Genomic DNA, 47,613 nt, shown 5'->3' with positions numbered 1-47,613 from the left:
TGTTCTGTCTCGTGAGGTTGGGAACGCGGCTGGCTGGTGGGAGGCCGCCGAGTGCGGTGTGGCCGCGGTGGTGATTGTAGGTGTGCAGCCACCGCGGGAGTGCTCGGCGGCGTTCGGTCTCTGACCGGTAGGGCCGGTGGTAGGCCCATTCGTCGAGCAGGGTGCGGTTGTAGCGTTCGACCTTGCCGTTGGTCTGAGGCCGGTAGGGACGGGTTCGTTTGTGCGTGACGCCGGCCGTGGTCAGGGTGTCGTGCCACAGGCGTGATCGGTAGCACGATCCGTTGTCGGTCAGGACGCGCCGCACGGTGATCCCGGCTCGGGTGAAGAACGCCTGCGCCCGCTGCCAGAACGCTGCCGCCGTCTCCTTGGTCTCGTCGGACAGGATTTCGGTGTAGGCCAGGCGGGAGTGGTCGTCGACGGCGTTGTGCAGGTAGCCGTAGCCCAGGTTGGGGCGCCCGCCGGTGGTGCGGGGCCGGTGCGGGTCGCGGTGGGCCGAGGAGTTGCGGCCGCCGGCGGCGCGGCCGTGGGTTTTGTGGCCGCCGCCGTCGGGGATGTTGCCGAGTTTCTTGATGTCGACGTGCACCAGGTCGCCGGGCGCGTCGTGCTCGTAGCGGCGGACGGTGCGGCCGGTGGCGCGGTCCAGGTGGGCCAGGCGGGGCATGCCGTGGCGGGTCAGGACCCGGTGCACGGTGGCGGGGTTGAGGCCGAGCAGGTAGGCGATGCGGGCCGGTCCCCAGCGGCGCAGCACCCGGACCTTGATGATGCGCCGCTCGGTGCGGGCAGGGGTCCGGCGCGGGCTGCGGCGGGGCCGGGAGGACCGGTCGGCCATGCCCGCCTCGCCCAGTTCCCGGTACCGGGTCGCCCACCGCTGTGCGGTGCTCACCGAGACCTGGAACCGTTCGGCGGCCCGACGCAGCGGCCACCCGTCGGTGACCACGCATCGGGCCAGGCGCAGACGTCCGGTCTCGGTCAGCGGGGCGTTACGGTGGGGCATGAGGGCCTCCTGGGGGTCGGTGCAGATGTCGCAATCCACACCGAACCCGGAGGCCCTCCCTCACTTCAAGATCATCCGACCGTGCCGCCGCGTTCGCAACCTCCATGGTCAGTACAGCTAGCCGAGGATCTTCGACATGTCGAAGTCGTCGAACTCGGCGGTGACGTCCTCGGCCTGGTTGCCGCCCCGCTCGATGCGCAGGCCGACCCGGCCGTTCGGCAGCGGCTGCTCGGCGTCGGTCTCGTCGATGACCCGGTCGCCGTTCACCCAGAGCCGCAGCCGGACGCTCTCGCCGTCGTCCTTGCCCTCGCAGGCGATCTGGACCTCGTTGGGGCCCTCCTCGTCCCACCCGCCGGACGAGTCGACCGCCGCGAGGTCCTTGGTGCCGCGGTCCCCGTCGACCTTGCGCAGCAGCGCGCCCTGGCCGTCGTTGCGGACCAGGAAGACGTACTGCCGGGCGCCCTCGTCGTTCGACCGGCACGTCATGCCGAACCGCGCGTCGGCGGGGCCCTCGCGGACGGCGACGGTGACGGTCGCCAGGAGCGGGTCGGGGAAGTCCTTCACCTCGCCCTTCGGCACGAACGCGTTCAGCGCCGAGTCGGAGCCGGAGGTGCGCATCCGGTACCGCTCGTTCACGTAGGTCTGGTTCTCGCCGAAGGTGTACCAGCCGGAGTCGTCGCTGGCGAAGGCGTCGCTGAACGCGGTCGCGAGCTTGTCCGGCGGCCCGCCGCCGATGACCTTGAACCCGACGAACGCGGCCACCGCGACGACGGCGGCCACGGCGGCGCCGATGGCCAGCGCCCGGCGCGGCACGCCGCCGCCCAGAGGACCGGACGGCCCGGACGGCGGCCGCGGGCCGGACGCCGCCGGCGGCGTGCGGAGCGCGTCGTCGCGGGTGGAGTCGTCGCCGGTCGGGCCGCCGCGCAGCAGGGCCGTCCTCGCGGGGGTCGCGGGGTCGGGGCCGCCCGGGGCGGGCGGCGACGGGAGGGTCGGCGCGTCCTGCACGCCCGCGCCGGCGGCGCCCGCCCCGGCGACGCCGGCGCCGATCCCGGCGCCCGCCCCGGCCGCCGCGCCGTGGCGGGGCCAGCCGCTCGCGACCGTCTCGGCGAGCGTCGCCGGGTCGGGGGTGGCGCCGGTGCCGACCAGCCGGCCGAGCAGCTCCTGGACGGACGGGCGGCTGCGGGGGTCCTTGTCCAGCGCGGCCGCGACGACGTCCCGCAGGCCGGGGTCGAGCGCGTCCAGCTTCGGCGCGTCGTGCACCACCCGGTAGAAGATCGCGGGGACGGTGTCGCCCGCGAACGGCGCGACGCCCGTCCCGGCGTAGGCGACGACGCAGCCCCACGAGAAGACGTCGGAGGCGGGGGTGATCGGCTCGCCGCGCAGGATCTCCGGCGGCAGGTAGTTCGGGGTGCCGACGAACTGCCCGGTGCGGGTGGGCCCGTCGGCGGCGTCGAGGGCGCGGGCGATGCCGAAGTCGATCACGCGGGGGCCGGTGGACGACAGCAGGACGTTCGCGGGCTTCAGGTCGCGGTGCACGATGCCCGCGCCGTGGATCGCGGACAGCGCGGTCGCGACGCCGACCGCGAGGCCCTCCAGGTCGGAGCCGGGCAGCGGACCGCGGTCCCGCACGGCCTTCTCCAGGCTCGGCCCGTCGATGAACTCGGTGACGACGTACAGCGGGTCCCGGTCGAGCTCGGCGTCCAGGACGGGCGCCGTGCAGAACCGCCGGACCTGCCGGGCCGCGGTCACCTCGCGCCGGAACCGCTCCCGGAACGCGCCCTCCCCGGCCAGCTCCCGGTTGATCACCTTGACCGCGACGCGGCGGCCGCCGTCGTCCTCGCCCAGGTAGACGGTGCCCATGCCGCCGCGTCCGAGCCGTCCGGTCAGCCGGTACGGGCCGAGCCGGTCGGGGTCCCCGGGGCGCAGCGCCTCGCCGTTGTCTCCTGGGTGCGTGGTCATCCTGATCCTGTGGGGGGTGAAATGCGGAATGGGGGGACTGTCCGTCAGAACCCTAGCGGTCCTCCGTGAAATGGGACGTTCGAAGCCTAGTGGTGGTTCAGCGTCCGCGCCGGGCGCGGGGCAGCGTCCGGAACGGCGGCAGCTTCTCGCCGGTGAGCCCGAACGCGTACGCGACGACGCGCGCCGACCACCGCTGGCAGCCGACGACCAGGCCGTAGAGCGGGCGCGGGTAGCGCCCGGTGAACGGGATGACCAGGCAGCTCGCCAGCAGCACCAGCACCAGCGCGATGTGCATGAGCAGCATGACCACCAGGTGCGGGACCACCAGGAGGGTGCGCAGCAGGGTCAGCCAGCGCTGCGCCCCCCGCCACGCCTCCGGGTACGGCAGGTCGACCAGGACGGTCGACTCGGCGCCGCTCGCGGCCGTCCCGCCGGCCGTCCCGTCCGCCGCGTCGCCCGCGGGCTCGGCCTCGGCCTCCGGGACGGGCGCCGGGAGCGGGACGGGCGGCGCGGCGGAGTCCGGGTCGGGCGCGGGCACCGGCGGCGGGAGCGGGTGCCCGCCCGTCGCGGTGGTCGCGCCGCCCGCGCCGTCCCGCCGCCAGGTCGCCGACACCGACTCCGCGAGCCGCTCCGGGTCCGGCCGCTGCTGGCCGACGAGCCGCGCCAGGACGTCCTGCGCGGTCGGGCGCTCGCGCGGGTCCTTGGTGAGCGCCGCCGCGACGATCTCCCGCAGCCGGAGGTCGAGCCCGCTCAGGTCGGGCCGCTCCGCGCCGATGCGGCGGAACGTCTCCGCGACCGTCTCGCCCCGGAACGGCGGCCGCCCCGTCCCGGCGAACGCCACCACGCAGCCCCACGCGAAGACGTCCGAGGCCCGCTCGACGGGCGCGCCCTCCAGCACCTCGGGCGCGATGTAGGACGGCGTCCCGACGAACTGCCCGGTGCGGGTGAGGCCGTCGGCGGCGTCGAGGGCGCGGGCGATGCCGAAGTCGATCACGCGGGGGCCGGTGGACGACAGCAGGACGTTCGCGGGCTTGAGGTCGCGGTGCACGATCCCGGCCCCGTGGATGGCGGTGAGCGCGGTGGCGACGCCGACCGCGAGGCCCTCCAGGTCGGAGCCGGGCAGCGGCCCGCGCTCGCGGATCGCGTCGTGCAGGCTGGGCCCGTCGATGTACTCGGTGACGATGTAGGGCGGGTCCTGGTCGAGCTCGGCGTCCAGGACGGGCGCCGTGCAGAACCGGTGGACGCGCCGCGCCGCCGTCACCTCCCGGCGGAACCGGGCGAGGAACGCCGGCTCCCCGGCCAGCTCCCGGTTGATCACCTTGACCGCGACGCGGCGCCCGTTCGGCTCCGCGCCCAGGTAGACGGTCCCCATGCCGCCGCGGCCCAGCCGTCCGAGCAGGCGGTAGGAGCCGAGGACGCGGGGCTCGTCCGGCGCGAGGGGTTCGGCGGTGGTGGTGGCGGTCATGGGGGCACGGGCTCCTCGGATGATCAGCTTTCCGGGCCCACCCTACGGCCCGTCACGGAGTCAGCAGGAGCTTTCCGGTGGTTCGCCGGGCCTCCAGGTCGGCGTGCGCCGTGCGGGCGTCGGCGAGTCCGTACCGGTGCCCGACGTGCACCCGCACCCGTCCGTCCGCGACCCACCGGTACACCTCGCCGGAGCGTTCGAGCAGCTCCGCGCGGGTCGCGACGTGGTGCGCGAGCGACGGGCGGGTGAGGAACAGCGACCCGGCCGCGTTGAGCCGCTGCGGGTCGAACGGCGGCACCGGGCCGCCCGCCGCCCCGTACAGCGCCAGGACGCCGCGCCGCCGCAGGCTCGCCAGGCTCCCGTCGAACGTGGGCGCGCCGACCCCGTCGTACACGGCGGCGACGCCCTCGCCGCCGGTCAGCTCCCGCACCCGGTCGGCGAACCCGTCGTAGCCGAGCACCGTGTCGGCGCCCGCCCGCCGCGCCAGCTCCGCCTTCTCCGGGGTCGACGCCGTGCCGATCACCCGGGCGCCGAGCATCGCGGCGACCTGCGTCAGCAGCAGCCCCATGCCGCCCGCCGCCGCGTGCACCAGCACCGTGTCGCCCTCCCGGACCGGGTACGTCGAGCGGGCCAGGTAGTGCGCGGTCATGCCCTGCAGCAGGACGGCCGCCGCGTCGTCCGAGGAGACGCCGTCCGGCACCGGCACGAGCTTCTCCGCCGGGACGACGGCCCGCTCCGCGTAGGCGCCCTGCACGTTCGCCCACGCGACGCGGTCGCCGGCGGCGAAGCCGTCCACGCCCGCGCCCACCGCCGCGACCGTCCCGGCGGCTTCCATGCCGGGCGTGTAGGGGAGCGGCTGCGGGTAGGCGCCCGACCGGAAATACACGTCGATGAAGTTGACGCCCGCCGCGGCGACGTCCACCAGCACCTCGCCGGGCCCCGGCTCCGGGTCCGGGCGCTCGGCGGGCACCAGCACCTCCGGGCCGCCGTTCTCCGACACGACGATCGCGCGCATGCGTCCACTCCCTCTCGACGGTGACCGCGTTGATCAGCGGGCTACGGAACGGGGCAACCGCGCCCCCGCACGGGTTGTTCCCTGCCCCGGACGCCCGGGTCCACCACCGCGGCGCCGGGCCGCGGGCGCGTCAGGTCCAGTCGCGGACGGTCGCGTCGACGAGCGCGACGGTCTCGTCGACGCGCGCGGCGATCGTCCCGGGGTCCCAGATCGCGCGGCGGGAGCACTCCTCGAACCCGACGCGGGTCGCGGCGGTGAAGAGCGCGACGACGAGCCGGGGCCGCGGGTCCCGTTCCGGGTCGACGCCCTCGCGGCGGGCGACCTCGGCGACCAGCGCGCCCTCCGACGCCGCGTACCGGGTCAGCTCGGCCGACAGCAGCGCGGGCGTCGCCTCGATCACCTGCCGGATCCGGCGGAACCGGGCGACGTCCTCCTCGTCGCCCGCGGCGATCTTCTGCAGCACGGTGCGCAGCGCCTCGAACAGCGCGGTGAACGGGCGCTCCCCGGCGGGCCGCGCCGCCACGGCCTCCTCCAGGGCCCGGTACCGCTCCGTGACCTGGCTGAGGATCACGTCCTCCTTGGACGCGAAGTACCGGAAGAACGTCCGCTGGGACACCGGGAGCGCGGCGACGATCTCGTCGACCGTCGTCTCCTCGTAGCCGTTCCGCGCGAACAGTTCCAGGGCGGCGTCGATCAGCGCCATCCGGGTCCGGTGCTTCTTGCGCTCGCGGACCCCGCCGGCGGAGGGGCCGCACGGGGGCCCCGGCGGCCCGTCGGCCGCTTCGGCGGTCATCGCTGCTCCTTTGCCCCGGTGCACGGGCGGTGCCCGCCCGCTCTCACAGTGCTTCTATCACGGCCGCACGGTACCCATCCGGGTGACATTTCAACTATTCGGTTGCGATTGGCCCCGCGGCGCCCCGCGTGTCGGACGTCCGGCCGAGGACCAGCGCCCGCCGCGGCGGGAAAGGCAGACCGTTCTCCGCGTTTTCGCTGCGCGGGCCGTCCGCTCGGGTCATGCTGAGACCGGTCACGAATCGTTGCCTAACGGTAGCCCAACGTTACCGTCCGGCGGGATGAGGTGGGTGAGCGGCATGTCCGTCATCGGCGGGCCGGATCTCGCGCGGGTGCGCCGGAGGCACCTCGCGGCGCTCGCGTACGAGGTGGAACTGCGCGGGCTGGCCTGGCGGCTCGCCGGGCCGGGGGAGTCGGTGCTGAGCGTCCGCGGCGCCCGCTCCGGCCGGAGCGTCATGGTGGTCGCCACCCCCTCCGGGGACGGCTGGTCCTACCTGTGGCCGGGCGGCGGCATGGCCGACGTGGCCGCCGCCGCCCAAGTTGCGGACCGGCTCGCCCGCCTGCTCGCCTGAACCCCGGCCCGGGCCGCCCCCGGGCCGCCCGGCGAGGGGCCGCCTTGCTTCCCGCTCCGCGATCTCTCTAGACTCGGCTGCGAACGTATGTTCGATCGTCCGCATGCCCTTCCCCCGTGCGGTGAACGCGAGGGGGAGGCAGATGACGCGCGTGTTCGGCGATCCCGTGGACGTCTCGGTGCGGGACGGGCGTCCGGTCCGGTTCGTCTGGCGCGGCCGGTGCTACACCGTGCGGCGCGTGCTGGAGCACTGGGTCGCCACCCGCGACTGGTGGCGCGAGCAGGACCCGGACGGCGACGTCCTGGGCGAACGCGAATTCTGGCGCGTGGAAGCCGCCCCGGGCGCGGAAACGGGCGTCTACGAGCTGAGATGCGACGTTTCGACGCAGACTTGGCTGCTTTCCCGGGTATGGGACTGACACGATGCATCTGCACGTCGCGTCCGCGTACTCGCTGCGCCACGGCGTCGCGCCGCCCGCCGCGCTGGCCGAGCGCGCCGCCGAACTGGGCATGGAGACGCTCGCCGTCACCGACCGCGACGGCCTCTACGGGGCCGTCCGGCACGTGCTGGCCTGCCGCGACGCGGGCCTCGGCGCGGTCGTCGGCGCCGACCTCGCGCTCGCCGGCGGCGGCCGGATCGTGGTCCTTGCCGAGGGCCGCGCCGGATGGCGGTCGCTGTGCCGGCTGGTCTCGGCGGCGCACGCGCCCGGGCACGCGGCCGTCCGCGCGTCCGGCACCGGGCCCGCGGTCACCCGCGAGCTGGTCGGGGCGCACGCCGAGGGCCTCGTCGTCCTGCTCGGCCCCGCCTCCGACGTCGGACGGGCCGTCGCCGAGCGGCGCCCGGACGAGGCCGCGCGGCGGCTCGCGGCGTGGCGCGCGGCCGCCGAGACCGCCGTCGAGATCGTCAACCACTTCGACCGGGGCGACGGGCACCGCGCCGCCCGGATGCTCGCCCTCGCCCGCGAGGCCGGGGTGCCCGCCGTCCTCGGCAACGCCGTCCGCTACCTGGACCCGGCCGACTACCCGGTGGCGCAGGTCCTGGACGTCACCCGCCGGCTCGTCCCGCTGGACCGCCGCCACCTGGAGGAGCGCACCGGCCACGCGTACCTCAAGCCGATCCCCGAGATGCGGCGGGCCGCCGAGCTGAGCTGCGGCCCGGGGGACGACCCGGACGCGCTGCTCGCCGCGACCCGGCGGCTGTCCGAACGGTGCGTCCTCGACCCGGACCGCGACCTCGGCATGGACCGGGTCCACCTGCCCGCCGTCGCCGGCGACGCCCACGCGCGGCTCGTCGCGCGCTGCGCGGACGGCCTCGTCCGGCGCGGGATGGAGCACTCCGCGCGGGCCGCCGCCCGGCTCGCCGACGAACTCGCCGTGATCGCCCGCAAGGGCCTCGCCGCCTACTTCCTCACCGTCGCCGACGCGGCCGCGCTGATCCGCTCCCGCGGCATCCGCTGCGCGATCCGCGGCTCCGGCGCGGGCAGCCTCGTCAACCACCTGATCGGCATCGGCGACCTCGACCCGCTCCGGCACGACCTGCTGATGGAGCGGTTCCTCGCCGACAGCCGCGAGGGCCTGCCCGACATCGACCTGGACGTCGAGTCGGCGCGGCGGCACGAGGCGTACCGGGCGCTGTTCGACCGGTACGGCGCCGACGGCACCGCCTGCGTGTCGATGATGGAGACCTACCGGGCGCGCAGCGCGCTCCGCGACGTCGGCAACGCCGTCGGGCTGCCGCCGCAGGAGATCGACGCGATCGCCAAGGCGTTCCCGCACATCCGCGCCAAGCAGATCCGCGCCGCCCTGCACGACCTGCCGGAACTGCGGCAGAGCAACCTCGCCCAGGGCCGCCTCGAAGTCCTGTTCCGGATCGCCGAGCGGCTCGACGGGATCCCCCGGCACGTCGCCATGCACCCGTGCGGGGTGCTGCTGTCGAACCCGACCCTGCACGACCGCACGCCCGTCGAGGAGAGCGCCCTCGGGTTCCCGATGAGCCAGTTCGACAAGGACGACGTCGAGGCGATGGGCCTGCTCAAGCTGGACGTCATCGGCGTGCGGATGCAGTCGGCGATGGCGCACGCGGTGGACGAGATCGCCCGCACCACCGGCGAGCGGCTCGACCTCGAGGCCGTCCCGCGCGACGACCCGGCCACGTTCGAGCTGATCCGCACGTCCCGCACCCTCGGCTGCTTCCAGATCGAGTCGCCCGGCCAGCGCGAGCTGATCGGCCGCCTCCAGCCGCGCGACCTCGACGACCTCGTCATCGACATCTCGCTGTTCCGGCCCGGCCCCGTCAACTCCGACATGGTGAGCCCGTTCCTGGACGCCCGCGCCGGGCTCCGCGAGCCCGACTACCCGCACCCCGACCTCGAACCGGCGCTGCGCGAGAGCCTCGGCGTCGTCGTCTTCCACGAGCAGGTCCTGCGGGTGGTGGACGCCATGACGGGCTGCGGGCTGTCGACGGCCGAGGCGGCCCGCCGCGCCCTCGGCGACGCGGAGGGCCAGGCCGCCGTCGGCGCGTGGTTCCGCGACCGGGCCCGCGCGCGCGGCTACGGCGAGGCGGCCGTCGACCGGGTGTGGCGGACGCTCACCGCGTTCGGCGCCTTCGGGTTCTGCAAGGCGCACGCGGCGTCGTTCGCCCTGCCCACCTACCAGTCGGCGTGGCTGAAGCGGCACCACACCGCCGCGTTCTACGCGGGCGTCCTCACCCACGACCCCGGCATGTACCCCAAGCGGGTGATCCTCGACGACGCCCGGCACTTCGGGGTGCCGATCCTGCCGCTGGACGTCAACCGCTCCACCGCCGACTGGCACGTCGAGCCGGTGTCGGAGGGCGGGCCCGCCGGGATCCGGGTGGCGCTGTCGGAGGTGAAGGGGATCGGCGAGGCCGAGGTCGGGTCGATCGTCGAGGCGCGCGCGGGCGGCCGTCCGTACCGGTCCCTCACCGACTTCTGGCGGCGGGCCCGCGTGTCCCGGCCCACCGCGGAACGGCTCGTCCTCGCCGGCGGCTTCGACGCCCTCTACGCCCCGCACGCCCCCGGCGCGGACCCGGCCGCGCCGGACCCGGCCGCGCCGGGCGGCGGGGCGGCGCCGCGGCGGGACCTGCTGTGCCGCGTGGGCGCGCTCGACCGCGTCACCGGGCGGCCCCGGCGGGGCGCCGGGGCGGCGGACGGCCAGCTCCCGATCGGCTTCGCCGACGGCGAGCTCGAACCCGTCCTCGCCGCGCCCGTCGCGGACCCGGCGCTCGGCGACGTCGCGCCCACCGGCCTGCCGCCGATGACGCCCGCCGAGATCGTCGAGGCCGAGCTGGAGATCCTCGGCATGGACGTCTCCCGGCACGTCCTGACCTTCTACCGGCCGCTGCTGGCCGTGCTGCGCGCCGTGCCCGCCGCCGACCTGCCGCGCCGCCCGCCCGGCACGGACGTCCTGGTCGCGGGCGTGAAGGTCGCGACGCAGACGCCGGCCGTCCGGTCCGGGCAGCGGGTCGTCTTCGCGACGCTCGACGACGCGACCGGCCCGGTCGACCTGGCGTTCTTCGAGTCCGTGCAGGACCGCTGCGCCGCCACCGTGTTCGGCTCGTGGCTGCTGGCGGTGCGCGGCCGGATCCGCCGCGCCGGGGGCCGCGCGGTCTCCGTCACCGCGACGGCCTGCTGGGACCTGGCGTTCCTCGAGGAGGAGCGGCGGCGCGGCGGGCCCGCCGCCGTCCGCGCGGCGATGGCGCGGCCCGGCCCGTCCGGACGGCCGGTCGGCCGCCGCGTCGTCCAGCCGACCGGGTTCGCGATGTCGCCGTACTCCGACATCGGCCCGGCGGGCGCGCCCGCCGCGTCCCGTCCGCCGGCGAAGCTGTGGCACGCCAGCACGGGCAGCTCCGGCCCCACCCCCTGACCGGACGCCGCCGAGGGAGTCGCGATCAAACGCGCGGTACCACCTCGTGCCCGGTCTGGAGGCGGGTGATCTGGAAGACGTTCGCCATGCAGAGCGCGGCGGCCAGCGCCAGGCAGCCGGCCGCCGCGACGCCGAGGTGGACGTCGAAGCGGGCCTCGGCGAGGCTGTCGGTGCTGCCGTGCGCGAACGCCCGCGCCAGCAGGACGCCGAGGACGGCGCAGCACCACCAGGCGGCGACGACCGCCCCGGCGGCCTGCCGCTCGGCGGTGCGGTATCGGCCGCTGTTGACCCACACCTCGTACACCAGGCGCGGCGGCAGCCACAGGTTCACGACCGGCGTCAGCCAGCCGAACAGCGCCCACGCGCGGTGGTGGCGGTGCGGGCCGGGCGCCTGCCCGTAGGCGCGCCAGAACCAGAACAGGTAGAGCACTCCGGTCACGATGGCCAGGAGCGCGTACACGGTGAACACCTCGGTGTAGGGGGCGATCGCGTCACCGGTGGCCACGGCGTCGTACGTCTCGCGGGTCTCCCGGCGCAGCGGATGCGCCATCCGCAGCAGGCTGATGCCCGAGCCCAGCGCGACGAACGCGTCGAACCCGAGCAGCATGAACACCGCCACGCCGACGGCGCGGAAGTCGCGCCGCCGGGCCCACGCTCCGCACGCCGGGCAGCGGTTCACCTCGGCGGGGATGATGTCGCCGCAGAGGGCGCACGGCATGGTCGACCTCCGGGGGCTTGGGGGTGCGGCACATTCTGTCTACTACGAAGGTACGACTTGTCCGCGGCCCGAGCGGTTCGGACCGTTCTCAAGAACACCGTCTCTCAAGAACACCGTCTCTCAAGAACACCGTCTCTCAGAACACGGCGTCTCAGAACACCGCCCGCGTCGCCGCGAACGCGAAGGCGGCCGAGAGCGCGAGCCACCCGGCGAGGCGCCGCAGGCCGCCGGACGCCACGAGCCGTTCGGGGCGCAGGCCGGTGGCGACCGCGAGCGCCCACCACTGGGCGGCGAGCCAGATCGTCGCGTACAGGGACCCGTGGCCGACGTGCGCGCACAGCAGGACGACCGCGGCGGGGGTGGCGGTGTGCGCGAGCAGCGACGGTCCGCGGGCGGGGCCGTGCACGCCGCGCCGCAGCCCCGCCAGCACCGCGACCCAGCCGGCGCCGCACAGCGCCCACAGGGCCACCACCGCGGTGGGCAGCCCGCTCAGCGACTCCGGTGCCAGCGCCGTCCCCCTCGTCCCGTCTCCGTGAGCCCGTCCCGCCGCCGCGGACGCCCGTCCGTCAGCGCACCAGGCCCGATTCCCAGGCCCACGCCGCGGTCTCGACGCGGTTCCGGGTGCCGAGCTTGCGGTGGACGCTCCCGACGTGGGTCTTGACCGTGGACAGCGACACGAACAGCTCCCCGGCGATCTCCTCGTTCGTCCGGCCCCGCGCGACGAGCCGGACGACGTCCAGTTCGCGCTCGGTGAGCGGTTCGCGCGGCTGGACGGGCGGGACCCGCGCGGGCCGCGCCAGGTGCTCCAGCAGCCGCACGGTGATCGACGGCGACACCAGCGACCCGCCGTTGGACGCCGCCCGGATCGCCTCGACGAGCAGCGCGGGGCCGCCGTCCTTGAGCAGGAACCCGACGGCGCCGCCGCGCAGCGCCCCGTACACGTACTCGTCCATGTCGAACGTCGTGACGATCACGATGCGGAGCGGGTCGGGGACGCCGGGCCCGGCGAGCAGCCGGGTCGCCTCCAGGCCGTCCATCACGGGCATCCGGATGTCGAACAGGCACACGTCCGGGCGGAGCCGGCGGGCCAGCTCGACGGCCTGCCGGCCGTCGGCGGCGTCCCCGACGACGGTCATGTCGGGCTGCGAGTCGACGATCATCCGGAACCCGGTCCGGACCATCTCCTGGTCGTCGGCGATCAGTACGCGGATGGTCACGTGTCCGATTGTTTCAGCATTCGCCGAGGGGCAGCACCGCCACCACCTCCCAGCCGCCCTCGGGACGCGGTCCCGCGTGCAGCCGCCCGCCGAGCGCGGTCACCCGCTCGGCCAGTCCCGCCAGCCCGAACCCGCTGGAGGGGAGCCGCCGCCCGCGGCCCCGCCCGTCGTTGCGCACCGCCACCTCGACGCCGCCGCCGAGCCGCGCGAGCGACACCCGCACGTAGGTGGCGTCCGCCGCGTGCTTGCGGATGTTGGTCAGCGCCTCCTGCACGATCCGGTGCGCCGACGTCGCCACCTCCGGCGGGAGGGCGCCGAGGCCGGGCGCCATGGACAGGACGGCGGGCGGGTGCGTGAACCCGGCCACCAGCTCGCGCAGCCGGTCGAGGTCGCCGACCGGCCGCGTCGCCGACCCCCGGTCGGGCGGGCCGCCGGACGCGTCCCCGTGCGGGCCGCCTGGGTGCGGGGCGCCGGGGTGCGGGCCGCCGGGGTACGGGCCGTACGGGCCCGCGGCGGGCGGGGCGTCCACGTGCTGGGCGTCCCGCAGCAGGCCGACCATGCGGCGCATCGACGTCAGCGCCTCCGTCCCGGCCTTCTCGATCCCCTCGAACATCGAGTCGAGCTGCTCGGGCGACTGCGCGGCCCCGGAGCTCGCCGCGAACCGCGCCGCCTGCGCCTGCACGACGATCCCGGTGACGTGGTGGGCGACGAAGTCGTGCAGGTCGCGGGCCAGTTCGAGGCGCTCGTCCCGGCGCGCCGCCGTCACCGTCCGGGCCCGCCGCGCGTCCACCGCCCGCAGGTACAGCCCGATCCCGAGCGCGATGGCGAGCAGCACGCCGAGCGGCGCGGTGAACAGCACGCCGGAGACCAGCGAGAAGCGCAGCGGCATGATCAGCAGTGCGGCGCCGAGCAGCACGGCGACCGGGACGACCCGGTCCCGCGCCATCCGCCACACCGTGCGGACGGTCAGGATCAGCAGCCCGCCGATCTCGGCGAAGAGGCTCGGGGCGCCCCCGGAGTCGAGGATGACGGCCGTCCCGAGGAACAGGCTGCTGAACAGCGACAGCGACCCGGCGCCCACCATCCAGGGCAGCAGCCGCCCGCGGCTCACCACGGCGGCGTTGACGCCGGCGGCGACCAGCACCATCCACAGGTCCGCCGCCCTGCCCACGACCAGCAGGCACAGCAGCAGGAACAGGGCGGCGAAGCCCCCGTACGCGATGCGCGCCACCCATCCGCCCGCGGTGTGGATGCGGTCGAGACCGGCCCCTGTGTCACTCACGGATATGCAGGCTACGACCCTCCGCCGACCGCCGGATCGGTCATTCGGCCGATGGCGGCCCGCCCGGGACCGGCCCTGCGCCCGATGCGGCGGGGCGGCGCGCTCCCGCACGCTGGGGGCATGGAAATCATCTATGTCCCGCTCGCCGTCGCCTTCCTCGTCGCGTTCGCCGTCTTCGTCGTCTACGGCGGGGTCGTGATGCCGGCGACCGAGATCGCCGAGTCGTGGCGAGCACGCCGCCCGCGCGGCGGCGGCGCCGGCGCCCCGGAGGGGGACCGGTGACCGATCTCACCGCGCCCGCCCCCGAGCCCGGCTTCGAGGCCGGCCCCGAGCCCGTCCTGGCGGGGCGGGGCCTGGCCAAGCGGTTCGGGCCGACCGTCGCGCTCGACGGCGTCGACCTCGCCGTCGCCCGCGCCGAGACCGTCGCGATCATGGGCCCGAGCGGCTCCGGGAAGTCGACGCTGCTGCACTGCCTCGCCGGGATCGTCCGGCCGGACGCCGGCGAGGTGCGGCTGCTCGGGGAGCGCGTCGACGCCCTCGGCGAGCGCCGCCGCAGCGTCCTGCGCCGCACCCGCTTCGGGTTCGTCTTCCAGTTCGGCCAGCTCCTCCCGGAACTGCCCGCCGAGGAGAACGTCGCGCTGCCGCTGATGCTGAACGGGACGCCGCGCCGGGAGGCGGTGCGGGCCGCCCGCGCCTGGTTCGGGCCGCTCGGCCTCGCGGGGACGGAGGGCCGCCGCCCGGGCGAGCTGTCGGGCGGGCAGGCGCAGCGCGTCGCGATCGCCCGCGCCCTCGTGACCCGCCCCGCCGTCGTGTTCGCCGACGAGCCCACCGGCTCCCTCGACCAGGCCACCGGCCGCGAGACCATGGCGCTGCTGGTCGACGCGACCCGCGGCAACGGCGCGTCCCTCGTCGTCGTCACGCACGACGCGTCCGTCGCGGGCTGGTGCGACCGGACGGTCGAGGTCCGCGACGGCCGCGTGCGGCCCGCCCTCGCCGGAGCGGCGTGATGCGCACGCCCGCCGGCCTGGCGTGGCGGCTGCTGCGCGGCGGGGGAGCCCGCGACCTGCTCGGGTCCCTGCTCACCCTCGCCGCCGTGGCCGTCTCGACGGGCCTGCTGCTGTTCGCGCTCGGCGCCCACCACGCGTTCGCCGAGCGCGCCGCCGCCGACGCGTGGCGGCACCCGGCGGAGGCGTCCGGGACGCCCACCGCCGTGCAGGCGCTCTCCACCGACTACGTCGACGCCGGAGGCGGGCACGGCACGCCGATCACCGTCGTCGACCTCGCCGCGCTGTCGGACGGCGCGCCCGTCCCGCCCGGGATGCCGCGCTTCCCCGCGCCGGGCGAGCTGTGGGCGTCCCCCGCGCTGGCCGGCCTGCTCGCGGAGCTGCCCGCCGAGCGGCTCGCCGACCGGTTCCCCGCACCCGCCGGGACGCTCGGCGACGACGCGCTCGTGCACCCCGGCGAGCTCGTCGCGGTCATCGGGCGGGACGCCGCCGCGCCCGTCCTGACCGCCCCGCGCACCGACACGACCGGCCTGGACACCACCGCCGCCCCCACCCGCATCGACGCGTACGCCACCGGCACGTCCGCCTGGATGGGCGTCTACCGGGGGCTTGCCGGGATCGCGTCCGTCCTGATGGCCGCGCCGCTGCTGGTGTTCGGCGGCGCCGCCGCCCGGCTCACCGTGGCGCGCCGCGACGGGCGGCTCGCCGCGCTCCGGCTGGTCGGCGCGACCCCCGGCCAGGTCGTCGCGATCACCACCGCCGAGGCCGTCCTCACCGCCGCCGCGGGCGCCGCGCTGGGCGCCCTGCTGTACGCGGCGGCCGTCCCGGCGCTCGCGCACATCACCATCCAGGGCGGCGGCTGGTTCGCCGGGCACCTGTGGCCCGGCCTGCCGACCGTCGCGGCCGTCCTCGCCGCGGTGCCGGTGCTCGTCGGCGCCAGCGCCGTCGTCGGGCTGCGCCGCGTCGTCGTCGGCCCGCTCGGCGTGGCCCGCCGGGAGACGCCGCCCGCGCTGCGCGCCGTCCGGCTCCTGGCGCCGCTCGCCGTCCTCGCCGCGTTCGCCGTCGTCGGCGGCGCGCTCATGGGGATGCGGTACGCCGGGCTCGCGGTCCTCCTGGTGCTGATGACGCTGGCCTTCCTCGCGATCAACTACGCCGGGCCGTGGGCGGTGGCGGCGATCGGCGGGCTCATGGTCGTGTTCGCCCGCGGCCCGTCCCGGCTGCTCGCGGGCCGCCGCCTGCGGGACGACCCGCGCGCGGCGTGGCGGACGGTCGCGGGCGTCGCGCTCACCGGGTTCGTCGCGGGGTTCCTGACGCTGCTCAACCCGGGGGCGATCGAGTCCGGGCCGTCCGACCGGCTGCGGATCGCCGTTCCGGACGGCCGCGCGCCCGTGGCCGTCGCGGCCCAGGCGCGGGAGCGCCTCGCCGGGACCGGCGCCGCCGTCGCGACCGGCGACGGCGACCCCCTGCACGATGCCGCCCACGAGGGCCGGACGGTCGTGACGATCACCGTGCCGGGCGGCGGGGCGGCCGTCGACCGCGCCCGCACCGCGCTGCACGGGCTCGTCCCGGGCGGCGTCGCCACCACCCCGGCCGACGACGACACCGGCGGCCGGTACCTGCTCGGCGACCTGCGGACGGGCGCGCTGACCGTGCTCGCCGCCGCGTTCCTCATCGGCGCCACGAGCGCGGGCGTCACCGGGGCGTCCGCCGTCCTGGACCGCCGCCGGGAGTACGCGATGCTCCGCCTCGCCGGGACGCCGCTGAGCGTGCTGGACCGCGCGCGCCGGCAGGAGACGCTCGTCCCGCTCGCGGTGATGGGCGGCGGGTCGCTGCTCGCGGGCCTGTTCTTCGCGTCCCCGTTCGCGGTCGGCGTCGGGGCGCCCGGGCTGGCGACGCTCGCCGGGTTCCTGGTGCTCGGCTTCGGCGGGATCCTCGGCGCGAGCGCGCTCAGCCGCCCGCTGCTGCGGGCCGTGACGACCGACCCCGCGCCCCGTCCGGACTAGCCGGAAATGTCAGTGGCGCTCTGTAGTTTGTGCATGTGATCACAGGTTCCGGTGGGAACAGATGCCGAACCGTGACGCTTGTTACGACGTACCAGGGGTACGTCACAGGCGACGGCCCCGCCGGGCGGCGGTGCCGTCGGCGTACAGGAAGGGGTGTTGGCAGTGGAGGCGACTTTCCATATCTCTCGCCCGCGGCTGGGCGGGCCCGCCGAGCGGACCGTGGTGCAGCCGTGGCTGACCGAGCTCACCCACGCGACGATGAACGCCTACGCCGAGCCGCCTCGCGCGCTCGCCGCGGTCGAGACGCTTCCCGTGCGGGACGCGCGTCGCCGGCCGTCGAGCGCCGCCGTGGCCGCCGCCTGACGGGGGAAACCGTAGCGTAGAAAGGGCCGGGACGACAGCGTCCCGGCTTTTTCTTTCCCCGTGCGTCTCAATATTTGAAACATGTTTCTCAAGATACGAGAAGGCGGCGTAGGGTGCGGTCATCGCGAAGGAGAGGTGACCCATGGCCGACCAGGCGACCTACACCCACGGACACCACGAGACCGTCCTGAGCGCCCACCGCCGGCGGACGGTCGAGAACTCGGCCGCCTACCTCGTCGAGCACCTGCGCCCCGGCGCGTCGGTGCTGGACGTCGGCTGCGGCCCCGGCTCGATCACCGCGGGGCTGGCGGAGCGCGTCGCGCCGGGCCGCGTCGTCGGCGTGGACGCCGCCGGGACCGCCGTCGCGGAGGCGCGCGCCGCCGCGGGCGGCGCCGCGAACCTCGAGTTCGCCGTCGGGGACGTCCACGACCTGCGGTTCGACGACGGCGCGTTCGACGTCGTCCACGCCCACCAGGTGCTGCAGCACATCGCCGACCCGGTCGGCGCGCTGCGCGAGATGCGCCGCGTCGCGAAGCCCGGCGGGTTCGTCGCCGTCCGCGAAGCCGACTTCGGCGGCATGGTCTGGCACCCGGACCCGCCCGGCATGGACGCCTGGCTGCCCGTCTACCGCGCGGTCGCGCGCGGCAACGGCGGCGAACCCGACGCCGGACGGCGCCTCGCCGCGTGGGCCCGCGAGGCCGGGTTCGCCGACGTGCGCGCGTCCGCGTCCGCCTGGTGCTTCGCGACGCCGGACGAACGCGAGTGGTGGAGCGAGTCGTGGGGCGGGCGCCTCGCCCGCTCGGCCGTCGCCGACACCGCCGTCGCCGAGGGCCACGCCACCCGCGCGGAACTGGACGCGATCTACGCGGGCTGGAAGGCGTGGGCGGCGGCGGAGGACGGCTGGTTCGCCGTCCTCCACGCCGAGATCGTCTGCCGCGCCTGACCCGCCCTCAGAACGGGTCGGTCAGCTCGCCGAGCTTGTCGGTGAGGCGCAGGTTGTGCGAGTAGTCGACCGGGACGGTGACCACCGACACCCCGTCGTCGGCGAGTGCCTTGCGCAACGTGGGCAGCAGCTCGGCGGCCGACTCGACCCGGTACCCGTGGGCGCCGAAGCTCTCCGCGTACTTCACGAAGTCGGGATTGCCGAACGCGATGTGGGAGCTGCGGCCGAGGTCGAGTTCCATCTTCCACCCGATCAGCCCGTACGCCGAGTCGTCCCAGATCAGCACCGTGATCGGGACGTTCTCCCGGACGGCGGTCTCGAGCTCCTGCGAGTTCATGAGGAACGCGCCGTCGCCGGTCGCCGCCAGCACCTTCCGGTCCGGATGGGCCAGCTTGGCGGCGATCGCGCCCGGCACCGCGAACCCCATCGACGACAGCCCGTTCGACACCAGCAGCGTGTTCGGCTCGTACGTCGGGTACATCCGCGCCATCCACATCTTCACCGCGCCCGTGTCGGCGAGCACGATGTCCTCCCGGCCCATCGCGGCGCGGACGTCCGCGACGATGCGGCGCGGCGAGAGCGGGAACCCCTCCTCGGCGGCCCCCTCGGCCAGCTCGTCCCGCATCAGCTCGCGGATCCTGCGGCCCGTCCCGTTCACGTCGAACCGCCGGTGGACCGAGTCGGCCAGCGCGTACAGCGACCGCGGGATGTCCCCCTGGATCCCGACCTCGACCGCGTAGTGGTCGTCGACCTCGGCGGGCGACGGATGGATGTGGATGATCTTCTTGTCCCCGGACGGGTTGATCTTGACCGGGTCGAACTCCTGCAGCTCGTACCCGACGGTGATGAGCACGTCCGCCTCGTCGAACCCGAAGTTCACGTAGTCGTGCCGCATGAACCCGACCGCCCCGAGCGCGTTGCGGTGGTCGTCCGGGAACACGCCCTTGCCGTTGAACGTCGTCGCGACCGGCAGCCCCAGCCGCTCCGACAGGTACACCAGCGCCGCGCTCGCGCCCTGCCGCGTCGCGCCGTGCCCCACCAGGACGATCGGGCGCCGCGCGAGCGCCAGGACGTCCGCGGCCCGCGCGACCTGCGACGGCGACGGCTCCTGCGGGCGCACGACGTTCACCGGCAGCGGCGCCAGGCCGGCCGGGACCCGCGCCGACTCGACGTCCTCCGGGATCGCCAGGTACACGGCGCCGGGACGCTCGGTCTGCGCGGTCTTGAACGCCTTGCGCACCATCTCCGGGAGCGCCTCGGCGCGCGGCGCCAGCTCCGACCACTTCGTGATCGGCCGGAACAGCGACACCAGGTCGACGATCTGGTGCGACTCCTTGTAGATGCGGTCCAGCCCGACCTGCGCGGAGATCGCGACGACCGGGGTGCTGTTGGTGGTGGCGTCCGCGACGCCGAGCTGCAGGTTGATCGCGCCGGGGCCGAGCGTCGCCGACGCCACGCCCGCCTTCCCGGTGAGCCGGCCGTAGATCTCGGCCATGAACGCGGCGCCCTGCTCGTGCCGGACGAGGACGTAGCGGATCGACGAGTCGTTCAGCGCGTCGACGAAGTGGATGTTCTCCTCGCCGGGGATGCCGAAGACGTACTCGACGCCCTCCGCCTCCAGGGTTCGGACGAGGAGGCGGGCGGCGTCTTCCTGCGCGGACATCGGGTGTCCCTCTTCCCACGTGTGATCTTCGGGGTTCACCCCGTGCAGCGCACCGCGGGCCGCCCGCATTCCCCGGCGAGAACGCGTTCCACCGGCTCAGCCGTCGACGACCTCCTTGATCGCCCGCAGCGTCGGCTCGTCCTTCACCCCGGCGATCAGCAGCGTGGTGACGGGGCTGTCGCGCCACAGCCCCATGCGCTCCTTGATCCGCCCGATCGGCCCGAGCAGCGAGATCGAGTCGGCGAGCTCGTCCGGCACCGCCTTGATCGCCTCCTGGCGCCGGCCGTCCAGGAACAGCTCCTGCACCCGGGCCGCCTGCTCCGCGTAGCCGAGCCGCCCGATGAGGTCGAGGTGGAAGTTGCGCTCGCGGGCGCCCATCCCGCCGATGTAGAACGCGAGCGGGACCTTGGCGAACTCCAGCGCGGACGCCAGGTCGTCGGTGACGATCGTGGTGACGGTCGCCGCGATCTCGAAGCCGTCCGGGCGTCCGGCGAGGGACGCCCCGAACACCGGCTCGATCTGCTCGGGGTCGACGAACAGCGGCAGCCAGCCCTGCGTCGCCCCGGCGGCGAGCGCCACGTTCTTCGGGCCCTCGGCGCCCAGGTAGACGGGGATCTCCGGGCGCACCGGATGCACGATCGACTTCAGCGGCTTGCCGAGGCCCGCGCCGCCCGGCAGCGGCAGCGGGTAGTGCGGCCCGGCACTGGTCACCGGCTCCTCCCGCCGCCACACCTGCCGGACGATGTCGAGGTACTCGCGCGTCCGGGCCAGCGGCTTCGGGAACGGCTGCCCGTACCACCCCTCGACGACCTGCGGGCCGGACGCGCCGAGCCCGAGGATCACCCGTCCGCCCGACAGCGCGTCGAGGGTGAGGGCGTGCATCGCGGTGGCCGCCGGCGTCCGCGCCGACATCTGCACCACCGCGGTGCCCAGCTTGATCCGGGACGTCCGCGCCGCGTACCAGGTGAGCGGCGTGAACGCGTCCGACCCGTACGCCTCCGCGGTGAACACCGCGTCGTAGCCGAGCCGTTCGGCCGCCAGGACGGTGTCGGTCTGGTCCTCCGGCTCGCGCTGCCAGTAGCCGACGTTCACGCCCAGCTTGAGATCCGCGCTCACGATGCAACCCCTTCTCCGCGTTGACGACGCCGCTCGATGGTAGAACACGTTCTACTTTCGCGGAAGCGGGGCGGGCATGCCGGAGGGCCGCGGCCGGGGGAGGCCGCGGCCCTCCGGTACCGGGCTATGCCTCCCTGGCGATGGTCAGGAGGGCCTCGAACGCGGCGGGCGTCAGCACCAGGGCCGGGCCGCCGGGGTCCTTCGAATCACGGACAGCGCGCAGATCGCGGGAGAGGGGGGCCACCTCGACGCACTGGTCGCCGCTCCCGCTGTGGGAGGACTTGCGCCATGCGGCCCCGGTCAGGTCGCGCTGCAGGTTGGTCACGGGCTGCTCCTTGCTGCCTCGGCTATGAGGTGCGCGGATTCCTCGGTGGACAAAGCGGCCGCCTCGATCCGATCGAAGCGGTCCCTATGTTTTGCTATTGCCTCCGCGCTCTCAAGGTAAACGTCGCCCATGGTGCCCTCTACGTAGGCGATATCGGGGTCCGCGGGGTCCGGATACGACAATATGGTGAAACGTCCGTCTAGGCCCGCATGCTCCTGCGCTGAGTACGGAAGTACCTGAATGGTGATTGTCGGGCGGTCCGCCGCCTCGATGAGCGCCTCCAGTTGAGCGCGCATCACGCCCGGCCCGCCGATCGGCCGCCGCAGCACCCCCTCGTCGAAGACCACGTGGAGCTGCGGCGCGTTCTCCCGGGTCAGCAGCCCCTGCCGGTGCTTGCGGGCCGAGATGCGGCGCTCGATGTCCTCCTGGTTGGGCAGCAGCCGCCCCGCGGTGATGACCTGGCGCGCGTACTGCTCGGTCTGCAGCAGCCCGTGGATCAGCTGGGGGTCCCAGGTGCGGATGTGCGACGCCTCGTCCTCCAGCGCGACGTAGCTGCCGGCGAAGACGTCCTGGTACGCGGTCCACCAACCCCGCTGGCCCGCCTGCCGCGCCAGCGTGATCAGCGAGTCCCGCTCCGGACTCGGCACCCCGTACAGATCGAGGATGTCGGCGATGTCGCCCGGTTTCGGGCGGGTCTGGCCCGTTTCGAGCCGGGAGATGGTCGCCCGCGACCAGTCGAGCCGGTCCGCGACCTCCTGCAGGGTGAGCTTCTGCTCCTCGCGCAGCCTGCGGATCTCGCGCGCCAGGCGACGGCCGCGAACGGTGGGACGGTAAGTCATTCGAGTTCAGGGACGCTTCCCCGCCCGTCACGGACGAGCGGCGGTCCCTGCCTCCTTTCCGGTGGTGTAGGCATAGCCGTCCGCTCGCTGGAGCAGCCGGAAGCGGATGTGCCGAGCGGTGAACAGCCCGCCTCTCGAGCGGACGGTGAACGTTCCGGAGGAGCGGACGGCGATGCGCCCGGTATGCGTTCCGGCGTTCTTGCCGGACGGGACCACGGCCCGGGCGAGGTCTCCGGTCCGGAACCCGAAAACGTCCTTGCGGCGAGGGAGGCGAAGGCGGGGGAACCCGTGCCTGTCGGGACGAGTGCGGGCGTAGGTGCCGCGGCCCGTGCATCCGACGGCAAGGAAGACGGTGAGGATCTCAGTGATCGAGTCGAGTTCGCCGACGGCGAGCGCGTCGAGCGTGTGCGACTTCGGCAGGTGGTGACGAGTCCGGTTCCATTTGGTGCGGCCTCCTGAGGAGGCGCGCACCGGCATGCGCGCGTCGAGCGCCTTCCACAGTGCCCGGCGTGCGGTGTTCAGCGCGGCGGCGTCCCGCAGGGGCGCCAAGGCGCGAACTTTGATCGAGGCGGCCTTGGCGGGAGCGAAATGCTCCACGGGCAGGTCGCCCTTGGCGCGGTTGCAAGGGATGCACGCCGGCACCAGGTTGCTCACGCGGTCGGAGCCGGCGCGGGAACGGGGAACCACATGGTCGATGTTGAGCGGAACACCGGTGGCGTCGCAGTAGACGCAAGTCCGTCCGAACTTGGCCAGGAGGTACTCGCGAACTTCGTAGCCGTGCAGAGTGCCGTGCTGGTATTCGGCTCCTTCCAGTGGTCGTCCGGCGGCCATGGCGTGCGTGTCGAACGCGGTGCGCTCAAGGTGGGCGGCCGTCACAGGGGCCCATCGGGACAGCCGGTCTACCCAGGAGACGGTGGTCTCGAGGCGGTGCCGCACCGATGGCGCGATCCACCCGTCGGTACGCACGCGGTTGTCGAAGCGAGGGGCTCGGTGACGCAGGTTCGCGGTCCGGCGCCGCCGCCGGTAGGCGGCGCGCTGCCGCAGCTTCTTGCCGATGGCCGAGCCCCGGTGGTCGAGCCTGACGCCGAACCGGGCCCGCCTCTCTCCCCGTCGGGAGGTGAACACGGCCATGCCGGTGTGCCGGGAGCCGGGATCGATACCGATCTCCACGCCGTCGACCCGTGATTCCCGGACGGTGCGGTCTCTGAGGCGGATGACGAACGGCGTGTGCCGCGCGACCACCGCTCGTCCGCTGCTGAGCAGCTTGCGCGCCCGCGGTGGAGTGGTCGGCTGCAGCGGTCTGCCGTTCTTGTCCAGGACGAACACGGCAGGTTGACGTATGCGGACCTCACGGCCCATCTCCCCGCCCCGGTGCGGGACGGGGGTGACGCCGCGGCCGCCAGGTGAAGCGGCCGCGGTCTCCCCTCGACCATGGTCCGTGCCGGGTGCCGCGCTGCGGCGTCCGCGCCTCGTTTCGTCCCTGTTCCTCGGGGTGTCTGCCGACGCGGATTCCAGAGCCGCCTGCTGAGGAAGCACAGACGGGTGGGTCTGCCGTCCTGCACGGAACGTAGCCAACCAGGTCACCTCCAATGCCGTCGGCTCGGTCTGGTAACGGCGCGCCCCCGGCCTCGCGGCCGACGGCGCTCGCCCTCGGGCGGGAACCCGTTACGGGAGTGGAGTCTCCTCACTCGGCGGGTGCGCCACAACGAGATTGCCGCATCCCGGTGCGAAGGCAGGTCGATTTCCCGAAGGCAGTTGCAAAGGTGAGAATCTCACGTAACGCTGGGATCCGTGACTGCTCGGGGACCGAAAGTGACGAGCGAGCCCGCCGCGCACCCCGGGACGTAGTTGCGGGAGGACCCGTGAAGACCTCGTCAGCCCACGTTACGGACGTCCGGACCGCCCACGCGGACGTGCCCGTGAAGGCCGAAACCCGTCTCGCGCCCGGACCGGCCCCGGGCGCGGCGCCGCGATCCGCGCCCCCGCCGGATCCCGCGCACGCCGCGCAGAGCATGGCGGACGCGATGGCCGACGAGCCCGGCGCCCCCGCCGGCACCCGTCCCGGCTGGGTGTGGGCGCTGCCCGGCGGCCCCGGCTGCGCCGGGCACGCGCGCCGCGTGCTGCGCGACGCGCTCGCCGCGCTCGGCGTCCCCCGCGACGTGATCGGCGACGCGCAGCTGATGGTCAGCGAGCTCGCCACCAACGCCCACCAGCACGCCGGCGACCACGGCCCGCACGAGCTGTGGCTGTACTTCGGCGACGACGGGACGGGCGGGGAGGGCGCGGGCGAGGTGCGCTGCGCGGTGTTCGACGCGCTCGCGGACGCCGCGCTGCCGGGCTACTCGTGGACGTCCGGCGACTGCGGCCGCGGTCTCGGGATCGTGCGCGAGCTGTCGGGCGGCCGGTGGGGGGCGCGCCGCACCCGGTCCCGGCTCGGGCCGTCGGTGCGGGGCAAGGCGGTGTGGTTCGCGATCCCGCAGGCGTCGCCGTCCTGAGCGGGGCCGTTCCCCGCGCGGCGCGCCGGTGTGCGATCCTTGCGGGCGACGGACGCGGAGGAACCCGGTGCGAATCCGGGGCTGTCCCGCAACTGTGACCAGGGGAGTTCCCTCTCGACAGGGCCACGGCGCATGCCGGAAGGCCGAGGGGGAGCGGTGATCCGGGAGCCAGGAGACTCCGGCCGTCGGACAGTACCGCCATCGGGCGTGGACACCCGAGGAAGGACGAATCCGCGATGCCCCCTGCCGCGCCGGCCCCCGGCTACCCGTTCTCCGCCGTCGTCGGGATGGACGACCTCAAGCTCGCGCTCCTGATCAACGCCGTGTCGCCCGGTGTCGGCGGCGTCCTCGTGCGGGGGGAGAAGGGCACCGCCAAGTCGACGGTCGTCCGGGCGCTGGCCGCCCTGCTCCCGCCGGTGCGGACCGTCCCCGGGTGCCGCTTCTCCTGCGACCCGGACGCCCCCGACCCGGGCTGCCCGGACGGCCCCCACGGCGCGGGGGCCGGTGAGCGGGCCGCCCGGCTGGTGGAGCTGCCGGTGGGCGCGTCCGAGGACCGCCTCACCGGGTCCCTCGACATCGAGCGGGCGCTGACCGAGGGCGTCACGGCGTTCGAGCCGGGCCTGCTCGCCGCCGCGCACCGCGGCGTGCTGTACGTCGACGAGGTCAACCTGCTGCACGACCATCTGGTCGACCTGCTGCTGGACGCCGCCGCGATGGGCGAGTCGCACGTCGAGCGGGAGGGCGTGTCGGTGCGGCACGCCGCGCGGTTCCTGCTGGTCGGCACGATGAACCCCGAGGAGGGGGAGCTGCGGCCGCAGCTGCTCGACCGGTTCGGCCTCACCGTCGAGGTGGCCGCCACCCGCGACCCGGCCGAACGGGCCGAGGTCGTCCGGCGGCGGCTCCGGTTCGAGGACGATCCGGTCGGGTTCGCGGCCGGGTGGGCGGCGGCCGAGGCCGCTCTCGCGGCCCGGATCGCGGCCGCGCGGGAGCGGCTGCCGCGGGTCGAGCTGACCGACGCGGCGCTCCGCCGGATCACCGCCGTCTGCGCGTCCTTCGAGGTCGACGGGCTGCGCGCCGACCTGGTGACCGCGCGGGCCGCGATCGCGCTCGCCGCCTGGCACGGCCGTCCGGCGGTCACCGCCGACGACGTGCGGACCGCCGCGCGGCTCGCGCTGCCGCACCGCCGCCGCCGCGACCCGTTCGACGCGCCCGGCCTGGACGCCGACAAGCTGGACGCGGTCCTCGACGAGCACGCCGATGCCGACCCTCCCGAGGTCCCCCAGGGTCCCGACCGCCCGGATGGCCCGGATGGTCTGGATGGCCGGGATGGCTCGGACGGTCCCGACGGCTCGGACGGTCCCGACGGCTCGGACGGTCCCGACGGACCGGACGGTCCCGATGGACCGGACGATCCGGACGGCCCCGGCGGTCCGGACGACGACGGGGCCGGTGGCGGGGTGCGGCCGGACGTGCGGGGAGACGACGCGAACGGCTCCGCGCCGACTGAGCCGTCCGGTGGGGAGGGGGGCGGCGAGAGCGAACCCGCGCCGGCGGACGCCGCCTACAAACCGCGCCTGTTCACCGTTCCCGGTGTCGGTGCGGGCGCGCCGGGGCGGCGTTCCAAGGCGCGCAGCCCGTACGGACGGGTGTCGGGTGCGCGTCCGGGCGCGCGCGGGCTGCACTTGACCGCGACGCTCCGCGCTGCCGCCCCGCACCAGAGCGCGCGCGGGCGGAGCGGCACGGGCCTGATCGTCCGGTCGGGGGATTTGCGCGAGGCCGTCCGGGACGGGCGCGAAGGCAACCTCGTCCTGTTCGTCGTGGACGCGAGCGGGTCGATGGCCGCGCGCGCCCGGATGCGCGCGGTGAAGGGCGCGGTCCTGAGCCTGCTGCTGGACGCCTACCAGCGCCGCGACAAGGTCGGGCTGATCACGTTCCGGGGCTCGGCGGCGGAGGTGGCGCTGCCGCCGACCTCGTCGGTGGAGGCGGGGGCGCGCCGCCTGGAACGGCTGCCCACGGGCGGCCGGACGCCGCTGTCGGCCGGGCTGCTGCGCGCGGCGGACGTCCTGCGGGTGGAGCGGCTCCGGGACCCGGCGCGCCGTCCGCTCCTGGTCGTGGTGACCGACGGGCGCGCGACGCACGGTCCCGATCCGGCGGCCGCGGCGGCGCGGCTGGCGGGTGTCGCGGCGGTGGTCGTCGACTGCGAGTCCGGCCCGGTGCGGCTGGGGCTGGCCGGGGCGCTCGGCGCGCGGCTCGCCGCCGAGGTCGTCCGGCTGGATGACCTGGCCGCCGACTCGCTCGCGGGTGTGGTCCGGGCCTCCCGCCGCGCCGCCTGACCCCTGCCGGGGCGGGCGCGCGGGATTCTGACGACGTGGAAGGGATCGAGGATGCCGCAGGGGAAGCCGGAGTACGTGCCGGAGGACGGGCTCACGACGCGGCAGCGGCGCAACCGGCCGCTGGTGATGGTGCATACGGGGCCGGGCAAGGGGAAGTCGACGGCGGCGTTCGGGCTGGCGTTGCGGGCGTGGAACCAGGGGTGGCCCATCGGGGTGTTCCAGTTCGTCAAGTCCGCCAAGTGGCGCATCGGTGAGGAGAACGCGCTGCGCGCGCTTGGGCGGCTGCACGGGGAGACGGGCGAGGGCGGTCCGGTCGCGTGGCACAAGATGGGCGAGGGCTGGTCGTGGATCCAGCGGCCGGGCAGCGAGGACGACCACGCGGCGGACGCGCGTGAGGGCTGGGAGCAGATCAAACGGGATCTGCAGGCCGAGACGTACCGCCTTTACGTCCTGGACGAGTTCACCTACCCGATGAAATGGGGATGGGTGGACGTCGACGATGTCGTGGCGGCGCTCCGGGAACGGCCCGGCAACCAGCACGTGGTGATCACCGGGCGGGACGCGGATCCGCGGCTGGTCGAGTCGGCTGATCTGGTGACGGAGATGGGCAAGGTCCGCCACCCGATGGATCGCGGGCAGAAGGGGCAGAAGGGCATCGAGTGGTGAACGTTCCGCGGCTGGTGATCGCGGCGCCGGCGTCCGGGAGCGGCAAGACGACGGTCGCGACCGGGCTGATGGCGGCGCTCGCGGGCCGGGGCGCGGCCGTCTCGCCGCACAAGGTGGGGCCCGACTACATCGACCCGGGCTACCATGCGCTGGCCACCGGGCGGCCCGGCCGGAACCTGGACCCGTGGCTCGTGGGGGAGGACCGGATCGTCCCGCTGTTCCTGCACGGGGCGGCGGGCGCCGGGATCGCGGTCGTCGAGGGCGTGATGGGCCTGTACGACGGGCGGACGGGCAGCGGGGACCACGGCGGCGGCGACTTCGCGTCGACCGCGCACGTGGCGGCGCTGCTGGACGCGCCCGTGGTGCTCGTCGTGGACGCCGCGGCGGCGGCCGGGCGGTCCGTCGCGGCGCTCGTCCACGGCTTCCGGTCGTTCGGGCCGGTGCGGGTCGGCGGCGTGATCCTCAACCGGCTCGGGTCGGACGCGCACGAGGCGATGTGCCGGGACGCGCTCGACGACCTGGGCGTGCCGGTGCTCGGGGCGCTGCGGCGGCACGCGGACGCGGCGGCGCCGTCCCGGCACCTGGGGCTGGTCCCCGCCGCGGAGCGGGACGCCGACGCGGTCGCGAGCGTGCGGCGGCTCGGGGAGCTGGTCGCGGCGTCGTGCGACCTCGATGCCCTGGAGGCGCTGGCGCGGTCGGCGCCGCCGCTCGCCGCGGAGCCCTGGGACCCGGCCGCGGAGGCGGCGGAAGCCGGGGGCGCGGGCCGGGTGCGGCCGCGGATCGCGGTGGCCGGGGGAGCGGCGTTCACCTTCGGGTACGCGGAGAACGCGGAGCTGCTGGCGGCCGCGGGCGCCGAGGTCGTCCGGTTCGACCCGCTGCGGGACGAGTCGCTGCCGGAGGGCACGCGCGGCCTGGTCGTCGGCGGCGGGTTCCCCGAGGTGTACGCGGCGGAACTGGCCGCGAACGGGCGGCTGCGGGCGGAGCTGGCCGCGTTCGCCGGTGCGGGACGTCCCGTCTACGCCGAGTGCGCGGGGCTCCTTTACCTCGCGCAGGAGCTGGACGGTGCGCCGATGTGCGGCGTCCTGGACGGTGTGAAAGCGGCCATGGCCCCGCGCCTGACGCTGGGCTATCGTGCCGCCGTGGCGGTGGCCGACTCCGTCGTCGCCCGGACGGGCGAGCGGGTGCACGGTCACGAGTTCCACCGCACGGTGACGGATCCCGTCCACGGGGACACGGCCGCCTGGCAGTGGTCCACGTCCGGTCCGGCGGGGTTCGTGCAGGGCGACTGTGTCGCGTCCTACCTCCACCTGCACTGGGCCGGGTCGCCCCGGTTCGCGAGCAGACTGGTCGACGCCTGCGGTAGGGAGCGCGGTTGAACGCCTTCGAGGGAAAAGTGCGCCTGGAGGGGGAGCGGATCGTCCTGCGCCCGTTCTGCCTGGACGACGCGGCGGAGCTCATCGAGGTGATCCGCGCCCGGGAGGACTGGCTCCCGCCCAACTTCCCCACCGCGCTCAACGCCGAGACGATCGCGTGGTTCCTGCGGGAGGGCATCCACAAGGTCCAGCAGTACGGCCTCGGCATCCACCTGGCGATCACGGGCGGGGACGGCGGGCTCCTGGGGACGATCGGGCTGTTCAAGGTCGACTGGACGCAGGGCACGTGCGAGGTCGGATACGGGATGCGGCCAAGCGCGCGCGGGAACGGGTACGCGACCGAGGCGCTCCGCGTGGTGTCGGACTGGGCGCTGCAAGACTGCGGCCTGTACCGGGTGGAGTTGCGCGCGCTCGTCACCAACGCGCCGTCCATCCGGGTGGCGGAGAAGGCGCGGTTCTGGCGGGAGGGACGCGCGCGCGGCGCCGAGGTCGAGGACGGCGCCAACCAGGACATGTTCGTGTTCAGCCGCATCGCGCCCGACCTGCGGGACGAGCGGCCCGCGCGGCTCGTGCCGGTGGACGTCGGCCCGGGCGATCCGGAGCTGGTCACCGTCCGGGCGCTGCGGCTGCTGCACGAGGCCGACGCCGTGCTCGTCGCCGACGCGCCCGACGCTCCCGTGCGCGCGCACACGACGCGAGTCCGGCGGGTGGACGGCGACCCCGCCGCCGCCGTGCTCGCCGCCCTGGACGGCGGCGCCCGCACGGTCGCGTTCGCGCTCGGCGACCCGGCCGTCTTCCGGGAGGCGGCGCGCGGCGTCGTGGCGGCGCGCCCCGGCGTGCTGATCGATCCGCCGCTCCCCGGCGCGCCGGGTCCGTCCGCGGACGGACCCTCCGGGAGGCTCGTCGCCCACGACGGGGAGGGACGGGCATGATCGACGAGACGCTGGTGATGTACGGCGGCGGCGCGGAGGACGCGGCCCGCAGGATGCTGCCGAAGCTGCCGGACGGCTGCTTCGCGCCGGTCGACCTGGACGCGCTGCGGGAGGCCGCCGGGCGCGGAATCCGGCAGGTCGTCCTCGTCGCCGGGCTGGCCGACCAGGCCGCCATCGTCGGCCCGGTGCTGGGCGAGATCACCGCCGACATGGCGGGCGACGCCGAGGGCGGCGCGCTCGCCGCCGCGGTCGCCGCGGCCGACGCCGCCGCCGACCCGGGGCGCGCCTACGCGCTGTGGGAGGCCGCCGGACGGCTCGGGCCGTGCGGCCGCGAGCTGTGCCGCCGCACCGCGGGCGAGCTGGAGCGCCGGGCCGGGTCGGTGGCGGCCCAGGTGGTCCTGGTGGACGCCTCGGGCGAGCGCATGGTCGGCATGTTCGGGCGCATGGCGCGGTAGGCATGGACGGATCCCTCGTGATCCGCGCGTGCGCGCGCGCCGGTCTGCCCTGGGAGGACGCGTTGATCGTGTCGGCGCACGAGCTGCGCCGTGCGGTGAACGCGTGCCGCGCCCACCCGAAGGTCGCGGTGCTGACCGCTCCTGGCGCGGGCCCGGCGGAACTGGCGCGCGCGCTGTTCCCGCAGACCCCGCGCACGTTCGTCGTCTGCGAGGACCTCGACGGACCGGACGAACGCGTGGTGCGCGTCCGTCCGGCCGAGGCGACCACGCGTCCCTGGAACGCCCCGCAGGTCGTGCTCGTCCTGGACGAGCGCCGCCCGCCGGACGGCCCCGGCTGGACCGCGCGCCCGCCCGGCCCGGACGGCTGGGCGCTGGACGGCTTCGACGGCGCGGCCCTCGCGCCCGAGACCAGGGCGTTCGTCCTCGCCAGGCTCGGCCCGCGCACGGGCGACCTGGTGTGGGACCTCGGGTCCGGCGACGGCTCCGTCGCGGCCGAGTGCGCCCGGTTCGGCGCGGCCGCGGTCGCCGTGGGGCCGGACGCGGCGTCCTGCGAGCGGATCCGCGCGGCCGTCCGCGCCCGCCGCGTGCGGGTCGCGGTGGCGCGCGGCGCGCTCCCGTCCGTCCTCGACCACCTCCCGGACCCGGACGCCGTGTTCCTGGCCGGAGCGGAGGCCGCGTCCGTCCGCGCCTGCGCGGACCGCGCCCCGGACCGGTTCGTCGCGACGGCGGACGAGCGCCGGGTGCCCGAGATCGTGGACGTCCTGGCCGGGGCGGGTTTCACCGCCCGGGCCGCCGCGTTCGGCGTGACACCGCTCGTCCCACCGCCGGCCATCGACGGGGCCGCAGGCTCGGGGCCCGCCGACGAGCGGGCCGACGCGCAGTCCGGCGGCTCGGGGGTGCCGGACCCGCCGGTGACCCTTGTCTGGGCGCGTCGCGCCGCTCCCGAACCCGTCCGGCCCGCCCCGGCGCGGCGCCGCCCGGTCGAGCGGACCCCGCCGCTGTGACCGCCGCGACGCACGTCGCGGTGCTCGGCGTCGGCGTGTCCGCGGCCGCCGGTGCGGACGAGGTCGGCGCGCTGCTGGACGCCGTCCTGCGGCGGGCGGGCGTGCGCCCCGGCGCCGTCTGGTGCGCCGCGACCGCCGAGGGGCGGCGCGGCGAACCCGCCGTCCGCGCCGCCGCCCGGGTCCGCGGCCTGCCGCTCGTCGCCTACCCTGTGCCCGTGCTCGCGCAGGTCACGGTGCCGAACCCGTCGGACGTCGCGCGCCTGCGGGCGGGCACGCCGAGCGTCGCGGAGGCCGCGGCGCTGCACGCCGCCCGCGCGCTGTGCGGCGGCCCCGTCCGCCTCGCGGTCCCCAAGCGCGCCTCCGGCCGCGCGACCGCCGCCCTGGCGATCGCGACCGCCGCCGTCGAACCGGACACGGCGCGCGCATCCCGGCATGTGTCCGCAACCCGGCATGAGGGTGTAGAAGCCGTGAAACCCTGGTACTTCCTCCCGGAGCGGCACGCGCCCGGGGACGGCGACAGCGAGGATTGCCCGTGACCCAGCAGGAGGCTCCTGTGAGCGTACGCCAGCCGCATCCGGTGGAGATCAGGTCGTATGAGATCCTGCGGTCCCGCGTCGACCTGTCGCCGATGCCGCCGCTGTGGCGGGCGGTCGCCGAGCGGGTCGTCCACGCCACCGCCGACCTGGAGTACGCGGTCGACCTGGTGACCGAGGAGGAGTCCCTCCGGCGCGGCTGGGAGGCGCTGCGCTCCGGCGCGCCGATCGTCACCGACGAGGGCATGGTCGCCGCCGGGATCACCGCGCGGGAGACCGTCTGCCACGCCGCCGACCCGGCCGCCGCGCGGATGTCGCGGGCCGCGGGCATCACGCGTCCGGCCGCGGCCGTCCGGCTCGCGTACGCCGACGTGGGGCCCGGGGCGGTGTGGGTCGTCGGATCGGCGCCCGAGGCGATCTTCGAGATCATCGACCGGCGGGTCGGCCCGGCGCTGGTCATCGGCGTCCCGGTCGGGTTCGTCGGCGCCGCCGAGGCGAAGGAGGCGCTGCGCGCCAGCGGGCTGCCGCAGCTCAGCAACGTGTCGGAGAAGGGCGGCTCCGCGGTCGCCGCCGCGGCCGTCAACGCCCTGCTGTACCACGAGGGGGCCCGGTGACCGCGGGCACGGCGGGACGCGGGATCGACCTGCGGCACCACGGGGACGCCGAGATCGGGGACGGCCTCGCCGACTTCGCCGTGAACGTGCGGACCGGCATGCCGCCCGCCTGGCTCGCCGACCGGATCCGCGCGTCGGTCGCCGACCTGGCCGCCTACCCCGACCCGCGGGCCGCGCGCCGCGCGGTGGCGCGGCGGCACGGCCGCTCGGTCGAGGAGGTGCTGCTCACGGCGGGCGCCGCCGAGGCGTTCGTGCTGCTCGCGCGGGTGCTGGCGCCGGAACACGCCGTCGTGGTGCACCCGCAGTTCACCGAGCCGGAGGCCGCGCTGCGGGCGGCCGGGCACGACGTCGAGCGCGTCGTGCTCGGCGCGGACTTCGTGCTCGACCCCGCGGCGGTGCCGCCCGCCGCCGACCTCGTCGTGATCGGGAACCCGACGAACCCGACGTCGGTGCTGCACCCGGCCGCGGCGGTCGCCGCGCTCGCCCGCCCCGGCCGGACGGTCGTCGTGGACGAGGCGTTCATGGACTGCGTGCCCGGCGAGCCCGAGTCGCTCGCCGCGCGGCTGCCCGCCGGGGTCGTCGTGATCCGGTCGCTCACCAAGACGTGGGGGCTGGCGGGGCTGCGCGCCGGGTACGTGCTGGCCGCGCCCGCTCTCGTGGCCCGGCTGGCGGAGGCGCAGCCGCTGTGGGCGGTGTCCACGCCCGCGCTCGTCGCCGTCGAGGAGTGCTCCACGCCCGAGGCCGTCGCGGAGGCCGAGAAGTGGGCCGTGGAACTCGGGACCGAACGGGACCGGCTGGCCGCCGAACTCACCGGCCGGGGCCTGTACGTCGTCCCCGGCGCGCGCGCGTCGTTCCTTTGCGTCCGCATCCCCGACGCCCTCGGCATCAGGGCACTGCTACGGCAACGCGGTTACGCGGTCAGGCGCGGCGACACCTTCCCCGGGCTCGGCCCAGACTGGCTCCGCATCGCCGTCCGGGACCGCGCGTCCAACGAGACCCTTCTGGAGGTCATGGGTGAGCTCGGCATCTGACGGCCCCGAACCGGGCGGCTCCGGACCGGGTGACTTCGCGCACGCTTTCCCGGTGGACGAACGCCGAGCCGTCCACCGCGCCATCGCCGAACGGCGCGACGTCCGGGACGGCTTCCTGCCCGACCCCGTCGACGACGGCGTCCTCACCCGGATCCTCGAGGCCGCGCACCGGGCACCGTCCGTCGGGCTGACCCAGCCCTGGGACTTCCTCATCGTCCGGGACGCCGCCAAGCGCGAACGCATCCGCGCCCTGGCGGAACGCCAACGCGACGGCTACGCCGCCACGCTGCCGCCCGCGCGCGCCGCCCGCTTCGACGGGCTCAAGATCGAGGCCATCCGCGAGGCCCCGGTGAACATCGCCGTCACCTGCGACCCCACCCGCGGCGGACGCAACCCGCTCGGCCGCCACGCCCAGCCGAGCACCGCCCAGTACTCGGTGGCCTGCGCCGTCCAGAACCTGTGGCTGGCCGCCCGCGCCGAAGGGCTCGCCGCCGGCTGGGTCAGCTTCTTCGACGAGCGCGAGCTGGCCGCCGAGCTCGGCCTGCCCGCCGACGTCGAGGTCGTCGCCTACCTGTGCGTCGGGCACGTGACCGGGTTCCCGCCCGCGCCCGTCCTCGACCTGACCGGCTGGGCGCGCCGCAGGCCCCTCGCCTGGGCCGTCCACGACGAGGAGTACGGGCGGCGCGCGCTGCCCGGGAAGGAAGCCGTGCACATGATCGAGCAGACGGTCGCCGCGATCGCGCCGCCGGACGAGGCCGCGATCCGCGACGCCCGCGAGCACCAGGCCCGCCTCACCAAGCCGCCGGGGGCCCTCGGCGTGCTGGAGGAGGTGTCGGTCCGGCTCGCCGGGCTCGCCGGGCACTGCCCGCCGCCGCTGCCCGAACCGGCCGCCGTCGCGGTGTTCGCCGCCGACCACGGCGTCCACGCGCAGGGCGTCACGCCCTGGCCGCAGGAGGTCACCGCCCAGATGGTGGCGAACTTCCTCGCGGGCGGCGCGGTCGTCAACGCGTTCGCCGGGCAGGTCGGCGCCGAGGTCAGCGTCGTGGACGTCGGCGTCGCCGCCGACCTGGACGCCGCCCCCGGCCTGCTCCGCCGCAAGATCGCGCACGGCACCGCCGACATGACGCGCGGCCCCGCGATGACCGGCGAGCAGGTGCGCCGCGCCGTCGAGACCGGCATCGAGGTGGCCCGCGAACTGGTCTCGGCGGGCGCCCGCTGCCTGGTCACCGGCGACATGGGGATCGCGAACACCACCGCGTCCGCCGCGCTGATCGCCGCGTTCACCGGCCTGCCGCCCGAGCGCGTCACCGGCCGGGGGACGGGCGTGGACGACGCCACGCACGCCCGCAAGGTCGAGATCGTCCGCGCGGCGCTCGCCCGGCACGGCCTCCTGGACGGCGCGGGCGACCGGGACCCCCTGGACGTCCTGGCCGCGGTCGGCGGCCTCGAGCACGCCGCGCTCGCCGGGTTCGTCCTCGGCGGCGCCGCCCTGCGCGTCCCGGTCGTCCTGGACGGCGTGATCGCCGGGGCCGCCGCGCTCGCCGCGGCCGCGCTGTGCCCGGACGCCCTGCACGCCTGCGTCGCCGGGCACCGCTCCGCCGAGCCCGGGCACGCCGCCGCCATCGACCGGCTGGGGCTGCGCCCGCTGGTCGACCTGGAACTGCGGCTCGGCGAGGGGACCGGCGCTCTGCTCGCGCTCCCGCTGGTCCAGGGCGCCGTTCGGGTGCTGCACGAGGTCGCCACGTTCGATTCGGCGGGCGTCAGCGGGAAGGACGCGGCGCCGTAACGACATGATCACGGACTGAGTCACGCTCGGCTATCGACTCACCGGAGCCCCTCTCCATGGACTCCCCAAGCCGAGTAACGTTGTTGAACGAAGAAACTTGTCGGTCACCGGCGCCCGCAAGTCAACCGTACGAGCGAGAGATTCCCCGACGTGCCCCCGTACCTGCTAGGTCTGCGACTCGCCGGGCGACGCGTCGTCGTCGTCGGCGGCGGACGGGTCGCCCAGCGCCGCGTCCCGGCGCTGCTGGCGGCCGGCGCCGAGGTCGTGCTGGTGTCGCCCGAGGTGACCGCGTCCCTGGAGGCGCTGATCGACGACGGCCGGGTCGTCTGGCACCGCCGCCGCTACGCCCCCGGCGACTGCGCGGACGCCTGGCTCGTCCAGGCCGTCACCGACGACGCCGAGGTCAACGGCGCGGTCGTCGCCGAGGCCGAGGCCGCCCGGATCTGGTCCGTGCGCGCCGACGACGCCGAGTCGTCCCCCGCCTGGACGCCCGCGAGCGGCCGCGCCGGCGACGCGACGGTCGGGGTGCTGCTGGGCGGCGACCCGCGCCGCGCCGCCGGCATCCGCGACGCCGTCGTGGACGGCCTGCGCGACGGCGCCCTCGAAGCGCGGGAGTCCCGCACCAAGCCGGCGGGCGTGGCGCTCGTCGGCGGCGGCCCCGGCGACCCCGGGCTGATCACCGTCCGCGGGCGGCGGCTGCTCGCGATGGCCGACGTCGTCGTCACCGACCGGCTCGCCCCCGCCGAGCTGCTCGACGAACTGCCCGACGACGTCGAGGTCATCGACGCCGCGAAGATCCCCTACGGGCGCACCGTCACCCAGGAGCGCATCAACGACCACCTCGTCGAGCAGGCCAAGCGCGGGAAGTTCGTCGTCCGGCTCAAGGGCGGCGACCCGTTCGTGTTCGGCCGCGGCGGCGAGGAGGCGCTGCACTGCGCCCGCCACGGCGTCCCGGTGACGGTCGTCCCCGGGATCACCAGCGCCGTCGCCGTGCCGTCGGCCGCGGGCATCCCGGTCACCCACCGGGGCGTCGCGCAGGAGTTCCACGTGGTCTCCGCGCACGTCCCGCCGGACCACCCCGACTCCACGGTCGACTGGGCGGCGCTCGGCCGCGCCCACGGCACGCTCGTCCTGCTCATGGCGGTCGAGCGGATGCCCCTCATCGCCGAGACCCTCGTGCGCTATGGTCGAGCGTCCGACACGCCGGTCGCCGTGATCCAGGACGGCACCCGGCCCGCCCAGCGGACCGTCACGGCCACCCTCGCCACGGTCGCGGACGCGATGGCGGCCGCCGGCGTCCGGCCCCCGGCGATCGTCGTGGTGGGCGACGTGGTGGCCGTGGGACGCGAGATCGACATGATCCGAGCCGACGAACGAGCCGACATTCCAGCCGACATGGGACGGGATCCGTGACACCCCCCGCAGAGCAGAGCGCGGTTCACGACGAGGAGGCGGGCACCGGCCCGGGCACCGGCGAACGGGACCCCGCGGCGCCCGAGCCGCGGGCGGCGTCCGAGGGACGCGCCGTGCCCGCCGCCCGGGACGAGCCGGACGCCGCGTCCGGCGCCGCCCCCGAGCACGACGCGAGCAAGAAGGAGAAGGCCAGGGGAAGGCACGCGCGCAAGGACGACCTGGGTAAGGACGACTCGGGTAAGGACGACCTGCGCAAGGACGACCTGCGCAAGGACGACCTGCGCAAGGACGACCCGCGCGAGGACGACCCGGGTAAGGACGAACTGCGCGGAAACGGCGGGGACGGCGGCGACGGCGAGCAGGCCGTGCCCGAGGCCGCCACCGTGCCCGAGGCCGGTGTCGGGCCCGAGGCCGCCACCGCGCCCGAGGCCGGTGAGCGGGCCGCGCGGCGCGACCCGCGCGACGGCGCCGGGACCGTCCGGCAGGGCGAGCTGATCCAGGCGCTGACCGCGCTCCGCGAGCGGCTCGGCGCGTTCGAGTTCGTCCTCGACCTGCCCGGCGCCGCCGACGCCAAGGAACTCCGCGACGAGCTGCGCGCCCAGATCGAGGACTACGTCCTCCCGCGCATCCAGGCGGCCGGCACCCCGCTGCTGGTGGTCCTCGGCGGATCGACCGGCGCGGGCAAGTCGACGCTGGTCAACACGCTCGTCGGGTCCCGCGTCAGCGCCACCGGCGTGCTGCGCCCCACCACCAGCAGCCCGATCCTGGTCTGCCACCCCGACCACGCCGACTGGTTCCTGGAGGGGCCGCTGCTGCCCGGCATGGGACGCGTCCGCGGCCCCGCGCCGGACGCCATCGCCGGCGACCAGCTCGTCGTCATCGCCAGCGACGCGCTGCCGCCCGGCCTCGCCCTCCTCGACAGCCCCGACTTCGACTCCGTCTTCGAGGACCACTACGAGTTCGCCACGAAGCTGATGGCGGCCGCCGACCTGTGGCTGTGCGTCACCACCGCCGCCCGGTACGCCGACGCGATGGTGTGGCAGATGATCGAGCGCGCGAAGGAGAACGGCGCCACGGTCGGCGTCGTCCTGTCGCGCGTCCCGCAGGGCGCCGCGGGCGCGGGCGCCGCCGAGGTCGTGGAGCACTTCGGCGAGATGCTGGACGAGCACGGCCTCGGCGACGCGCGGAGGTTCACCGTCCCCGAGACCCGCATCGAGGAGAGCCGCCTGCCGGAGGAGGCCGTCGCCGACGTCCGCGCCTGGCTCACCGGCGTCGCCGCCGACACCTCCGGCCGCGAGATCGTCGTCGGCGACACCCTCGCCGCCGTCCTGGACAGCATCCGCGACCGCGTCTCCGAGATCGGCGAGCACGTCGAGGCGCAGGCCGGGCAGCGCGCCGAACTGGCCCGCGCCGTCGAGACCGGCTACGGCACCGCCCTCGCCGAACTCGACGAGGCCACCCGCGACGGCTCCCTCCTGCGCGGCGAGGCGCTCGCCCGCTGGCAGGACTTCGCAGGGACGGGCGACCTGCTGCGCTCCCTGCACGTCCAGCGCGCGCGCAAGGGGCGCGGCTCCAACCGGCGGCGCCGCAGCCCCACCCGTGTGCGCGCGCTCAAGGCCGCCCTGCGCAGCAGCCTCGAATCGACGATCCTCGCGTCCGCCGAACGCGGCGCCGAGCACGTCCTGGCGCTGTGGCGCGAGCATCCGGAGGGCGGCCCCGTCGTGTCCGGCCCCGCCGCCGAGATCGGCACCGTCTCCCCGGAACTCGCCCGCCGCGTCACCCGGGCCGTCAGTGCCTGGCAGGACCACGTCCAGGAACTCATCCGCACCGAAGGCGTCACCAAGCGCTCGGTCGCGAAGCTGGTCTCGTTCGACACCGAGGCGGTCTCGCTCGTCCTGACCGTCGGGCTGCTCGGCCACGGCGCCGGAGACGACGAGGGCGGCGCCGTCCCGCAGCGCCTGCTCAAGGCCCTGTTCGGCGCCGAGTCCCTCCGCGGGATGGGCGCCAAGGCCCGCGCCGACCTGCGCAGCCGCATCGGGATGCTGTTCGACGAGGAGGCGATCCGGTTCGGGCAGGTCCTCGACACCGTCGGCATCCCCGACGAGACCGTCCCCGTCCAGCTGTACCAGGCCACCTACAACCTCGAGGTTGCCCGATGACGACATCGGCCGTCCCCGCGAACCCGCCGGCGGGCTCCCCGGCCGGCACCGGCCCGATCCCCGTTTCGCCCGACGCCGAGGCCGCCGGGGCCGCCGGGTCCGCCGCCGCGCCCGCCCTCACCGACCGCCTCGACGGCCTCGACCGGCTCGTCCAGGCGGGCACCGGACGGCTCGACCGGCCCCTCCTCGACGAGGCGGGGGCCCTCCTCGACCGCGCCGGGCAGCGGCTCAAGCTGTCCGGGGAGCACACCGTCGTGACCCTCGCCGGCGGCACCGGCAGCGGCAAGTCGTCCCTGTTCAACGCCATCTGCGGCCTCGAACTGTCGCCCCCCGGCATGCGCCGCCCGATGACGTCCAAGGCGCACGCCTGCGTCTGGGGCCTCGACGGCGCCGGCCCGCTCCTCGACTGGCTCGACGTCGACAAGAAGCACCGCTTCGCCCGCGCCGGCGCCGCCGACCGCGCCGACGGCTCCCTCCAGGGGCTCGTCCTGCTCGACCTGCCCGACCACGACTCGATCCAGGCGATGCACCGCGCCGAGGTCGACCGGTTCGTCACCGTCGCCGACCTGCTCGTCTGGGTGGTCGACCCGCAGAAGTACGCCGACGCGTCCCTGCACCGCAACTACATCGTCCCGTTCGCCCGGCACACCGGCGTCACCCTCATCGTCCTCAACCAGGTCGACCGGCTCGGCCCCGCCGAGATCGACGACTGCGTCGCCGACCTGCGCCGCCTCCTCGAGGCCGAAGGGCTCGCCGACCCCCGCATCGTGACGTCGTCCGCCGTCGCCGAGGGCGGCGTGACGGGCTTCCGCGAGGTCCTCGTCGACACCGTCGCCGCCCGCCGCGCCCGCACCGAGCGGCTCGCCACCGACATCGACCGGATCGCCGAGCGCTTCGCCGAGCACCGCCTCGACGCCGAACCGCCGACCACGATCGACGACGGCCGCCGCGCCGAGCTCGTCCAGGCGTTCGGCGACGCCGCGGGCGCCCCCGCCGTCGCCGAGGCCATGGAGAGCGCCTACGAGCTGCGCGCCGCCGACTTCATCGACTGGCCCGTCACGACCCTGGTCACCCGCCTGCGCTCCGACCCGCTCCGCCGGATGCGCCTCACCGAGCTCCGCGAGGAGCTGCGCGGCGCCTTCACCGGCCCCGTCGGCGCCCAGCAGGGCGACGTGGACGTCGCGCTGCACGGCGTCGCCGAGGGCGTCGCCCCCGAACTGCCCGTGCACTGGGCCCGGTCCGTCCGGATGGCGGCCCGCTCCCGCGCCGCCGAGATCCCCGAAGCCCTCGGCGAATCCCTCCGCGCCGCCCTGCCGAGCTTCAACCAGGTGCCGCGCTGGTGGTGGCTGGTCAAGACCTGGCAGTACTTCCTCGCGCTCGTCGCGGCCCTCAGCGCCGTGTGGATCGCCGTCCTCGTCGGCTACGGCGCCATGGACGCCGACGCCCCCGGCCCCCTCGGCGACGCGGGCCTGATCCCCTACGTCGCCGTCCTGGCCCTGTGCACCCTCGGCATGGGCCGCCTCACCACCTCGGCCTGCCGCAACCTGGTGGCCCTCTCGTCCGCCAAGCACGGCGACAAGATGGAGGAGCACATGCGCGAGGGCATCGAGCGGGTCGCCCGGGAGAAGGTCATCGAGCCCGTCGAGGCCGACCTGCGCGCCTACGCCGACTTCCGCCGCGACGTGGACGTCGCCCTCGGCAAGGAGCCCGGGCGGGCGCCCGAAGGGGCGCCCGAGGGGGCGGGCCCGGCCGGGCCGCGCGCCGAGTAAGGGGTCGCCGCGCCCGGTTATCCACAGGCCGGCTTTTTTCTTCAAGGCGTCCCTCCGCCGCGTCATCGTGGGATCACGACGCGAACCCCGGAGGGCACCATGAACGAAGCGCACGTCACCGTCATCGGCTGGGCCGTCGCCGACCCCGCGTACGCGACCACGGCGGGCGGCGTCCCCTTCCTGTCACTGCGGATCGGCTGCACGCCCCGCCGCTACGACCGGGAGACCGGCGCGTGGGTCGATCAGGAGACCCAGTTCATGACCGCGATCTGCCGCCGCGCCCTCGCCGACAACGTCCAGGCGTCGGAGATCGGCCGCGGCACGCCCGTGGTCGTCACCGGCCGCCTGCGCGTCCGCCAGTACGAACGGGACGGCCAGTGGCGCACCACCGTCGACATCGAAGCGGCCACCCTGGGGCACGACCTCTCCCGGGGCACCGCCGAGTTCACCCCCATGCGAAGAGCGACCCTCACGGACCGGGAGCCCAGAGCCGCCTGACCACGGCCTACCCGCCCCAGCCGCCGAGCCCGCCTCGGGGGTGCGTGCCCTTGGGGTGCGTGTCTTGGGGGTGGGTGCCCTGGGGGTGCGTCCCTTGGAGGGTGCGTGCCCTGGGGGCGCGTGCCAAGGGGGTGCGTCCCGTAGAGGCGCGTCCCGTGAAGGCGCGTCCTGTGAAGGCGCGTCCTGTGAAGGCGCGTCAATGGGGGCGCACCCATGGGAGCGCGTCCCACAGAGGCGCGTCATGGAGGTGAGGCATAGAGGGGAGGCATACGGGAGGGGGTGCCGCGGAGTGGCCGGGGCGGTCGCGGTCCGTACGGGGCCGGCGTCCGTCGGGGCGTCCGACGGCCGTGGGCGACTCGGTGAGCGCGAGATGTCAGATCCAGGAGACGCCGCGCATGATCCTTCCCCTTCGGGTGGATGTGGGCCGCGCGTTCCGCGGGGACCGCCGGCGGGTGCCCGCGAAGGTCAGCCGCATGTGCCCTACCGAAGGTACCTGTTTCACGCCCGTTCCGCACACCTTGCAACTATCGTGTTACACAACGTGATGCGTGTAAGGGGGAAGGATGACGGCAGTGCAGTCGTCAGCCGAGGACCGCGGTGGGGAACTGGCCCGCAGGCCCCGGCGCCGGGCGATCACGGGACGTCCGTCCCTGCTCGTGGTGTACGTGCCCGCGGTCGTCGGCATCCATGTGGCGCTCCTCGCGATGGGGCTGGTCACCGCCTCCTGGCGCGCCGACGACCTGGTGACGTTCGGGGCGCTGGTGGCCTGCGGGGCGGTGTGCATCGAGGCGACGCGCCGGCTCGGGATCCCGGCCGGGGTCGCGCGGGACCTGCTGTCCGCCTGGTGGCTGCCGGTGGCGCTGCTCCTGCCGCCGGTGTACGCGCTGCTGATGCCCGTCCCGCTGCAGGCACTGCTGCAGTTCCGGGTGCGGCGGACGCTCGTGTACCGGCGGGTGCTGGTGGCGTCGGCGCACGGCCTGGCGGGGGCCTGCGCGTCGGTCGTCTTCCACCAGGTGGTGCCGCATCCGCTCGCGGGCGCGGAGTGGGTGGTGGAGGCGTGCCCGAAGGTGGCGGCGGCGGTCGGCTGCGCGGCGCTGTTCACCGTGGTGAACGCGGCCCTGGTCGGGATCGCGGCGCACGCGGCCAACCCGCAGGGGCGCTGGCGCGACGTCCTCTGGACGCGCGAAAGCCTCCTGCTGGACGTGGTGGAGCTGTGCGTCGGCATGCTGGTGGCGGTGACCTCGGCGCTGACGCCGTGGATGCTGCTGCTGGCGCTGCCCCCGGTGATGCTGCTGCAGCGCAGCCTGATGCACCAGCAGTTGCAGGCCGCCGCCCGGACCGACGCCAAGACCGGCCTGCTGAACGCCGCGGCCTGGCAGCGGGAAGCCGACACCGAACTGTCCCGCGCCCAGCGGACGCACTCGGGGCTGGCCCTGCTCCTGATCGACATCGACCATTTCAAACGGGTCAACGACACCCACGGCCACCTGGTCGGCGACCAGGTCCTGGTGGGCGTCGCGAGCACGCTGTGCCACCAGCTCCGCGACTACGACGTCGTGGGCCGGTTCGGCGGCGAGGAGTTCGTGGTCCTGCTGCCCGGCGCCGACACGGTCGAGGCGTGCCGCGTGGCCGAACGGCTGCGGGGCCGCATCAAGCGGCTCGCGGTGCCCGCGGAGGACGGCACGGTGACGGTCACCGTGTCGATCGGCGTCGCGCTCTTCGACACCCACGGGGACGATCTGATCGAGCTGCTCGCGACGGCGGACCTCGCGCTCTACCGCGCCAAGTCGTCCGGCCGCGACCGCGTCTGCCTCCCCGCCCTCGACGGCCCCCGGACCCCCGAGACCTGACCCGCCCCACCGGTCTCCCGCTTCCGCCCCGCCGACTCCGCGGGCTGCGGCCGGTGGGGCGGGCTCGCGCACGCCCCCGTGCCCGCGGAGACGGTGTGGTGGAGATGTCCGGCGAGTGAGACCAAGCGGTGCCGCGGACCCTCTAGGCTTGAATATATGGCCGAGTACATCTACACGATGCAGCGTGTGCGCAAGGCACATGGCGACAAGGTCGTCCTGGACGACGTCACCCTGCATTTCCTTCCCGGCGCCAAGATCGGCGTCTTGGGGCCGAACGGCACCGGTAAGTCGACCCTGCTGCGGATGATGGCCGGTCTGGAACAGCCGTCGAACGGCGACGCGCGCCTCATGCCGGGCTTCACGGTCGGGATGCTGCAGCAGGAGCCGCCGCTCAACGAGGAGAAGACCGTTCTGGAGAACGTCCAGGAGGGCGTCGCCGAGACGAAGGCGATGCTCGACCGGTTCAACCAGATCGCCGAGGAGATGGCGACGGACTACTCCGACGAGCTCATGACGGAGATGGGCAAGCTGCAGGAGCAGCTCGACCACCGCAACGCCTGGGACCTCGACAGCCAGCTCGAGCAGGCGATGGACGCGTTGCGCTGCCCGCCGCCGGACGCCGACGTGACGACGCTGTCGGGCGGTGAGCGTCGCCGGGTCGCGCTGTGCAAGCTCCTGCTGGAGGCCCCCGACCTGCTGCTGCTGGACGAGCCCACCAACCACCTGGACGCCGAGAGCGTGCAGTGGCTCGAGCAGTTCCTCGCGAAGTACGAGGGCACCGTCCTCGCCGTCACCCACGACCGGTACTTCCTGGACAACGTCGCGACCTGGATCCTGGAGCTCGACCGGGGCCGCTGCTACCCGTACGAGGGCAACTACTCCGTCTACCTGGAGAAGAAGCAGGAGCGGCTCAAGGTCGAGGGCAACAAGGACGCCAAGCGCAAGAAGCGGCTCCAGGAGGAGCTGGAGTGGGTCCGCTCGAACCCGAAGGCGCGGCAGACGAAGAGCAAGGCGCGTCTGGAGCGGTACGAGGAGATGGCCGCGGAGGCCGCCAAGACCCGCAAGCTGGACTTCGAGGAGATCCAGATCCCGCCGGGTCCGCGGCTGGGCAACACGGTGATCGTGGCCGACAAGCTGACCAAGGGCTTCGGCGACCGGATCCTCATGGACGAGCTGTCGTTCAACCTCCCGCCGAACGGCATCGTCGGCGTCATCGGTCCGAACGGCGTCGGCAAGACCACGCTGTTCCGGATGATCGTCGGTGAGGAGAAGCCGGACGGCGGCGACCTGCGGCTCGGCGAGACCGTCCAGGTCTCCTACGTCGACCAGGGGCGCGGCGGCATCGACCCGAAGAAGACCGTGTGGGAGGTCGTGTCCGACGGGCTCGACCACATCAACGTCGGCCAGGTCGAGATGCCGTCCCGCGCGTACGTCGCGGCGTTCGGCTTCAAGGGCCCCGACCAGCAGAAGCCGTCGGGCGTCCTGTCGGGCGGCGAGCGCAACCGGCTGAACCTGGCGCTGACGCTGAAGCAGGGCGGCAACGTCCTGCTGCTGGACGAGCCGACCAACGACCTCGACACCGAGACCCTGTCGAGCCTGGAGAACGCGCTGCTGGAGTTCCCCGGCTGCGCCGTGATCACCTCGCACGACCGGTGGTTCCTGGACCGCATCGCCACGCACATCCTGGCGTGGGAGGGCGGTTCGAGCTGGTTCTGGTTCGAGGGCAACTTCGCCGACTACGAGAAGAACAAGATCGAGCGGCTCGGCGCCGACGCCGCGCGGCCGCACCGCGTCACGCACCGCAAGCTGACGCGCGACTAGCGGATCCCCGAACGGTCGCCGCCGCGCGTGCGCGCGGCGGCGACCGTTTTTTGTCACGTCCCGCAGTACGGAGGCGCACCCGGCCGCCGGTAGCATCGGGCCGATCACATCAATTCCCCCAATGACCCCAGGCGAGGACATGACGGACAAGCCCGCGGCCGAGTACCGGCACGTCTACGAGTTCTACATCCGCTTCGGGGACATCGACTCCCAGGGGCACGTGAACAACGTCAAGTTCCTCGGGTACCTGGAAGACGCCCGCCTGGAGATGTTCCACGGCGACCCGGTGCGCAAGGGGGAGGAGCCCGTCCGCGGCATGGTGATCTCCCGGCACGAGATCGACTACCGGCTCCCGCTGCTGCCGACCGTCTACCCGATCCGGGTCGAGACGTGGGTGACCGAGGCCCGCGCGGCGTCGTTCAAGCTCGCCTACGAGGTCCGCGACGACGACAGCGTCTACGCCGCGGCCACGTCGACCCTCGTCGCGTTCGACGTCGAAGCCAACCGCCTGCGCCGGTTCACCCCCCACGAGCGCGAGTTCATCGGCCGCTACCTCGCCCCCGACGCCTGACCGACGACCCGGCCGGTCCGCGGACCGCCTGCCTGGCGTGTGCCGCTCCCGTTGATCTCCGGTGCGGCGTGGGGCGCGTGGGCGTCGGCGTCCGGTCGTTCCAGGGCGCGGCGGTGTCACGGGTGTCTTCTTTCCGCCCTTCCTAGGGAAAGTTCGATCGCCGTCCGCATGACACTGGGTGATCACGGATAAGTAACGAGCGGCGCAGGAATCCGTTTTTGCCCGGGTTTTCGCTCTAGTGTCGCGACGCAAATGTGGCGAACCCACGTGGAAAGGGACACAATGCGGCGCGTCTCACAAGGGGCGGTGGCGCTGCTGCTGGCGGCGGGGCTGGCCGGAACCGGCCTCACCTCCGCGCAGGCGGCGACCACGACGCAGGCCACGGCGCAGGCGGGCGACATCGCCGCCCGGCTCGACGCCGTCCCGGGCATGGAGGTGACGGAGAAGCCGTCGACGATCCCCGGGCAGCGGTGGTTCTGGCTCACCTACCGGCAGCCCGTCGACCACCGCAAGCCGTCGGGGCGGTGGTTCGAGCAGCGGATCATGCTCCAGCACGTCTCGACCGACCGGCCGACGGTCTTCTACACCAGCGGCTACCACACGCCCGAGACCATGTTCACGGCCGAGCCCACCGCGCTGGTGAACGGCAACCAGGTCTCGATGGAGTACCGGTACTTCAGCCCGTCGCGGCCCGAGCCGGCGGACTGGCGCAAGGACACGATCTGGCAGGCCGCGACCGACCAGCACCGCATCATCGAGGCCCTCGACCGGATCTACACCGGCAAGTGGATCACGACGGGCGCCAGCAAGGGCGGCATGACGGCCGTCTACCACAAGCGCTTCTACCCGGACGACGTGGACGGCAGCGTCGTGTACGTGGCGCCGAACGACGTGCGGAACCAGGACGACCGGGCCTACGACGCGTTCTTCGAGACGGTCGGGAGCCCGGAGTGCAACGCGCACGTGAAGGCGCTCGCCCGGGAGTTCCTCAAGCGGCGGCCGGCGATGCTCGAGCGGTTCGCGGCGGCCGCGAAGGAGAACGGCTGGACGTTCGAGATCCTGCGGACGCCCGACCGGGCGTTCGAGAACTCGGTGATGGACTTCGAGTGGGCGTTCTGGCAGTACAGCCTCGAGTCCGACTGCGCGGACCTGCCCGCGGCGACCGCGTCGGACGACGAGATCTACGCGGCGCTCGACGCCGTGTCGGGCCTGTCGTTCTACACCGACCAGGGGCTCGAGCCGTACGTCCCGTACTACTACCAGGCGGGCACGCAGCTGGGGTGGCCGAAGCCGGAGTTCCGGAACCTGCGGCCGCTGCTGCGGCACGAGTCGAGCTACCAGCCGCGGACGTACGTGCCGCGCGACATCCCGATGCGGTTCGACCACGGCCGCGCGATGCGGGACATCGACCGGTGGGTGCGGGGCAACGCCGAGCACATGCTGTTCGTGTACGGCGAGAACGACCCGTGGGGCGCCGAGCCGTTCCGGCTGGGCAAGGGCGCGCGTGACTCCGACGTGTACGTGGCGCCCGGGCAGAACCACAGCGCGCGGCTGATCGCCCGGCTGCCCGCGGAGCAGCGCGCGGACGCCGAGTCGGACGTGCGGCGCTGGGCGGGCGTCCAGGACGAGCCGCGCACGCTGCGGACCGGCCCTGCGGCCGACGACCCGCTGCAGACGCAGCGGCCGCGGCTGTAGCCGTCCGTCCCGCGGCGGGGCGCTCCGGCGTCCCGCCGCGGGGCCGGCCGGGCAGCCGCCCGCCGCAAGGTGCGGCCTACGCCGTCACGTGGGTGCGTTCACCAGGGAGTTGGCGGCCATCGTGAAGTAGTTCCAGAGCATCTGCTCCAGCTCGGGGGGCAGCTCCAGCTCGTCCACGGCGTCGCGCATGTGCCGCAGCCAGGCGTCGCGCTCCGCCTGCCCGATGACGAACGGGACGTGCCGCATCCGCAGCCGCGGGTGCCCGCGCCGCTCGCTGTAGGTGTTCGGGCCGCCCCAGTACTGGATCAGGAACAGCCGCAGCCGCTCCTCCGCGGGGCCGAGATCCTCCTCGGGGTAGAGGGCGCGCAGGTCCGGGTCCTCGGCCACGCCCTCGTAGAAGCGGCGGACCAGCCGGCGGAAGGTCTCCTCGCCGCCGACCGCCTCGTAGAAGGTCACCTTTT

Annotated in this window: 41 protein-coding genes, 1 pseudogene and 1 riboswitch; of the genes and pseudogenes, 27 read left to right on the top strand and 15 right to left on the bottom strand. The window is 74.9% G+C overall.

Annotated elements, in window-relative coordinates:
• The 5 genes from H505_RS0127965 to H505_RS44750 all read right to left on the bottom strand — a co-directional run.
• Positions 1-994, bottom strand: a 994-nt coding sequence (locus H505_RS0127965) for an IS481 family transposase (protein WP_026404624.1), incomplete at its 3' end; no start/stop codon positions are given.
• 117 nt (positions 995-1,111) lie between these two features.
• Positions 1,112-2,953, bottom strand: a complete 1,842-nt coding sequence (locus tag H505_RS52030) for a serine/threonine-protein kinase (RefSeq protein WP_026404623.1) — start codon at positions 2,951-2,953, stop codon at positions 1,112-1,114.
• A 97-nt stretch (positions 2,954-3,050) separates the two neighbouring features.
• Positions 3,051-4,418, bottom strand: a complete 1,368-nt coding sequence (locus H505_RS44755; protein ID WP_051301246.1) for a DUF4389 domain-containing protein — start codon at positions 4,416-4,418, stop codon at positions 3,051-3,053.
• A gap of 52 nt (positions 4,419-4,470) precedes the next feature.
• Complete coding sequence (locus H505_RS0127950; protein ID WP_026404622.1) at positions 4,471-5,433, bottom strand: quinone oxidoreductase family protein; 963 nt, start codon at positions 5,431-5,433, stop codon at positions 4,471-4,473.
• A gap of 130 nt (positions 5,434-5,563) precedes the next feature.
• On the bottom strand, positions 5,564-6,226 hold the full coding sequence (locus H505_RS44750) for a TetR family transcriptional regulator (protein WP_051301245.1): 663 nt from the start codon (positions 6,224-6,226) through the stop codon (positions 5,564-5,566).
• A 280-nt stretch (positions 6,227-6,506) separates the two neighbouring features.
• Here H505_RS44750 and H505_RS0127940 point away from each other — a divergent pair, with 280 nt between their 5' ends.
• From H505_RS0127940 to H505_RS0127930, 3 genes are all read left to right on the top strand, one after another.
• Positions 6,507-6,797 carry a hypothetical protein gene (locus H505_RS0127940; protein ID WP_233617407.1) on the top strand — a complete coding sequence of 97 codons (291 nt, stop codon included), beginning with the start codon at positions 6,507-6,509 and terminating at the stop codon, positions 6,795-6,797.
• A gap of 142 nt (positions 6,798-6,939) precedes the next feature.
• On the top strand, positions 6,940-7,215 hold the full coding sequence (locus H505_RS0127935; protein ID WP_026404620.1) for a DUF6504 family protein: 276 nt from the start codon (positions 6,940-6,942) through the stop codon (positions 7,213-7,215).
• A gap of 4 nt (positions 7,216-7,219) precedes the next feature.
• Positions 7,220-10,681, top strand: a complete 3,462-nt coding sequence (locus H505_RS0127930) for a DNA polymerase III subunit alpha (RefSeq protein ID WP_026404619.1) — start codon at positions 7,220-7,222, stop codon at positions 10,679-10,681.
• 25 nt (positions 10,682-10,706) lie between these two features.
• Here H505_RS0127930 and H505_RS0127925 read toward each other — a convergent pair whose 3' ends face one another.
• The 4 genes from H505_RS0127925 to H505_RS0127910 all read right to left on the bottom strand — a co-directional run bounded on the left by H505_RS0127925 (position 10,707) and on the right by H505_RS0127910 (position 13,898).
• Positions 10,707-11,399: a DUF4328 domain-containing protein gene (locus H505_RS0127925; protein ID WP_026404618.1), complete on the bottom strand. Its 693-nt coding sequence runs from the start codon at positions 11,397-11,399 to the stop codon at positions 10,707-10,709.
• A 151-nt stretch (positions 11,400-11,550) separates the two neighbouring features.
• Positions 11,551-11,871 carry a hypothetical protein gene (locus H505_RS44745; protein ID WP_233617408.1) on the bottom strand — a complete coding sequence of 107 codons (321 nt, stop codon included), beginning with the start codon at positions 11,869-11,871 and terminating at the stop codon, positions 11,551-11,553.
• A 94-nt stretch (positions 11,872-11,965) separates the two neighbouring features.
• Positions 11,966-12,616 (bottom strand): response regulator, encoded by a 651-nt coding sequence (locus H505_RS0127915; protein WP_026404617.1) that lies wholly within the window; start codon positions 12,614-12,616, stop codon positions 11,966-11,968.
• A 13-nt stretch (positions 12,617-12,629) separates the two neighbouring features.
• A complete protein-coding gene (locus H505_RS0127910) occupies positions 12,630-13,898 on the bottom strand; it encodes a sensor histidine kinase (protein ID WP_026404616.1) in 1,269 nt (422 codons plus the stop codon).
• Positions 13,899-14,018: 120 nt separating this feature from the next.
• Between H505_RS0127910 and H505_RS0127905 the strand changes: the two genes are divergently transcribed.
• The 5 genes from H505_RS0127905 to H505_RS0127885 all read left to right on the top strand — a co-directional run bounded on the left by H505_RS0127905 (position 14,019) and on the right by H505_RS0127885 (position 18,211).
• Complete coding sequence (locus H505_RS0127905; protein ID WP_157433152.1) at positions 14,019-14,180, top strand: hypothetical protein; 162 nt, start codon at positions 14,019-14,021, stop codon at positions 14,178-14,180.
• Complete coding sequence (locus H505_RS0127900; protein ID WP_051301242.1) at positions 14,177-14,905, top strand: ABC transporter ATP-binding protein; 729 nt, start codon at positions 14,177-14,179, stop codon at positions 14,903-14,905. The genes H505_RS0127905 and H505_RS0127900 overlap by 4 nt, the downstream gene beginning before the upstream one ends.
• Positions 14,905-16,905 carry an FtsX-like permease family protein gene (locus tag H505_RS0127895; protein WP_026404613.1) on the top strand — a complete coding sequence of 667 codons (2,001 nt, stop codon included), beginning with the start codon at positions 14,905-14,907 and terminating at the stop codon, positions 16,903-16,905. The genes H505_RS0127900 and H505_RS0127895 overlap by 1 nt, the downstream gene beginning before the upstream one ends.
• A 162-nt stretch (positions 16,906-17,067) precedes the next feature.
• On the top strand, positions 17,068-17,268 hold the full coding sequence (locus H505_RS50125) for a hypothetical protein (protein ID WP_157433151.1): 201 nt from the start codon (positions 17,068-17,070) through the stop codon (positions 17,266-17,268).
• 142 nt (positions 17,269-17,410) lie between these two features.
• Positions 17,411-18,211, top strand: a complete 801-nt coding sequence (locus H505_RS0127885; protein WP_026404612.1) for a methyltransferase domain-containing protein — start codon at positions 17,411-17,413, stop codon at positions 18,209-18,211.
• Positions 18,212-18,218: 7 nt separating this feature from the next.
• Here the strand turns inward: H505_RS0127885 and H505_RS0127880 are convergent, their stop codons facing one another.
• The 5 genes from H505_RS0127880 to iscB all read right to left on the bottom strand — a co-directional run bounded on the left by H505_RS0127880 (position 18,219) and on the right by iscB (position 23,480).
• Complete coding sequence (locus H505_RS0127880) at positions 18,219-19,874, bottom strand: acetolactate synthase large subunit (protein ID WP_026404611.1); 1,656 nt, start codon at positions 19,872-19,874, stop codon at positions 18,219-18,221.
• A 96-nt stretch (positions 19,875-19,970) separates the two neighbouring features.
• Complete coding sequence (locus tag H505_RS0127875) at positions 19,971-20,990, bottom strand: LLM class F420-dependent oxidoreductase (RefSeq protein ID WP_026404610.1); 1,020 nt, start codon at positions 20,988-20,990, stop codon at positions 19,971-19,973.
• A gap of 124 nt (positions 20,991-21,114) precedes the next feature.
• Entirely contained in the window at positions 21,115-21,315 is a 201-nt protein-coding gene (locus H505_RS0127870; protein ID WP_026404609.1) for a DUF397 domain-containing protein, read from the bottom strand.
• Positions 21,312-22,154 carry a helix-turn-helix domain-containing protein gene (locus H505_RS0127865; protein ID WP_026404608.1) on the bottom strand — a complete coding sequence of 281 codons (843 nt, stop codon included), beginning with the start codon at positions 22,152-22,154 and terminating at the stop codon, positions 21,312-21,314. Before H505_RS0127865 ends, H505_RS0127870 begins: the two co-directional genes overlap by 4 nt.
• Before the next feature lie 27 nt (positions 22,155-22,181).
• A complete protein-coding gene (gene iscB, locus H505_RS0127860) occupies positions 22,182-23,480 on the bottom strand; it encodes an RNA-guided endonuclease IscB (RefSeq protein WP_034520130.1) in 1,299 nt (432 codons plus the stop codon).
• Between the two features lie 593 nt (positions 23,481-24,073).
• On the opposite strand from iscB, the gene H505_RS0127855 reads away from it, so the two are divergent.
• From H505_RS0127855 to H505_RS0127765, 19 genes are all read left to right on the top strand, one after another.
• Positions 24,074-24,649, top strand: a complete 576-nt coding sequence (locus H505_RS0127855; RefSeq protein ID WP_233617409.1) for an ATP-binding protein — start codon at positions 24,074-24,076, stop codon at positions 24,647-24,649.
• Between the two features lie 57 nt (positions 24,650-24,706).
• Positions 24,707-24,828, top strand: a riboswitch (cobalamin riboswitch).
• 57 nt (positions 24,829-24,885) lie between these two features.
• Positions 24,886-26,982 carry a putative cobaltochelatase gene (locus H505_RS0127850; protein ID WP_026404605.1) on the top strand — a complete coding sequence of 699 codons (2,097 nt, stop codon included), beginning with the start codon at positions 24,886-24,888 and terminating at the stop codon, positions 26,980-26,982.
• Positions 26,983-27,033: 51 nt separating this feature from the next.
• Complete coding sequence (gene cobO, locus H505_RS0127845) at positions 27,034-27,648, top strand: cob(I)yrinic acid a,c-diamide adenosyltransferase (protein WP_026404604.1); 615 nt, start codon at positions 27,034-27,036, stop codon at positions 27,646-27,648.
• Positions 27,642-29,024 carry a cobyrinic acid a,c-diamide synthase CobB gene (locus tag H505_RS0127840; protein ID WP_245592647.1) on the top strand — a complete coding sequence of 461 codons (1,383 nt, stop codon included), beginning with the start codon at positions 27,642-27,644 and terminating at the stop codon, positions 29,022-29,024. Before cobO ends, H505_RS0127840 begins: the two co-directional genes overlap by 7 nt.
• Positions 29,021-29,953, top strand: coding sequence for a GNAT family N-acetyltransferase (locus H505_RS52025; RefSeq protein WP_084550906.1), 933 nt, complete (start codon positions 29,021-29,023; stop codon positions 29,951-29,953). The genes H505_RS0127840 and H505_RS52025 overlap by 4 nt, the downstream gene beginning before the upstream one ends.
• A complete protein-coding gene (locus H505_RS0127830; RefSeq protein WP_026404602.1) occupies positions 29,950-30,408 on the top strand; it encodes a hypothetical protein in 459 nt (152 codons plus the stop codon). The genes H505_RS52025 and H505_RS0127830 overlap by 4 nt, the downstream gene beginning before the upstream one ends.
• 2 nt (positions 30,409-30,410) lie before the next feature.
• Entirely contained in the window at positions 30,411-31,412 is a 1,002-nt protein-coding gene (locus H505_RS52020) for a hypothetical protein (RefSeq protein WP_051301241.1), read from the top strand.
• A complete protein-coding gene (locus H505_RS50710; RefSeq protein WP_051301240.1) occupies positions 31,409-31,948 on the top strand; it encodes a cobalamin biosynthesis protein in 540 nt (179 codons plus the stop codon). The genes H505_RS52020 and H505_RS50710 overlap by 4 nt, the downstream gene beginning before the upstream one ends.
• A gap of 17 nt (positions 31,949-31,965) precedes the next feature.
• Complete coding sequence (locus H505_RS0127815) at positions 31,966-32,559, top strand: precorrin-8X methylmutase (protein ID WP_026404601.1); 594 nt, start codon at positions 31,966-31,968, stop codon at positions 32,557-32,559.
• Positions 32,556-33,590 (top strand): Rv2231c family histidinol phosphate aminotransferase CobC, encoded by a 1,035-nt coding sequence (gene cobC, locus H505_RS0127810; protein WP_026404600.1) that lies wholly within the window; start codon positions 32,556-32,558, stop codon positions 33,588-33,590. Before H505_RS0127815 ends, cobC begins: the two co-directional genes overlap by 4 nt.
• Before the next feature lie 52 nt (positions 33,591-33,642).
• Entirely contained in the window at positions 33,643-35,376 is a 1,734-nt protein-coding gene (gene cobT, locus H505_RS44725; RefSeq protein ID WP_034520127.1) for a nicotinate-nucleotide--dimethylbenzimidazole phosphoribosyltransferase, read from the top strand.
• A gap of 150 nt (positions 35,377-35,526) precedes the next feature.
• Positions 35,527-36,789, top strand: coding sequence for a uroporphyrinogen-III C-methyltransferase (cobA, locus tag H505_RS0127800; protein ID WP_026404599.1), 1,263 nt, complete (start codon positions 35,527-35,529; stop codon positions 36,787-36,789).
• A complete protein-coding gene (locus H505_RS44715) occupies positions 36,786-38,948 on the top strand; it encodes an AAA family ATPase (RefSeq protein ID WP_245592646.1) in 2,163 nt (720 codons plus the stop codon). Before cobA ends, H505_RS44715 begins: the two co-directional genes overlap by 4 nt.
• Positions 38,945-40,717 carry a P-loop NTPase family protein gene (locus tag H505_RS44710; protein WP_245592645.1) on the top strand — a complete coding sequence of 591 codons (1,773 nt, stop codon included), beginning with the start codon at positions 38,945-38,947 and terminating at the stop codon, positions 40,715-40,717. Before H505_RS44715 ends, H505_RS44710 begins: the two co-directional genes overlap by 4 nt.
• Positions 40,718-40,816: 99 nt before the next feature.
• Positions 40,817-41,215 carry a single-stranded DNA-binding protein gene (locus tag H505_RS44705; protein ID WP_051301239.1) on the top strand — a complete coding sequence of 133 codons (399 nt, stop codon included), beginning with the start codon at positions 40,817-40,819 and terminating at the stop codon, positions 41,213-41,215.
• A gap of 563 nt (positions 41,216-41,778) precedes the next feature.
• Entirely contained in the window at positions 41,779-43,065 is a 1,287-nt protein-coding gene (locus H505_RS0127780; RefSeq protein WP_026404598.1) for a GGDEF domain-containing protein, read from the top strand.
• A gap of 156 nt (positions 43,066-43,221) precedes the next feature.
• Positions 43,222-44,886 carry an energy-dependent translational throttle protein EttA gene (gene ettA / locus H505_RS0127775; RefSeq protein WP_026404597.1) on the top strand — a complete coding sequence of 555 codons (1,665 nt, stop codon included), beginning with the start codon at positions 43,222-43,224 and terminating at the stop codon, positions 44,884-44,886.
• Between the two features lie 139 nt (positions 44,887-45,025).
• Entirely contained in the window at positions 45,026-45,457 is a 432-nt protein-coding gene (locus H505_RS0127770) for an acyl-CoA thioesterase (RefSeq protein ID WP_026404596.1), read from the top strand.
• 306 nt (positions 45,458-45,763) lie between these two features.
• On the top strand, positions 45,764-47,152 hold the full coding sequence (locus H505_RS0127765) for a S28 family serine protease (RefSeq protein ID WP_245592644.1): 1,389 nt from the start codon (positions 45,764-45,766) through the stop codon (positions 47,150-47,152).
• 90 nt (positions 47,153-47,242) lie between these two features.
• On the opposite strand, the pseudogene H505_RS0127760 reads toward H505_RS0127765, so the two are convergent.
• Positions 47,243-47,608 (bottom strand): annotated as a pseudogene (locus tag H505_RS0127760) (globin); the annotation flags it as partial.
• Between the last annotated feature and the right edge of the window lie 5 nt (positions 47,609-47,613).

It is taken from the genome of Actinomadura rifamycini DSM 43936, from assembly GCF_000425065.1.
Classification (GTDB): domain Bacteria; phylum Actinomycetota; class Actinomycetes; order Streptosporangiales; family Streptosporangiaceae; genus Spirillospora; species Spirillospora rifamycini.
The sequence above is the reverse complement of the archived record's forward strand: the minus strand, read 5'-3'. Positions and strand labels throughout refer to the sequence as shown.

Excerpts from the sequence above, each read along its gene's own strand:
- H505_RS52030 (WP_026404623.1), bottom strand. The coding sequence starts at position 2,953 with ATGACCACGCACCCAGGAGACAACGGCGAGGCGCTGCGCCCCGGGGAC.
- H505_RS0127935 (WP_026404620.1), top strand. The coding sequence starts at position 6,940 with ATGACGCGCGTGTTCGGCGATCCCGTGGACGTCTCGGTGCGGGACGGG.
- H505_RS0127905 (WP_157433152.1), top strand. The coding sequence starts at position 14,019 with ATGGAAATCATCTATGTCCCGCTCGCCGTCGCCTTCCTCGTCGCGTTC.
- H505_RS0127950 (WP_026404622.1), bottom strand. The coding sequence starts at position 5,433 with ATGCGCGCGATCGTCGTGTCGGAGAACGGCGGCCCGGAGGTGCTGGTG.
- H505_RS0127930 (WP_026404619.1), top strand. The coding sequence starts at position 7,220 with ATGCATCTGCACGTCGCGTCCGCGTACTCGCTGCGCCACGGCGTCGCG.
- H505_RS0127895 (WP_026404613.1), top strand. The coding sequence starts at position 14,905 with ATGCGCACGCCCGCCGGCCTGGCGTGGCGGCTGCTGCGCGGCGGGGGA.
- H505_RS0127885 (WP_026404612.1), top strand. The coding sequence starts at position 17,411 with ATGGCCGACCAGGCGACCTACACCCACGGACACCACGAGACCGTCCTG.
- H505_RS0127780 (WP_026404598.1), top strand. The coding sequence starts at position 41,779 with ATGACGGCAGTGCAGTCGTCAGCCGAGGACCGCGGTGGGGAACTGGCC.
- ettA (WP_026404597.1), top strand. The coding sequence starts at position 43,222 with ATGGCCGAGTACATCTACACGATGCAGCGTGTGCGCAAGGCACATGGC.
- H505_RS44710 (WP_245592645.1), top strand. The coding sequence starts at position 38,945 with ATGACGACATCGGCCGTCCCCGCGAACCCGCCGGCGGGCTCCCCGGCC.
- H505_RS44705 (WP_051301239.1), top strand. The coding sequence starts at position 40,817 with ATGAACGAAGCGCACGTCACCGTCATCGGCTGGGCCGTCGCCGACCCC.
- H505_RS0127850 (WP_026404605.1), top strand. The coding sequence starts at position 24,886 with ATGCCCCCTGCCGCGCCGGCCCCCGGCTACCCGTTCTCCGCCGTCGTC.
- H505_RS0127940 (WP_233617407.1), top strand. The coding sequence starts at position 6,507 with ATGAGGTGGGTGAGCGGCATGTCCGTCATCGGCGGGCCGGATCTCGCG.
- cobO (WP_026404604.1), top strand. The coding sequence starts at position 27,034 with ATGCCGCAGGGGAAGCCGGAGTACGTGCCGGAGGACGGGCTCACGACG.
- H505_RS44755 (WP_051301246.1), bottom strand. The coding sequence starts at position 4,418 with ATGACCGCCACCACCACCGCCGAACCCCTCGCGCCGGACGAGCCCCGC.
- H505_RS0127880 (WP_026404611.1), bottom strand. The coding sequence starts at position 19,874 with ATGTCCGCGCAGGAAGACGCCGCCCGCCTCCTCGTCCGAACCCTGGAG.
- H505_RS0127770 (WP_026404596.1), top strand. The coding sequence starts at position 45,026 with ATGACGGACAAGCCCGCGGCCGAGTACCGGCACGTCTACGAGTTCTAC.
- H505_RS44750 (WP_051301245.1), bottom strand. The coding sequence starts at position 6,226 with ATGACCGCCGAAGCGGCCGACGGGCCGCCGGGGCCCCCGTGCGGCCCC.
- H505_RS0127925 (WP_026404618.1), bottom strand. The coding sequence starts at position 11,399 with ATGCCGTGCGCCCTCTGCGGCGACATCATCCCCGCCGAGGTGAACCGC.
- H505_RS0127830 (WP_026404602.1), top strand. The coding sequence starts at position 29,950 with ATGATCGACGAGACGCTGGTGATGTACGGCGGCGGCGCGGAGGACGCG.
- H505_RS0127865 (WP_026404608.1), bottom strand. The coding sequence starts at position 22,154 with ATGACTTACCGTCCCACCGTTCGCGGCCGTCGCCTGGCGCGCGAGATC.
- H505_RS52020 (WP_051301241.1), top strand. The coding sequence starts at position 30,411 with ATGGACGGATCCCTCGTGATCCGCGCGTGCGCGCGCGCCGGTCTGCCC.